The 56,608-nt window shown below is 74.3% G+C and carries 54 protein-coding genes, 1 pseudogene and 1 riboswitch (2 of these 56 running past the window's edge); of the genes and pseudogenes, 17 read left to right on the top strand and 38 right to left on the bottom strand.

The features are described 5' to 3' along the window. Positions 1-473: the 3' end of an N-methyl-L-tryptophan oxidase gene (solA, locus tag WIS52_RS28525; protein ID WP_349301497.1), read on the top strand. Its footprint begins 730 nt before the window's first position; 473 of the gene's 1,203 nt are visible here — the last part of the coding sequence; its start codon lies off the left edge, out of view; its stop codon occupies positions 471-473. Beyond that, complete coding sequence (locus WIS52_RS28520) at positions 466-1,713, top strand: aromatic ring-hydroxylating oxygenase subunit alpha (RefSeq protein ID WP_349301496.1); 1,248 nt, start codon at positions 466-468, stop codon at positions 1,711-1,713. The genes solA and WIS52_RS28520 overlap by 8 nt, the downstream gene beginning before the upstream one ends. Here WIS52_RS28520 and WIS52_RS28515 read toward each other — a convergent pair. Beyond that, on the bottom strand, positions 1,689-2,000 hold the full coding sequence (locus WIS52_RS28515; RefSeq protein ID WP_349301495.1) for a hypothetical protein: 312 nt from the start codon (positions 1,998-2,000) through the stop codon (positions 1,689-1,691). The two genes, WIS52_RS28520 and WIS52_RS28515, sit on opposite strands and share 25 nt — an antisense overlap. Positions 2,001-2,102: 102 nt before the next feature. Then, positions 2,103-2,438 carry a hypothetical protein gene (locus WIS52_RS28510; RefSeq protein WP_349301494.1) on the bottom strand — a complete coding sequence of 112 codons (336 nt, stop codon included), beginning with the start codon at positions 2,436-2,438 and terminating at the stop codon, positions 2,103-2,105. 449 nt (positions 2,439-2,887) lie between these two features. Here WIS52_RS28510 and WIS52_RS28505 point away from each other — a divergent pair, with 449 nt between their 5' ends. The 4 genes from WIS52_RS28505 (at position 2,888) to WIS52_RS28490 (ending at position 6,220) form a co-directional block, all read left to right on the top strand. Further along, a complete protein-coding gene (locus WIS52_RS28505) occupies positions 2,888-3,478 on the top strand; it encodes a hypothetical protein (RefSeq protein ID WP_349301493.1) in 591 nt (196 codons plus the stop codon). Positions 3,479-3,517: 39 nt separating this feature from the next. Further along, complete coding sequence (locus WIS52_RS28500; protein ID WP_349301492.1) at positions 3,518-4,552, top strand: DNA polymerase IV; 1,035 nt, start codon at positions 3,518-3,520, stop codon at positions 4,550-4,552. 68 nt (positions 4,553-4,620) lie between these two features. Beyond that, positions 4,621-5,736, top strand: coding sequence for a thermonuclease family protein (locus WIS52_RS28495; RefSeq protein ID WP_349301491.1), 1,116 nt, complete (start codon positions 4,621-4,623; stop codon positions 5,734-5,736). Positions 5,737-5,854: 118 nt separating this feature from the next. Continuing rightward, the gene (locus WIS52_RS28490) at positions 5,855-6,220 is read left to right on the top strand and encodes a hypothetical protein (protein ID WP_349301490.1); all 366 of its coding nucleotides are present in this window, start codon (positions 5,855-5,857) and stop codon (positions 6,218-6,220) included. A gap of 422 nt (positions 6,221-6,642) precedes the next feature. Here the strand turns inward: WIS52_RS28490 and WIS52_RS28485 are convergent, their stop codons facing one another. The 3 genes from WIS52_RS28485 to WIS52_RS28475 form a co-directional block, all read right to left on the bottom strand. After that, complete coding sequence (locus WIS52_RS28485; protein ID WP_349301489.1) at positions 6,643-7,011, bottom strand: hypothetical protein; 369 nt, start codon at positions 7,009-7,011, stop codon at positions 6,643-6,645. Between the two features lie 92 nt (positions 7,012-7,103). After that, positions 7,104-7,925, bottom strand: coding sequence for an Fpg/Nei family DNA glycosylase (locus tag WIS52_RS28480; protein ID WP_349301488.1), 822 nt, complete (start codon positions 7,923-7,925; stop codon positions 7,104-7,106). Positions 7,926-7,968: 43 nt separating this feature from the next. Beyond that, the gene (locus WIS52_RS28475; RefSeq protein ID WP_349301487.1) at positions 7,969-8,418 is read right to left on the bottom strand and encodes a DoxX family protein; all 450 of its coding nucleotides are present in this window, start codon (positions 8,416-8,418) and stop codon (positions 7,969-7,971) included. 184 nt (positions 8,419-8,602) lie between these two features. Here WIS52_RS28475 and WIS52_RS28470 point away from each other — a divergent pair, with 184 nt between their 5' ends. After that, positions 8,603-9,802 carry a threonine synthase gene (locus tag WIS52_RS28470; protein WP_349301551.1) on the top strand — a complete coding sequence of 400 codons (1,200 nt, stop codon included), beginning with the start codon at positions 8,603-8,605 and terminating at the stop codon, positions 9,800-9,802. Positions 9,803-9,806: 4 nt separating this feature from the next. On the opposite strand, the pseudogene WIS52_RS28465 reads toward WIS52_RS28470, so the two are convergent. Beyond that, positions 9,807-10,100: pseudogene (locus tag WIS52_RS28465) on the bottom strand (nitroreductase/quinone reductase family protein); the annotation flags it as partial. A gap of 329 nt (positions 10,101-10,429) precedes the next feature. Here WIS52_RS28465 and WIS52_RS28460 point away from each other — a divergent pair. Beyond that, the gene (locus tag WIS52_RS28460) at positions 10,430-10,909 is read left to right on the top strand and encodes a hypothetical protein (protein ID WP_349301486.1); all 480 of its coding nucleotides are present in this window, start codon (positions 10,430-10,432) and stop codon (positions 10,907-10,909) included. 41 nt (positions 10,910-10,950) lie between these two features. After that, on the top strand, positions 10,951-11,730 hold the full coding sequence (locus tag WIS52_RS28455) for a TauD/TfdA dioxygenase family protein (RefSeq protein WP_349301485.1): 780 nt from the start codon (positions 10,951-10,953) through the stop codon (positions 11,728-11,730). On the opposite strand, the gene WIS52_RS28450 is transcribed toward WIS52_RS28455, so the two are convergent. From WIS52_RS28450 to WIS52_RS28420, 7 genes are all read right to left on the bottom strand, one after another. Then, positions 11,727-12,761, bottom strand: a complete 1,035-nt coding sequence (locus WIS52_RS28450; protein WP_349301484.1) for a D-alanine--D-alanine ligase family protein — start codon at positions 12,759-12,761, stop codon at positions 11,727-11,729. The genes WIS52_RS28455 and WIS52_RS28450 overlap by 4 nt on opposite strands. After that, on the bottom strand, positions 12,761-14,257 hold the full coding sequence (locus tag WIS52_RS28445) for an ATP-grasp domain-containing protein (RefSeq protein ID WP_349301483.1): 1,497 nt from the start codon (positions 14,255-14,257) through the stop codon (positions 12,761-12,763). The genes WIS52_RS28450 and WIS52_RS28445 overlap by 1 nt, the downstream gene beginning before the upstream one ends. Beyond that, positions 14,245-15,048, bottom strand: a complete 804-nt coding sequence (locus WIS52_RS28440; RefSeq protein WP_349301482.1) for an O-methyltransferase — start codon at positions 15,046-15,048, stop codon at positions 14,245-14,247. The genes WIS52_RS28445 and WIS52_RS28440 overlap by 13 nt, the downstream gene beginning before the upstream one ends. Further along, complete coding sequence (locus tag WIS52_RS28435) at positions 15,045-16,253, bottom strand: sedoheptulose 7-phosphate cyclase (RefSeq protein WP_349301481.1); 1,209 nt, start codon at positions 16,251-16,253, stop codon at positions 15,045-15,047. Before WIS52_RS28435 ends, WIS52_RS28440 begins: the two co-directional genes overlap by 4 nt. A gap of 55 nt (positions 16,254-16,308) precedes the next feature. Beyond that, complete coding sequence (locus WIS52_RS28430; RefSeq protein ID WP_349301480.1) at positions 16,309-16,965, bottom strand: HAD-IA family hydrolase; 657 nt, start codon at positions 16,963-16,965, stop codon at positions 16,309-16,311. Positions 16,966-17,342: 377 nt separating this feature from the next. Further along, positions 17,343-19,130: an HNH endonuclease signature motif containing protein gene (locus WIS52_RS28425; protein ID WP_349301479.1), complete on the bottom strand. Its 1,788-nt coding sequence runs from the start codon at positions 19,128-19,130 to the stop codon at positions 17,343-17,345. An 876-nt stretch (positions 19,131-20,006) separates the two neighbouring features. Further along, positions 20,007-20,927: a TauD/TfdA dioxygenase family protein gene (locus WIS52_RS28420; protein ID WP_349301478.1), complete on the bottom strand. Its 921-nt coding sequence runs from the start codon at positions 20,925-20,927 to the stop codon at positions 20,007-20,009. Positions 20,928-21,007: 80 nt separating this feature from the next. Here WIS52_RS28420 and WIS52_RS28415 point away from each other — a divergent pair, with 80 nt between their 5' ends. After that, positions 21,008-21,718 carry a 4'-phosphopantetheinyl transferase family protein gene (locus tag WIS52_RS28415; RefSeq protein WP_349301477.1) on the top strand — a complete coding sequence of 237 codons (711 nt, stop codon included), beginning with the start codon at positions 21,008-21,010 and terminating at the stop codon, positions 21,716-21,718. A 10-nt stretch (positions 21,719-21,728) separates the two neighbouring features. After that, positions 21,729-23,291: a DNA polymerase IV gene (locus WIS52_RS28410; protein ID WP_349301476.1), complete on the top strand. Its 1,563-nt coding sequence runs from the start codon at positions 21,729-21,731 to the stop codon at positions 23,289-23,291. Between the two features lie 33 nt (positions 23,292-23,324). On the opposite strand, the gene WIS52_RS28405 is transcribed toward WIS52_RS28410, so the two are convergent. The 7 genes from WIS52_RS28405 to WIS52_RS28375 all read right to left on the bottom strand — a co-directional run bounded on the left by WIS52_RS28405 (position 23,325) and on the right by WIS52_RS28375 (position 31,665). After that, complete coding sequence (locus WIS52_RS28405; RefSeq protein WP_349301475.1) at positions 23,325-23,708, bottom strand: hypothetical protein; 384 nt, start codon at positions 23,706-23,708, stop codon at positions 23,325-23,327. Between the two features lie 37 nt (positions 23,709-23,745). Continuing rightward, positions 23,746-23,915: riboswitch (cobalamin riboswitch) on the bottom strand. 25 nt (positions 23,916-23,940) lie between these two features. Further along, positions 23,941-25,161, bottom strand: coding sequence for a uroporphyrinogen-III C-methyltransferase (gene cobA / locus WIS52_RS28400; protein WP_349301474.1), 1,221 nt, complete (start codon positions 25,159-25,161; stop codon positions 23,941-23,943). 184 nt (positions 25,162-25,345) lie between these two features. Next, on the bottom strand, positions 25,346-25,789 hold the full coding sequence (locus WIS52_RS28395; protein ID WP_349301473.1) for a cobalamin biosynthesis protein: 444 nt from the start codon (positions 25,787-25,789) through the stop codon (positions 25,346-25,348). Continuing rightward, the gene (locus WIS52_RS28390) at positions 25,786-27,219 is read right to left on the bottom strand and encodes a cobyrinate a,c-diamide synthase (protein WP_349301472.1); all 1,434 of its coding nucleotides are present in this window, start codon (positions 27,217-27,219) and stop codon (positions 25,786-25,788) included. Before WIS52_RS28390 ends, WIS52_RS28395 begins: the two co-directional genes overlap by 4 nt. Positions 27,220-27,223: 4 nt before the next feature. Next, a complete protein-coding gene (gene cobO, locus WIS52_RS28385) occupies positions 27,224-27,838 on the bottom strand; it encodes a cob(I)yrinic acid a,c-diamide adenosyltransferase (protein ID WP_349301471.1) in 615 nt (204 codons plus the stop codon). A gap of 18 nt (positions 27,839-27,856) precedes the next feature. Beyond that, positions 27,857-30,130: a putative cobaltochelatase gene (locus WIS52_RS28380; RefSeq protein ID WP_349301470.1), complete on the bottom strand. Its 2,274-nt coding sequence runs from the start codon at positions 30,128-30,130 to the stop codon at positions 27,857-27,859. Then, a complete protein-coding gene (locus WIS52_RS28375) occupies positions 30,127-31,665 on the bottom strand; it encodes a cobyric acid synthase (protein ID WP_349301469.1) in 1,539 nt (512 codons plus the stop codon). The genes WIS52_RS28380 and WIS52_RS28375 overlap by 4 nt, the downstream gene beginning before the upstream one ends. Before the next feature lie 41 nt (positions 31,666-31,706). Between WIS52_RS28375 and WIS52_RS28370 the strand changes: the two genes are divergently transcribed. Next, positions 31,707-32,564 (top strand): SURF1 family cytochrome oxidase biogenesis protein, encoded by an 858-nt coding sequence (locus WIS52_RS28370; protein WP_349301468.1) that lies wholly within the window; start codon positions 31,707-31,709, stop codon positions 32,562-32,564. 42 nt (positions 32,565-32,606) lie between these two features. Here the strand turns inward: WIS52_RS28370 and WIS52_RS28365 are convergent, their stop codons facing one another. Continuing rightward, a complete protein-coding gene (locus tag WIS52_RS28365) occupies positions 32,607-33,692 on the bottom strand; it encodes a cobalamin biosynthesis protein (RefSeq protein ID WP_349301467.1) in 1,086 nt (361 codons plus the stop codon). 30 nt (positions 33,693-33,722) lie between these two features. Between WIS52_RS28365 and WIS52_RS28360 the strand changes: the two genes are divergently transcribed. Then, on the top strand, positions 33,723-34,361 hold the full coding sequence (locus tag WIS52_RS28360) for a flavin reductase family protein (protein ID WP_349301466.1): 639 nt from the start codon (positions 33,723-33,725) through the stop codon (positions 34,359-34,361). 13 nt (positions 34,362-34,374) lie between these two features. On the opposite strand, the gene WIS52_RS28355 is transcribed toward WIS52_RS28360, so the two are convergent. After that, positions 34,375-36,078 carry an AMP-binding protein gene (locus tag WIS52_RS28355; RefSeq protein ID WP_349301465.1) on the bottom strand — a complete coding sequence of 568 codons (1,704 nt, stop codon included), beginning with the start codon at positions 36,076-36,078 and terminating at the stop codon, positions 34,375-34,377. Positions 36,079-36,289: 211 nt separating this feature from the next. Here WIS52_RS28355 and WIS52_RS28350 point away from each other — a divergent pair, with 211 nt between their 5' ends. Together WIS52_RS28350 and WIS52_RS28345 are read left to right on the top strand one after the other, a co-directional pair. Further along, positions 36,290-36,856 (top strand): hypothetical protein, encoded by a 567-nt coding sequence (locus WIS52_RS28350; RefSeq protein WP_349301464.1) that lies wholly within the window; start codon positions 36,290-36,292, stop codon positions 36,854-36,856. Positions 36,857-37,098: 242 nt separating this feature from the next. After that, a complete protein-coding gene (locus WIS52_RS28345; protein WP_349301463.1) occupies positions 37,099-37,512 on the top strand; it encodes an SsgA family sporulation/cell division regulator in 414 nt (137 codons plus the stop codon). Positions 37,513-37,540: 28 nt separating this feature from the next. Here WIS52_RS28345 and WIS52_RS28340 read toward each other — a convergent pair whose 3' ends face one another. Next, on the bottom strand, positions 37,541-38,068 hold the full coding sequence (locus WIS52_RS28340; protein WP_349301462.1) for a DUF5709 domain-containing protein: 528 nt from the start codon (positions 38,066-38,068) through the stop codon (positions 37,541-37,543). Positions 38,069-38,207: 139 nt separating this feature from the next. Here WIS52_RS28340 and WIS52_RS28335 point away from each other — a divergent pair, with 139 nt between their 5' ends. Continuing rightward, positions 38,208-38,834 carry a TetR/AcrR family transcriptional regulator gene (locus WIS52_RS28335; RefSeq protein ID WP_349301461.1) on the top strand — a complete coding sequence of 209 codons (627 nt, stop codon included), beginning with the start codon at positions 38,208-38,210 and terminating at the stop codon, positions 38,832-38,834. Here WIS52_RS28335 and WIS52_RS28330 read toward each other — a convergent pair. From WIS52_RS28330 to cobF, 10 genes are all read right to left on the bottom strand, one after another. Beyond that, on the bottom strand, positions 38,800-40,122 hold the full coding sequence (locus tag WIS52_RS28330) for an MFS transporter (RefSeq protein WP_349301460.1): 1,323 nt from the start codon (positions 40,120-40,122) through the stop codon (positions 38,800-38,802). The two genes, WIS52_RS28335 and WIS52_RS28330, sit on opposite strands and share 35 nt — an antisense overlap. A 72-nt stretch (positions 40,123-40,194) precedes the next feature. Continuing rightward, positions 40,195-40,686 (bottom strand): (2Fe-2S)-binding protein, encoded by a 492-nt coding sequence (locus WIS52_RS28325; RefSeq protein ID WP_349301459.1) that lies wholly within the window; start codon positions 40,684-40,686, stop codon positions 40,195-40,197. Next, complete coding sequence (locus tag WIS52_RS28320) at positions 40,683-41,519, bottom strand: FAD binding domain-containing protein (protein ID WP_349301458.1); 837 nt, start codon at positions 41,517-41,519, stop codon at positions 40,683-40,685. The genes WIS52_RS28325 and WIS52_RS28320 overlap by 4 nt, the downstream gene beginning before the upstream one ends. Beyond that, complete coding sequence (locus tag WIS52_RS28315) at positions 41,516-43,834, bottom strand: xanthine dehydrogenase family protein molybdopterin-binding subunit (protein WP_349301457.1); 2,319 nt, start codon at positions 43,832-43,834, stop codon at positions 41,516-41,518. Before WIS52_RS28315 ends, WIS52_RS28320 begins: the two co-directional genes overlap by 4 nt. Positions 43,835-43,895: 61 nt before the next feature. Then, positions 43,896-44,705 (bottom strand): enoyl-CoA hydratase/isomerase family protein, encoded by an 810-nt coding sequence (locus tag WIS52_RS28310; protein WP_349301456.1) that lies wholly within the window; start codon positions 44,703-44,705, stop codon positions 43,896-43,898. Next, positions 44,702-45,496, bottom strand: a complete 795-nt coding sequence (locus WIS52_RS28305; protein WP_349301455.1) for a cyclase family protein — start codon at positions 45,494-45,496, stop codon at positions 44,702-44,704. The genes WIS52_RS28310 and WIS52_RS28305 overlap by 4 nt, the downstream gene beginning before the upstream one ends. 177 nt (positions 45,497-45,673) lie before the next feature. Then, a complete protein-coding gene (locus WIS52_RS28300; protein WP_349301454.1) occupies positions 45,674-46,723 on the bottom strand; it encodes a LacI family DNA-binding transcriptional regulator in 1,050 nt (349 codons plus the stop codon). Between the two features lie 48 nt (positions 46,724-46,771). Continuing rightward, positions 46,772-47,755: an SDR family NAD(P)-dependent oxidoreductase gene (locus tag WIS52_RS28295; RefSeq protein ID WP_349301453.1), complete on the bottom strand. Its 984-nt coding sequence runs from the start codon at positions 47,753-47,755 to the stop codon at positions 46,772-46,774. Between the two features lie 43 nt (positions 47,756-47,798). Beyond that, positions 47,799-48,290 (bottom strand): SRPBCC family protein, encoded by a 492-nt coding sequence (locus WIS52_RS28290; RefSeq protein WP_349301452.1) that lies wholly within the window; start codon positions 48,288-48,290, stop codon positions 47,799-47,801. A gap of 7 nt (positions 48,291-48,297) precedes the next feature. Further along, positions 48,298-49,110 carry a precorrin-6A synthase (deacetylating) gene (gene cobF / locus WIS52_RS28285; RefSeq protein WP_349301451.1) on the bottom strand — a complete coding sequence of 271 codons (813 nt, stop codon included), beginning with the start codon at positions 49,108-49,110 and terminating at the stop codon, positions 48,298-48,300. 176 nt (positions 49,111-49,286) lie between these two features. On the opposite strand from cobF, the gene WIS52_RS28280 reads away from it, so the two are divergent. Continuing rightward, complete coding sequence (locus WIS52_RS28280; protein WP_349301450.1) at positions 49,287-50,456, top strand: glycosyltransferase family 4 protein; 1,170 nt, start codon at positions 49,287-49,289, stop codon at positions 50,454-50,456. Between the two features lie 55 nt (positions 50,457-50,511). On the opposite strand, the gene pdxS is transcribed toward WIS52_RS28280, so the two are convergent. The 5 genes from pdxS to WIS52_RS28255 form a co-directional block, all read right to left on the bottom strand. Then, on the bottom strand, positions 50,512-51,426 hold the full coding sequence (pdxS, locus tag WIS52_RS28275; protein WP_349301449.1) for a pyridoxal 5'-phosphate synthase lyase subunit PdxS: 915 nt from the start codon (positions 51,424-51,426) through the stop codon (positions 50,512-50,514). Positions 51,427-51,524: 98 nt separating this feature from the next. Then, a complete protein-coding gene (locus WIS52_RS28270) occupies positions 51,525-52,745 on the bottom strand; it encodes a pyridoxal phosphate-dependent aminotransferase (RefSeq protein WP_349301448.1) in 1,221 nt (406 codons plus the stop codon). A gap of 85 nt (positions 52,746-52,830) precedes the next feature. Continuing rightward, positions 52,831-53,961, bottom strand: a complete 1,131-nt coding sequence (locus WIS52_RS28265) for a glycerate kinase (RefSeq protein WP_349301447.1) — start codon at positions 53,959-53,961, stop codon at positions 52,831-52,833. A 5-nt stretch (positions 53,962-53,966) separates the two neighbouring features. Beyond that, positions 53,967-55,733, bottom strand: coding sequence for a glyoxylate carboligase (gene gcl / locus WIS52_RS28260; protein WP_349301446.1), 1,767 nt, complete (start codon positions 55,731-55,733; stop codon positions 53,967-53,969). A gap of 34 nt (positions 55,734-55,767) precedes the next feature. Next, on the bottom strand, positions 55,768-56,608 hold the 3' portion of the coding sequence (locus WIS52_RS28255) for a 2-hydroxy-3-oxopropionate reductase (protein ID WP_349301445.1). 119 nt of this gene lie beyond the right edge of the window; only the last 841 of its 960 coding nucleotides appear in the window; its start codon lies off the right edge, out of view; it ends in the stop codon at positions 55,768-55,770.

The following is a 56,608-nucleotide window of genomic DNA, read 5'->3' as shown; positions in this document are numbered from 1 at the left end:
CGAACCTGGCCGAGTTCTCCCCCGCGCACTTCCCGGTGTTCATGTGGCACGGCGCGGACAACTTCTACGGCTTCCCCGTCTACGGCGAGGTCGCCACCAAGCTCGGCCAGCACATGGGCGGCCACGAGGTCACCGCCGACACCCGCACCTACGAGCCGGACCCGTTGCGTCGCAAGCGAGCGAGTGAGTTCCTGGCCGAACACGTGCCCGGCTTCGGCGGGCCGGAGCTCTACACCAAGACCTGCCTCTACACGATCCCGCCGGACCAGCACTTCGTCCTCGACCGGCTGCCGGGATCCCCCCGGGTCAGCGTCGGCGTCGGAGCGGGCCACGCCTACAAGTTCGCCTCGCTGCTCGGGCGGATCCTCGCCGAGCTCGCCGAGCACGGCGCCACCCGGCACGCGATCGACGAGTTCTCACTGACCCGCCCGGCCCTGACCGACCCCGAGCACAGGACGTCGCACCATGTCTGACCTGGCCGTCTCCCCCACGATCCCCGCCGCCCGGACCCCGATGGTGGCGCGCACCCCTGGCTGGTCGCTGCCGCAGTCCGCCTACACCGACCCGGACGTCTTCCGGGCCGACCTGGACCTGGTCTTCGGCACCGGCTGGCTGTTCGCCACCCACTCGTGCGAGGTGCGCGAGCCGGGTGAGTTCGTCACCGTCACCGTCGGCGACGAGTCGGTGATCGTCGTCCGGGGCGCCGACGGCGTGCTGCGCGGCCACCACAACGTCTGCGCGCACCGCGGCTCCCGGGTCGCCCTCGAGCCGCGCGGCTGCGTCAAGGCCCTGGTCTGCCCGTACCACCAGTGGGTCTACGACCTGGACGGCTCCGCGCGCAGCGCACGCCTGATGGGCCCGGACTTCCAGGCGTCGCGGTACCGGCTGGCGCCGGTCGCCGTCCGCGAGGTCGCCGGCCTGGTCTTCCTGTGCCTGGCCGACCAGCCGCCGGACTTCGACGCCTTCGCGGCGGCGCTCGCGCCGCAGCTCGGCCCGCACGGTCTCGACCGGGCCAGGGTCGCGGTCCGCGACACCTACACGGTGCGGGCGAACTGGAAGACGATCGTCGAGAACAACCGGGAGTGCTACCACTGCCAGGGCAACCACCCCGAGTTCCTGCTGTCGAACTACCAGCTCGGGGCGCACGGCGACGTCCGCACCAACCCTCGCTACGACCGCGCGCTGGGCGAGGCCTACGACCGCTGGACACGCCAGGGGCTGGCCCCGGCGGAGGTCAGCTTCCCGGACGGCGAGTGGTACCGGATCTCCCGGCTGCCGCTGCGCGACGGCTTCCTCACCGAGACCCTCGACGGACGACCGGTGGGCCCGCTGCTCGGTGACCTCACCGACCCGGACGCCGGCAGCCTGCGGATCATCGGGCTGCCGAACATGTGGGCGCACGCCAACTCCGACTACGCGGTCACCACCCGGCTCACCCCGGTCGACGCGGCCACCACCGAGATCGAGGTCGCCTTCCTGGTCCCCTCGGAGGCCACGGACGTCGACGAGGAGGCGCTGACCGCCGTGTGGCGGTCCACCTCCGAGCAGGACTGGGAGCTGTGCGAGAACAACTACGCCGGGATCCGGTCCCGCGCCTACCGCCCGGGCCCGTTGTCCGATGTGGTCGAGAGCTCGGTGGAGGCGTTCGTCGACTGGTACCTGACCCGGCTCGGCGCCGGGTCCGGGGATCAGAGGGGCTGGGCGTCGCCGTAGCGGGGAGCGCGGGGCTCGCTCAGCGAGTCGCAGAGCTCGGAGAGCCGGTGGTCGATGCGCTCCTGCACCCGTTCCAGGGCGTCCAGCTCGAGCATCAGGTCCAGGGCGTCCCGGCCGCCCTCACCGCCGGCGAGCACCCGCTCCAGCTCGGCGCGGCGCTCGGCGGTGCGGTGCCGGCAGGAGTCCGCGGTGGTCTTGTGCGCGGCCAGCCGGGCCCGCGCGGTGTCGGCGAGGTCGCCCCCGTCGGTCACGGTGGCGACTCGTTCCTCCAGCAGGTGCGGGTTCACGGGGGTTCCCTCCTGACGCGTGGCCGGAGACGGCCGGGTGACCGTCGCCACACTCCACGGTAGAGGATCAACTTGTGCCGCGCATCACACCCGTGAGGCGATTCAGTATCCGGAACGCGGACGGGGGATCATCCCCGCGGGCGCGCGACGGCGCTCCGCGACGAGGTCGGTGGTCAGGTGGAAATGTCCCCGGCGGGAACGTCCGCACAGGTAGGCCCGCTGCGGCCGGCCGCCCAGCGCCTCCAGCTCGCGGGCGGCGCACTCGGCGGCATCCCGGTCGGGGTAGATCACCTTGCCGTCGCTGCCGGCCGCGGCGTTCGCGGCGCCCCGCTCGCGGTCCTCGATCTCCCGCCGGCCCGGGCGGCACACCTCGGGCCGCCCCGACCGCATCAGCCGTGCGTAGCGCGAGAGGACCCGGCCGCGGTCGGAGTCGACCACCCCACGACCGGACGGGAGCTGCTCCGGACTGCGCCGCGCCGCAGGGATCAACCCCGGGTGCACCGCCGCCGGTGCCCTATCGTACTTCCCGTCCATGCTGCCTCCACGTCGCCGTCATCTGTGGATCGCTGATCTCATCCTGCCTTGTTACCGACCGGCGTGGAGTCGCACGATCGTGTCATCCATCACCGGAAGCAACCCGACACGGTGACGGTGCGTCATCAGATGCCTCGGTGACACCCGAGGGTTACCCGCTCCCACTGCGGTCGCCGCCCTCCTTCACCTCAACGGGTACGTCTCCCCGTATCTCCTGTGCCGCAGGCACTCACAGCCGTACGCTGGAGACCCGGTGTAGTGTGACCTGTGTCACGCGCCAGTTCCAGGCGCCGCGCCGGGGTGCTCCGCACTTCCGCCCCACGATCACGGGGCCCGTCGCCCGGGGGGACGACATGGCGATCCAGCCGGACAGCACGAGCAGCGCGGACCGCGCCGGCCCGTCGTCGGTACCGGCCGGCGGGCGCGCCCGCTGGGACGAGGTGTTCACCGAGTCGGACCTCGGCTGCGGCATCCTCGACGTCCGCTGGGACCTGCGACCGCGCCTGCGCCGCTGGCTCTCCGGCCAGAACCTGCCCAGCGCGTCCGGCCGGGAGACGCACCGCCCGGCCACCGACGCCTGGGCCCTGCTGGACGGCGGCGTGATCGCGGTGTCCGCCGTGACCCTGCCCGGCTCGCCGCCCGGGGCGCTCCCGATCCCGGGCCACCCGGTCGCGGCCGGGCTCCTTCCCGCGCCGAGCTCCCCGCTGCTCTCCCCCGGCATGCGGGTGATCGGCTTCCGCACGCTGCGGCTGCTGGTCTCCCGGCTGGGTCTGGTCCCGCCGGCGACTGCGCTGCCGGGCGAGCACCTGGACGTCCCCGGCGTCGTCGAGGAGCTGTACGACGCACGGCGCAACGACGCCGAGGCCGTCGAGCAGGCCGAGCTCCTGGCCACCTGCACCGATCGCTCGACGCTGCGCTGGGTGACGGGCGCGCTGCGGGTGTGAGAGCCCCGCGGGTGTGAGAACAGCGGGGACCGGCCTCCGGTGAGCCGGTGGATCCTGCACGCCGACCTGGACCAGTTCCTGGCCGCGGCCGAGCTGCTGCGCCGGCCGGAGCTGGCCGGCCTGCCGGTGGTCGTCGGCGGTGACGGCGACCCGGACTCGCGGACGGTGGTCGCCACGGCGTCGTACGAGGCGCGGGCGCACGGCGTCACCTCGGGGACGCCGATGAAGCTGGCCCGCCGGAAACTCGCGAAGCACCGGCCCGACGCCGTCTTCCTCCCCTCGGACACCGCGTACTACCAGCGCGTGTCCGACGAGGTGATGCGGCTGCTGCGCGGGCTCGGCGAGCCGGTCGAGGTGATCGGCTGGGACGAGGCGTTCGTGGGCACCGACGGCGAACCGTGGGCACTGGCCCGCCGGATCCGGACGACCGTGGCGACGACCGGGCTGTCCTGCGCGGTCGGCATCGGCGACAACACGCTGCGCGCCAAGACCGCGACCGGCTACGCGAAACCGGGCGGGATCCACGAGCTGACCGCGGCGAACTGGTTCGCCACCCTCGGCCAGGACCCGCCGTCGGCGCTGCCCGGGGTCGGTCCGGCCACCACCCGCGCGCTCGCCGAGCTGGGGATCACCACCGTCGCAGGCCTCGCCGAGGCACGCCCCGGCGACGTCGCCGCCCGGCTCGGCCCGCACCGCGGGCCCTACTACGTCTCACTGGGCCGCGGGATGGGGCGCACCGAGCTCGACACCGGACCGTGGGTGCCGCGTTCGCGCAGCCGGGAGACCACCTTCCCGGCCGATCTCACCGACCGCGCCGACCTGCACGCCGAGCTCCGGGTGCTGGCCCACCGGGTGGCCGACGACGTCGCGGCGGAGGGCCGGGACTGCGTGCGGGTGGGCATCCGCGTGCGGACACGGACCTTCCGCACCACGACGCGCAGCCGGGCCCTCGACCCGCCCGGGCGCGACGCCGGGGCGATCGCCGCGCTCGCCGCGGTCCTGCTCGACGAGCTGGCCCCGGACCGGCCGGTGCGGCTGCTCGGGGTGCGGGCGGAGCTGGCGGACGCAGCATGATCATCAATTCTGCGGAGAGCACCCGCGATCGATAACGCGGCCGGCCACGCCGACCGACGAACCTCCGGATGGTCACGCCGGCGCCCGGCCGGCAACGACCGGAGCGGGAGGACGACGTGCGGCGAGGGGTGCGGCTGGCAGCGATGACGCTGACCACCGCGGTGATGACGGGAATGCTGACCGGTTGCGACTCGGGTCCTGCGACCGTCGCCCGGATCGTCGACGGCGACACCATCGACGTCGCGATCGAGGGGCAGGAGCGGCGCGTCCGGCTGCTCAACATCGACACCCCGGAGACGGTCGACCCCGACGAGGCGGTGCAGTGCCTCGGACCCGAGGCCGCGGCGCACCTCGCCTCGCTCCTCCCGATCGGCTCCGAGATCGAGCTCCTCACCGACGACGAGAAGGTCGACGGCTACGACCGCCTCCTGGCCGGGGTCCGCACCGCCGACGGCACCCTCGTCAACGCCGAGATGGCCCGCGCCGGGCTCGGCGTGCCGATGCAGGTCGGCGGGAACGACCGGTTCCTGCCGGAGGTCGAGGCCGCCCAGCAGGAGGCGATCGCCGCCGGCCGTGGTCTCTACGACCCGTCGATCGGGTGCACGCTGCCCGGCCGGGTCGCCGCGGTCGAGGCCGCGGCCGCCGGTCTGACCGAGCCCGGCCCGGGCGCGTCGGCGGACGGGTTCGAGTCGGCCGCCCTCACCGCCGCCGGGGTGGTGGCGACGGCCGCCGCGCTGAAGGGCGCGCTGGACACCGACCTGCCCGGGAAGGGCCTGATCTGGACGGCCGCCCGGGCGCTCCCCGACCGTGCGTCGCTGACCCGGCGGGTCGGCTCCGTCGAGAGTTCGGCCGGCCGCGTGGAGCGCACGCACCGGGCGAAGGCCGAGGAGCTGCGCAAGCCCCCGCCCCCGCCGCCCTCCCCCGGCACATCCGGATCGGCCACCGGCCCGACGAAGCCGAGGACGACTCCGTCCTCCTCCGGCGGAGGCGCGGCCACGCCGAAGAGGCCTGCGGCGAAGCCGGCCCCGGAGCCGAAGCCCGCGCCTGCGCCCAAGCCCGCACCCGCGCCGAAGCCCGCGGCCAAGCCCGGACCGGACCTCAGCGGCTCCGGCGGCTCCGCCCCGCCCGGATACACCGGCCCCCGCTGCTACGCCCCCGGCGGGAAGACCTGGAAGCCCTGCTGAGCGGAGCGCACCCCGCCCGCGGCGCACCGCGCCGTCGTCCGTGTGCCCGGCGGCTCGTGATCGCCGCTCGTTCCGGGTGGCGTGCGCCGCCGGTTCCCCGCTTGGCAGGCTGTACGACGTGACGACCTGGACCAGCGACGAGTGCGCCGCACACTGGGGCGTCCAGGTGACGACCTGGAACTCCTACGTCAGCCGCGGGCAGGCGCCCGCCCCGCTGCCGGACCGCGACGAGCGCGGCCGCAACCGGTGGGACCCCGACGCGGTCCGGGCCTTCGCCCGTCCCGGCGCCGGGCACCGTCGTGGCTCCGGGGCCGCCGAGGAGCTCCTGACCGAGATGCGTGAGGTCGGCGCGCGGGTCGAGGAGCTGCGCGCCCGGCAGCGCGAGCTGCTGCGGGCGGGCCGGGAGTCGGGCTGCGAGATCAGCGCGATGTCCCAGGCGCTGGGGATCTCCCGGCAGACGGCCTACTCCTGGTTGAAGGACTGAGCCCGGAGGTTGCGCCGAAAGGCCGCACCGGTCGTCAACACTGACGATCCTCGAATAGCATCCGGAAATTCAAAGGTAATCTTCGACCCGACGATCGAGACGACGATGTCGCTGATTTTCGGGGGTCGACGACGATGCACGACGTCATGGTGATGGCCGCTGTCGCAGAACGTCCGAACGGCGGACTCGTGGTCCTGGCACTGCTCGCCCTGCTGGTCGTGAGCTATGTCGTGTCACTCTTCCTGCATCCGTACACGCGTTGCGGATGGTGCCGGGGAACTCCTCGACGATATGGCGCCGTCTTCCAGAAATCGTTCCGTCTCTGTCCGGCCTGCAATGGGTCCGGACGGGAGATCCGACTCGGACGACGCCTCATGCGCGGGGACCGCTGAGCGTTTCCTGGCCATTCCGCGGAATCGGGGTCAGTAACCGATGGCGGTGGTGTAGTCCGCCGCACCGAAGGCGATGGCCGCCGCGGCGATGAGCAGGGTGACCGCGGCGAACGGCCAGGACACCCGGCGCTCGACGATGCGCAGCACGGTCATCGCCAACCCGGCGATCCCGGCGGCGACGGCGACGACGAGCGAGCCACCGACCGACACCAGGATGTTCAGGGAACTGCAGGTCCGGGGCGGGCAGTAGTCCAGGAACGCCATCAGGAACACGCCGCCGAACACGCCGAGGGCGATGAGCATCCCGGTCAGTGCCAGGGCGAACCCGGACAGCGCGACGTCCCACACGAGCAGGGGCCGACGGTCGGCGCCGGAGCGCGCGGACCCAGTCGACACCATGCGCCCAGATTACCGGGATCGGCCGGAGCCGGACAGATCGGACATCGTCCGGGGGACGTGACGTCCCCCGTGGGTGTGGCCCCCGGATCCGGTCAGTTCCGGTCGGGGCCGGGTTGGCAGCCGGGGCACCAGAACAGGTTGCGGGCCCGGAACTCGCGGTGCGCGATCGGGGTGCCGCACACCAGACACGGCGCGCCCGTGCGCCGGTAGGCGTAGACGACGCTCGCGCACACCGAACCCCGGTCCGGTGGCTCGAGCCGGGCCGGGTCGTGCTCGGGCCGCAGGGTCTCGATCCGGCCGCGCCGCTCGCCGTCGCGCAGCATCTCCGACAGATCCGCCCAGAGCGCGTCGAAGGTGTCGCGGTCGAGGTCGCGGGCCGGGGTCATCGGGGCGATCCCGGTCCGGAAGAGGGTCTCGGCCCGGAAGACGTTCCCGATCCCGGCGATGACCGACTGGTCCATCAGCAGCGCCGCGACCGGCGCGCGGGAGCGGGCGAACCGCTCCCGGACACGCTCGGGATCGGCGTCGGTGCGCAGCGGGTCCTCACCGAGGCGGGCATGCAGGGCCTTCACCGCCACGTCGTCGAGCAGCTCGCAGGCGGCCGGGCCGCGCAGGTCCGCGTAGTGCGTCTCGCCGACGATCCGCATCCGGACCTGCCCGCGGGGCGGGAGTTCGGGCAGCCGGCGGTTCCCGAACCGTCCCCACAACCCGAGGTGCACGTGAACGGTGGTGTCCGGCCCGTAGTACTGGAACAGGTGCTTGCCGTGCGCCTCGACGTCGACCAGCACCCGGCCGTCGACGACGTCGGCGCCGGTGGTGAACCGGCTCTGCGGGCTGGACACGGCGACCGGCCGGCCCGCGTACCGGCTGCGCTGCAGCCGGGCGAGCCGGTGCACGGTGTGTCCCTCGGGCATCGCCCCACCCTGCCCCGACCCCGGCGATCCCGCGCGGGGACGATCAGGCGCGGTGCGCGCCCACCCGCTCCGGGGAGCGACGCGTGCGCCCGGCCAGCAGGTGGTCGACCGAGTAGCGTCCGGGGCCGGCCGCGGCCAGCGCGAGCGCACCCGCGGCGATGACGCCGACGAGCTCCCAGCCGCCGTCGGACACGAACACGACCGGCGTGAGGTGGGCGAACAGGAACGCGCCTGCCATCGCGACCACGTTCGCGAGCGCCGCCCACGTCGTCGCGGCCCCGGCGATCAGAAGGATCCCGCCGACGGTCTCGACCACGACGACGAACAGCGCGGACAGGGTCGGCAACGGGATGCCCATCCCGGCGAACCCGCCGGCGACCCCGCCGACGCCACCGGTGAGCTTCTGCAGGCCGTGGGCGAGCAGCACGACACCGAGCAGGAGGCGGGTCAGCAGCAGGGCGACGTCGGAGAACGGGGCGGGGAGCGGGCGCATGATGAACCTTTCAACAGTTGAGCTTTCACTCGCAGCAGCGTTCGACGGTACGTACTGATCCGACCGGACGCACGACGCGCGCCGGAGAACGCGGTCCCTGTCACATACGGGACGACACGCGGCACGGTTCGGGTTGCCGCGCAAGACGACGTAGGGATCACTGGGTCGGGTGCACGAGTTCTCGATGCTGTCGCACCTGGAGTGCTCCCGCTCCGGCACGCGGCACGACGCCGACGTCGTCCAGGGCACCTCCCCGGACGGCGCCCCGCTGCTCGCCCGCTACGACACCGAGCGCGTCCGCGCGTCGGTGACCCCGGCCGAGATCGCGTCCAGGCCCCCGGACCTGTGGCGCTACCACGAGGTGCTGCCCGTCCGGGATCCCGCGCACGTCGTCACGATGGGCGAGGGCATGACCCCGCTGCTCCCGCTCCCCCGCGCCGGCGCCCGGCTCGGACTCCCCCGCCTGCTGATGAAGGACGAGGGCCTGGTCCCGACCGGCGCGTTCAAGGCCCGCGGCGCCGCGGTCGGCGTCTCCCGGGCCGCCGAGCTCGGCGTCCGCGGGATCGCGATGCCCACCAACGGCAACGCCGGCGCCGCCTGGGCCTGCTACGCGGCCCGCGCCGGGATCGGTGCGCTGATCGCCATGCCGGTGGACGCCCCGGAGATCACCCGCCGGGAATGCGTCGTGTCCGGCGCGGAGCTGTACCTGGTCGACGGGCTGATCGGCGACGCCGGCCGGCTGGTCGCGGGGGCCGTCGGCCGCCGGGAGGGCTACCAGGACACCTCGACGCTGCGCGAGCCGTACCGGATCGAGGGCAAGAAGACGATGGGCTACGAGATCGCCGAGCAGCTCGGCTGGCGATCCCCGGACGTGATCCTCTACCCGACCGGGGGCGGCGTCGGGATCATCGGGATCCACAAGGCGCTGACCGAGATGCGCGAGCTGGGCTGGCTGACCGGCCCGATGCCGCGGCTCGTCGCGGTGCAGGCGGCCGGGTGCGCCCCGATCGTCGAGGCGTTCGACGCCGGCGCGCGCGAGTCCACCCCGCCCGCGGACCCGCACACGGTCGCGTTCGGCATCACCGTCCCGAAGGCGCTCGGCGACTTCCTGGTGCTCGACGCGGTGTACGACACCGGCGGCACCGCGATCGCCGTGACCGACGACGAGCTGCTCGCCGCCGGGCACGCCCTGGCCCGCGACGAGGGCACCTGGATCTGCCCCGAGGGGGCGGCCTGCGTCGCCGCGGCCGGGACGCTGCGCGAGTCCGGGTGGCTGGACGGCTCGGAGTCGGTCGTCGTGCTCAACACCGGCAGCGGGCTGATCTACCCGGACACCGTCGACGTCGACGTGCCCGTCCTCGCGGCCGACGGCGCGATCCCCTGACGGCTCACCTCCGGCCGAGGACGACGACCGGCAGCGTCCGGTCCGTCCCCTGCTGGTAGCCGGCCATCACCGGCGCGTCGGCGACGATCCGGGACCACAGCCGGTGGCGCTCGTCGCCGGTGGCGGTGCGGGCCACGGCGTCGAACCGGTCGCGTCCCATCCGGACCGTCACCTGTGGACGGTCGAGCAGGTTGAGGTACCAGGCCGGGTGGGCGTCGCGTCCGGAGTTCGAGCCGACCACGACCACCTCGTCGTCGACGACGCTGCACCCGAGCGTCACCGACCGCGGCCGCCCGCTGCGCCGGCCGGTCGGTCGTGGTCAGCAGGCAGATCCGGACGTCGCCCATCGCGGCGCCGACGCGTCCCCCGCTCACCCGGTAGGCGCGCGCGTGCAGGCGGGCGATCGCGTCGATGAGACGGGCGGCCCGGCTGCCGGGCTCGGCGTGCGCGGCGAGGGCGGAGAGCCGCGGGGAGGTACGGGGCACGGGAGGTCCTCTCGATCGGTGGTGCGTCCCCTGCAGCCTCACCCGGTCGTCTTGCCGCCCGCGTGCACGTCGCCGTCACCCGTCACGGCCGTCGCCGACCCGTGCCCCACGCCACGCCGCGCGATCCGGCACCCTGTACCGCGTGCCACGCCTGCGCCCGTCCAGCCCCGAGCCTCCCGCACCGCTGTCCCGGTACTGGAGGACCTACGTCGCCGACTGCACCGAGCAGGTCGACCGGTTCCACCGGATCACCTCGGTGATCAATGCGATGCAGGTCCGGACGTGGCTGACCGAGATCGGCAAGCGGCTCGACACCGAGCTGGACGCGGTGCGCCGGCTCGCCGCGGTCGGCGACTCGATCGAGCCGGCCCGGTTCCGGATCACCGAGCCCCCGGCCCGCCGGATCGCGCACCGGCTGGCGAAGGCGAAGGCATCGCTCAAGCACTCGGTGGACCAGGCCGCCGAGATCGCCGAGCAGGCGGTGCTGGACCCGACGCACGACGACGTCCGGGTCCACCTCAAGGTGCTCAACGAGCAGGTCGGCCGGCTCGCGATCGCCGCCCCGTCCGACGGCGAACCCGAGCCCGACGGCCGCCGGCGGTGGTGGCGCCGTCCGGCGTAGATCGCCGGGCGAGGTCGGCGCACCGCCCGCACACTCGGGAGATGGAGCACGTCGCCCTGCACCCGGTCGGCGCCACCGTGACCGGGGTGTCGCTGTCCGATGCCGACCACGACGCCCTCGTGGGCCTGCTCGCCGAGCACGGCGTGCTCGTCCTGCCCGGACAGCACGACGCCGGCGACACCGCCTTCCTGGACTTCCTGCGCGGCTTCGGCGAGCTGACCTTCACCACCGGCGAGACGCCGGTCCCGGGGTTCCCGGACCTCAACGTGATCAGCAACGTCGGCCGCAGCACGCCACCGAAGAGCTCGTTCCACGTCGACACCAGCTACGTCGCCCGGCCGCCCGCCTACACCGCGCTGCGCGCGGTCTCGGTGCCGCGCCACGGTGGCGCGACCCAGTTCAGCAACCAGTACCGCGCCTACGACACCCTCCCGGACGGGCTGCGCGCGCGGCTGGCGGGCCGGACGATCCGGCACGTCGTGACCGGGCTGTCCGCCGAGGACGCCGGGACCGAGACCGAGGCCGAGCACCCGGTCTTCCGGCGGCACCCGGTCTCCGGGCGGACCGCGCTGTACCTGTCCACGCCGGCCCGCTGCGTCGCGATCAGTGGGATGTCCGACGCCGAGTCGGCGCAGACGGTGCAGCAGCTGTTCGCGCACTCCACCCGGGACGGCAACGTGCTACGGCACGCCTGGTCCCCCGGTGACGTCGTGATCTGGGACAACGCCTGCGTGCTGCACCGTGCGGACCACGCCGGGGTCGTCGGGGACCGGGTGATGCACCGCGGCATGATCGCCGGATCCGAGCCCGTCACGGCCTAGCGTGACCGGGCCCGTCCCCGCTCCACGGCGCGCGACACCATCGCGCCGAAGAGATCGGTGACCGGGATCCCGGCGGCGGCACTCATCGTCGCGACCACCGAGGTCCGTGCGAACGAGCAGTACAGCCCGGCCTCCAGGAACCACGGACGCCCGTCCGGGTCGATCCGGAAGTCGAACAGCCCGTAGTCCCGGCAGCCCATCGCCTCGAACGCGGCCAGTGCCGCGGCGTGCACGGGGCCGGTGACCGGGTCGGCCGGGTCCACGATCCAGGACCGGGCGTCCTTCGCGACCAGGTGCAGGTCGCCGGCGGCGTCGCGGGCGAGCTTGTCGTCGGCGAGCCGGACCGGCTTCCCGGCGGCATCCATCCGGTACTCCTCGAGCGGGAGCCCGACCAGCCGGCCGTCGTGCTCGACGACCCCGCACCGCACCTCGCGGCCGAGCGGCACGAACTCCTCGACCAACGCCCGGTCGCCGTACAGGTGCGCGTCCTTCAGCGCGACCTCGTACCCGCCGGTCTCCCGCACCAGCGTGACCCCGACCGAGTTGTCGGTGTCCACCGGCTTCACGACGGCGGGCGGCGCGATCGTCGTCGTCGCGCCGGGCCGGACGACCTCGCCGCGGGGGACGGCGACGCCACCGGCCGCCACCACCGCGCGGGCCCGCGCCTTGTCGGCGCCGAGCGCCATGACGTCCGGCGGGTTGCCGACATACGGCACACCGAGCAGGTCGAACAGGGCGCGGTAGTGCGTCATGCCGGGGCGGCAGAACATCTGCGGCACCATCACCTCGATCCCCAGCCGGCGGACGGTGCGGACGGCCTCGTCCGGACCGATCTCCGGGGCGGCGGCGATCGAGCCGGGGTCGAGCGCGGCCGGGAAGCGCCACCCTCCGCCGGGGGTCACGTAGGCGATCGAGAACTCGTAGCGCTCCGGGTCGGCGACGGCCTCCAGGCAGTCGGCGGCGTAGAGCCGGGACAGGTCGCAGAAGAACTCGTCGACCGGGGACCCGGCCAGGTGCAGCACCCGGGTCATCAGTCGCCCGCCGGTTCGACGAGCTTGCCGATGTTGACGTCGATCTTCACCCAGTCCCGTCCGCGGCGCAGGTTCCCGAGCAGCAGCGACGTGATCTGCAGGTGCGGGACCAGCAGGAACGGCAGCGGATCGGAGCTCTCCAGCAACGCCTCCTTGCCGCGCCACACCGTCCGCGCGACGTCCGGCAGCGTGCCCGGGTTCCGCAGCAGCCGGCCCAGCTCGTGGTGCAGCCAGTAGGTCGGCCGGCTGCGCGGTGTCGGCAGGACGGTCCCGTGGCCGCCCTCGAGGTAGGCGGCGGCGACGCCGGGATGGTCGTAGAACATCGTGATCGCCGAGTGCGTGCGCGGGTTGCACTCGATGGCATACACCCGTCCCGCGGCGTCCTCGATGAAGTCGAACGACAGCTGCCCGGTCACCCCGTGCTCGCCGCAGAACCGGCGCACCCAGTCCTCGATCACCGGGTGGTCGACCATCGTGTAGGTGAGCTGGAAGCTCGACGACGGGCAGCAGCAGTGCAGCCGCACCCGCCCGTCGCGGACGGTGGAGTGGGTGCAGTACTCGGTGCCCTCGACGAACTCCTGCAGGATCCACGGGTTGTCCGGCGAGATCGGCAGGTCGCGGACGAACGCCGCGGTCTCCACCGGCGTCGGACGGGGCAGCCGGGTGAGGTCCATCCGGCGCACCGGGTCGTAGGCGATCGACTTCATGATCCAGCTGCGGCCGGGCGGGAAGTCGAAGTCGATCACCTGGCGCGGGTCGGTGATCCGGTGCGCGGCCGGGACCGACAGCCCCATCGACGCGGCGGTCGCGGTGAAGCGTTGCTTGTCGTCGAGCATCGCGACGACGTCGGCGTCCGGGTGGACGACCTCGCAGAACGGCTCGAGCACCCGGGCGGCGTCGGCGTCGTACCAGCTGGCGAGCGGGCTGCAGACCGGGACGTAGACGTCGACGCCCTCGGCCCGGGCGACGGCCGCGAGCCGGGTGGCGTAGTCCGGCGCGTCCGGGGCGGGGACGACGTGGAACGCGTCGACGGCGCGGGAGAAGCGGTGCCCGGAGAACCGGTATCGGTGCTGTTCGACGAGCACGACCCGGTGCCCGGCCCGGTGGAACGCGCGGGCCAGCGCGAGGGCCTTGGTCATCTTGCCGCCGCTGATCATGATCGTGCGGCGGTCGGGGGGCGGGGACGGCGCGCCGGTGCCTGCGGGGTCCGAGGTGGACGGTCCGGACCGTCGCCGGCGGACGGCGCCGATCAGGGCTGCCGCGCCGGTCAGTGCCGCGCTGACCGGGAGGGCGGCGGTCAGTGCCAGCAGGGTCGTCGCCGTCCGCACCCGGACCGCGACCGGTCCGCGCGTCCCGCCCCGTGCGGTCCGCCCCGGCAGACCCGGCGCCGGATCGCGGTCCCGCACCTCGCGCGTCCCGTCGTCCGGCGTCGTCCCGCGCGGCGCTACGGCGGCCGCCGCCCGGCGGAGGGTCCCCCGGACCGTCACGACGCCCACCGGATCAGCGTGAGGCCGTCCCGCAGCGGCAGGACCACCTGCTCGACGCGCGGGTCGTCGGTGACCGCCCGGTTGAACGCCGCGATGGCGTCGGCGTTGGACGTCCCGCCCCCGGTCCACGGCAGGCCCTGCATCAACGTGTTGTCCACGCAGACCACGCCGTGCGGCGCGAGCAGCCCGGTCGTGAGCAGGGTGTCGAGGTAGCCGGCGTACCCGGCCTTGTCCGCGTCGACGAACACGAGGTCGAACCCGTCGCCGAACTCGCCGCCGAGCCGCGGCAGCGTCTCCGCGGCCGGGCCGACCTCGATCCGGATCCGCTCCCCCGCCGGACTGGCGTCGACGAGCTCGCGGGCCAGCGCCGCGGCGTCCGGATCGGCCTCGCAGGCGACGAGCTCGCCGTCGACGGGCAGCGCCTCGGCCATCGCCAGCGCCGAGTAGCCGGTGAACATGCCGATCTCCAGGACCCGTCGCGCCCCGGTCATCGCGACCAGGAACCGGAGGAACCGGCCCTCGACGTGACCGGACAGCATCTCCTGCTCCAGCGCGCCGCCACGGCCGTCCCAGTCCACGGCCCGGGTCCGGCGCTCCAGCTCGCGCAACGGTTCCGAGGCCGGCGAGGTGTGCGCGTCGAGGTACGGGTCCAACCCGGCGGCCAGGTCCCGGGCGTGCACCAGGTCCGGGTCGGCACCGTCGCCCTCCCGCGCGACGACGTCGTCGAGCAGCCGGGCGAGGATCGTCGTCGGCGTGACGGGCCGGGCGCGGCGGATGTACGGGCCGACGGTCCCGGTCATCGCGACCACATCTCGACGCCCTGCGCCGCGGTCGGCAGGCCCGCGACCGCCGCCCGGTGCTCGGTCAGGGTCTCGGCGAGCTCGCCGGGCTCGATGTCGTTGACGAAGTGGCACGTCCCGATCGGACGGGGCACGGCCGCCCGCAGCAGGCCGGCCCGGGTCTGCAGGATCGAGTCGGTCGCGTCGGCGAGCAGTTCCGGGGTCAGGTACGGGCTGTCGACGGCGAGGCCGAGGTCGCTGAACAGGCGGTGGATCCGGTCCCGGTCACCGGTTCCGAGGTAGCCGCGGCGCTGCGCGAGCGTCGCGGAGAACGCCATGTCGATCGCGATCGCGTGCCCGTGCAGCATGGGGGTGTCCGGGGTGAGCTCCAGGGTCGGGCTCCAGGTGTGCCCGAACGCGATGACCCGGTCGAGGTCGAGCTCGTGCAGGTTGCGGTGCTCGAGCTCCAGCATGGTGCGGATCGCGTCGTGCGTGGCCTGGTGCGCGACCTCGCGCAACTCGGGGCCCGCCTCGTCGCCGAGGTGTCCGAACCGGGTCGTGAGCAGGTCGGCGCCGTACTTCTCCAGCACGTCGAACAGCCCGGCGTTCGCCACCGTCGCGATCTTGATCATCTCGCTGAGTCCGTTGCGGACCTGCGCCTCGGGCAGGGTCGCGAGGAACGAGAAGTCGAGCAGCACCTGCTGCGAGGCGTGGAACGCACCGAGGCGGTTCTTGTGCCGTCCGTGGTTGACCGCGACCTTCATCGCCACGCTCGCGTCGATCAACCCGATCAGCGTGGTGGGCACCCGGACGTAGGGGGTGCCGCGTTTGTAGCTGGCGCAGGCGAACCCGGTGACGTCGGTGGTCAGCCCGCCGCCGACGACCAGGACGGGTTCGGTGCGCAGCAGGCCGAACTCCGCGAACGCATCGACGATCCGTTCCAGGGTGTGCATGCTCTTGGCCGTCTCGGCGATCGTCAGCGGGACGGTCGTGAGCGCGATGCCGTGGTGGGCGTAGTAGGCCCGGATCCGCTCGCCGTAGAGCTCGTGGACGGTCTCGTCGACCACCATCAGGCAGCGGCCCCACTCCCGGTGCACGTCCGCGAGCTGCGGGTTCTCCGGGGAGAAGACGCCGTCGACGTAGCGCAGGGTGAAGTCGATCCGTTCCCAGCTCTCGACATGGAACTCGGTGTCGTTCGCGCGCAGCACGGCGCGGGGATTGCTCATGTCCTTCGTCTCCGATCCGTTGCGTCCGGGGCGGGGCATGGGTCCGTGCCGCCGGTCAGGTGCGCAGCAGCGCCCCGTGGTCGAGGCGGTCGACGCGCTCGGTCGCGGCCGCGAAGTCGTGCCCGGCGGTGTTGGCGTTCGGGAACGCGACGACGCGCAGCGCGGCGCCGACGGCCGCGGCCACCCCACCGAGGTTGTCCTCGACGGCGACGCAGGCGTCCGGGGACTCGCCGAGGGCGTCGAGGGCATAGCGGTAGGCGGCCGGGTCCGGCTTGGGGGTGTCGACGACGGAGGTGTCGACGACCAGCGCGAAGTCGTCGCGGTCGAGGTCGGGGGCGAGGGCGGTGAGCAACGCGTCGACGTTGTCGCGGGAGGTCGTGGTGACCAGCGCGAGGCGGACGCCGTCGGTCTTCGCGGCCCGGATCGTCTCCAGCACGCCCGGCCGCGGACCGATGCCGGCGCCGGGAAGGCTCTGCCGGAACAGTTCGGACTTGGTCGCGTGGACGGCCGCGGCGTCGACGTCCTCGCCGGTCCGCTCGGCCTGTGTGGCGATGCGGTCGGCACCGCCGCTCGACTCGAGCATGCCGAGGTAGGTGTCGCGGTCCCAGTGCCAGTCCAAGCCGTGTTTCTCGAACGCGCGATTGAACGCGTCACGCTGGAGTTCCGAGGTGTCGGCGAGCGTGCTGATCGACCCGAAGAGAATGGCAGACATCTGGGAACCTTTCGCCGTTATTCGCGCACACCGCAATGCCGGATCGCAGCCGTGGCGACGAACCGGAACAGGCGTGTGGAGATGAGGCGGACCGCAGGTCAGCGATCCGGGAAGGGCGATCAGGAACGTGATCGCATCGGCATCGGCGGGACGGCCGTCGAACCACGGCCGCACGTTCTCCGGGATCCGGCGAACCTGATCCCGCAATTCGTGGCGGGCGACCTGCTTCTCGACCGCCCTATTTCCAGTATCGGGGACGTGCGAGGTTCGGCAACTCGAACTCGCATCCGATCGCTGTGGGGCCACGCACGGCGAGCTCCTCCCCACGGACCGGAGTCACCGTCCGGTACGGCCGGGTACCCGCGTGCGCAGTGGGATCAGAACGGCGGCTCCGCGGTCTTCTCGGCCAGCACCCGGGCGGCGAGCTCGGGGTCGCGCATCAGTTGCAGGGCCGATGGCCCGCGCTTGGCGACCTTGTTGGTCGCCCGCACCGGACCCACGGGGCTGGGGTCGGTGCGGTAGGTGTGCCCGGACGGGGTGGTCCATTCCACCGTGCCGTCGGCGTGCAGGGCGGTGCTCCAGCCGCGGCAGTGCTTGAGCAGGTGATCACCGCGGCAGTGCGGGCACAGGTTCTCCGCCACCGTCAGCCCACCGCTGCCATCAGCCCGGTGGGGGACGACGTGGTCGAGGTCGCAGCGGTGTGAGGGCACCCGGCAGCCCGGCGTGGCGCAGGTGGGGAACCGGGCGCGGACGAACGCATCGGTCTTCGCATCCGGCCGGTACGTGGTGGGGTCGCGGTACTGGACCTGCCCGGTGACCGGGTCGGTGAACAACCGGGTCCAGATACTGGCCGGGTCGAACGCCAGCGCCCGGGCATCCGAGGCCGGGATCGGGCCGAACCCGGCCAGTTCGGCGGGGTCGTCGTCGGCGCCGATCAGGGTGTCGGCCGAGACGGTGACGTTGATGCGGATCTGGACGGAGTTGCGGGCCGCGGGGGCGCCGCCGGGTGGGGCCGGGGCGATCCCGGGGATCGGCACGGGAGTGACCGGCTCCTCGTCCGGGCCGGATGGGGTCGCGGCCGGAGCGCCGCTTCTCGAGCCGGCTCCGGAGACGCTGGGCTCGAAGGCGCCGCCGCCGGAGTCAGCGCTGCCGGAGCCGCTCCGCCCACCGTCGCCGCGGCCGGAGGTGGTGTCGCTGGCCTCCGGGCCGGCGGACGGGCCGCCCGCGGAAGAGATGCCGTTCGAGTCGGTGCCGGTGCGGGGTCGGGGGATGCCGAACGGGTTCACCACGACCGGGCCCGCCTCCGCGGCCTGCCCGGCAGGCGCGGCGGGCGCGGCGGGCGCCGCAGCGTCCCCGGCCGCGGCCCGCGCCTCGGCCGCCGCAGCAGCAACCACCGCCGCGACCGCGGCGCTGCCCTCACTGGCATAGCCGGTGCCGTGCAACACCAGATCCACCAACGCGTCCGTGCGCCGCTCGTCCATCGATCGCGGATCCGAGGCCCCGCAGCCGCGGGCGTGCTGATCGAGCACCGCATAGACCCCGGTCGCCGCCGCGGCGGGCAGGAACACCCGCAGCACCGCCATCCCGTCCGGCTCCGGCGACACCACCACCGACCGCGCCCGAGCCTTACGCTCCCGACGCGTGCGCGGCACCTCATCACCCAGACGCACCAGGAACCGGGCGATCGCCGCCCCCAACTGCCCCGTCGTCTGCGTCGGAGCCTTCGGCAGCACCGCAGCCTGCAACCGGGCGATCTGGGAGTCGGTCAGGTTGTCCGCACCGTCGAGCACCTTCATGATCTTCGGCCAGGTCAACCGCCCCGCCCGCGCCAGCTCCGCGGTCGGCGCCATCCGCGGATCGAACAACCGCCGCGCATGAAACACCCGGACACCGGCACCCGTGCGGGTCAGATGCAACGCGAACCGGATCTCCGCGGTCGCCGAGTCCAGCGCACCCTCCAGGTTGTCCATCGGCCCCAACCGGCCATCACGAGCCGGGTCATGGTTCGCCAGGAACTCGACCACCTCCCGCTCGGCCCCACCGACGAACCCGTCGATCTCCTCGGACTGCATCACCTGCAACCGCGCGATCACCACCTCGAAGGCCTTGATGCGCTCCACCCGCTCGAACGACGACGTCCCCGCATCCGGCGGACACTCCAACACCGCGAACAGCGCAGCATCCGGCGGATGCTCCGACCACCGCGGAGGGCCGGGATCCGGTGGCGGCACCGAGTCCCGGCCGGAGTCTTCCGCGGCCGAGGGGGACGCGGCGGAGCCCGCGCCGGACAAGGCGGTGCCGGCCAGATCTGTGCAGGCCGGATCAGTGTCGGCCGGATCAGCCGAGGACGTGTCGTCGAACATGCGTGAGAGCATCGCGAAGGGGTCTGACAGTTTCGGCTGGTCAGCGAGCCCATAACGGAAAGGTCACCCGAAGAGAGCAGCGACCCGCGTCAGGCTGCGCTGTCATGTCTCAGGACATCGGTGACACCGTGGGTGTTGCCGGTGGTGGCACCTCCGCCGCGAGGCTGCGCCGGTGCCCGCCCATGAACTCATCGAGCTCTGCCTCGCGATCTCGCCGTTGGCCCAACGACGCACCGCGGGGTGCGGTCCCGACGTTCTGCGCCGAGCACGGCATCTCGCGCACGCCGTTCCACGACCTGCGCAAACACGCCTGTCCACCGGCCGCCGGTCCCCACCGCGACACCCCGGCCGCCCCCGCCGGCCGGTCCGTCCGCCGGCACCCGCCTGCGAACGGTGAGCTGTCACCCATGTGCTGAGACATCACGCGCGTCAGGCCACTCCCCCGCACATTGCCGTCGCGCGAGCCCACGACCACGCCACGCCTCGGCCGTGGCAGAACCTCCGCGACGCGACGCGACGCGACGCGACGATGCGATCGTGCGGACGACCGGGCCACAGTGCGTCTCGGCACGGCACGGCACGGCACGGCGTCTCGGCACGGCACGTGCGCCACGGCCGTCGCCCCATCAGGCCGGACCTGCGTGCGGGACCGGACCGCCCGGCCCCGCACGGTCAGGATCAGAAGGGCCGGTCCCCCGCGATCGCCACGCGCTCCATGACCCGCTTGTGCGGGTGGTAGTCGCCGACCGCGTAGTGCTGGGTGGCGCGGTTGTCCCAGAACGCGACCGTGCCCTCGGCCCACCGGTAACGGACCTGGTACTCGGGCACGTGCGCCTGCGCGAACAGGTGCCGCAGCAGCTCGTCGGACTCGGATCGCTCCATGCCCACGATCCGCGTGGTGAAGGACGCGTTCACGTACAGCGTCCGCCGCCCCGTCTCCGGGTGGGTCCGGACGACCGGGTGGGTCACCGGCGGGAACGTGTCCTCGAGCTCGGCCAGCTTGGCCGGGTCGAGGAACCGGGCGAAGCCGGGGACCATGTCGTGCACCGCGACGGCGTCGTCGATGCGGGACTTCACCCCGGCGGAGAGGTTGTCGTAGGCGACCGCCATGTCGGCCCACATCGTGTCCCCGCCGGACGGCGGCGCGGTGACCATCCGCAGCACCGCGCCCATCGCGGGCTCGGGGCGGAAACTGGTGTCGACGTGCCAGATGTTCTCGAAGGTCTTCGGTCCGGCGCCGAACCGGACGACGTCGGCGGTGTCCCCCGCCTCCAGCAGCGGGTTGGTCTCCAGCTCGCCGAACAGCAGCCCGAAGTCCACCTGCTGCGCGCTGGTCAGGTGCTGGCCCGGGAAGAACAGCACCTTCCACTCCAGCATCGCGCGCCGGATCTCGGCGAGCAGCTCGGGCGACGGCGGCCGGCTCAGGTCGACGCCGGTGATCTCGGCACCGAGGGTCCGGGCGAGCGGGGTGACGGTGAAGGCCTCGTACGGTCGGTCGGGTCCGTCGCCGGGCAGGCGGCACAGCAGGCGCTCGCCCTCCAGCAGGTCGATCGCGGGGGTGGATCGGGGACGGAGTCCGGTATCGAGGTCAACACTCACGATCACCGATCCTGCGATCCGTACCCCGCCCCTGGCAAGAAGCAGCATCACGTGCGACGACGGCGTGCGAGGCTGACCCGGTGACCGTGACCGTCTGGTGGGCCTCGCCGATCGACCCGACGTCCCGGCCGGACCTGGCCGGGATCCTGGACCCGCACGAGCGTGAGCGGATGGCGGCACTGCGCCGCGACGACGACCGCGCCCGCTACCTGGCGGCGCACGCGCTGGCCCGGCTGGTGCTGGCGGACGCGCTCGGGACCGACCCGGCCACGCTGGACATCGACCGCACCTGCCGCTGCGGGAAGCCGCACGGCAAACCCCGCCTGGCCGGCCGCGGCGGGACGCCCGGCTTCTCGATGACCCACTCGGGCCGGCTCGTCGGCGTCGCGCTCGGGACCGGTCCGGTCGGGTTGGACGTCGAGGGGCACCGTGCCCTGTCCGGCCTCGACGGCCTCACCGAGCACGCGCTCTCGCCCGCCGAACGGGACGCCCACACCTGGGACACCGGGTCCTTCCTGGTCGCCTGGACCCGCAAGGAGGCCCTGCTCAAGGCCACCGGCGAGGGCCTGGCCAGCCCGATGGACGCGATCACCCTCTCCGCGCCGGGCACCCCGGCCGAGGTCCTGGACTGGCGCGACGTCGACGGGTCGTGGTGGGTGGCCGACGTCGTGACCCCGTACGGCGACCACCCGGGCGCCGTCGCCGGTGCCGGGGAGGCCGCACCACCGATCGTGGTCGCCGACGGCGACAGCGTCCTGGAGGCGACACAGCGCTGTCGGTGCCCGGGGTGACAATGCGGGGGTGAGCGACGCACGGTGGGTGCTGCACCTGGACATGGACGCGTTCTTCGCGTCCGTGGAGCAGCTGACCCGCCCGACGCTCGCGCAGCGGCCGGTGCTGGTCGGCGGGCTCGGGCCGCGCGGCGTCGTCGCCGGGGCGAGCTACCAGGCCCGCGAGTACGGGGCGCGCTCGGCGATGCCGATGGGCCAGGCCCGGCGGCGCTGCCCGCACGCCACCGTCCTGCCGCCCCGGTTCCCGCTCTACAAGGCGGTGTCCGACGAGGTCATGGCCGTGCTCGCCGAGGCCTCCCCGGTACTCGAGCCGGTGTCGGTGGACGAGGCGTTCCTCGAGCCGCCGTCGCTGGCCGGGGCAGGACCGGCCGAGGTCGAGGAGTTCGCCACCGGGCTGCGCGCGGCGGTACGGGAGCGGACCGGGCTCGCGGCGTCGGTCGGCGCGGGATCCGGCAAGCAGATCGCCAAGATCGCCTCCGAGCTGGCCAAGCCGGACGGGCTGCGGGTCATCCCGCACGCCGAGCAGGACGACGTCCTGGCGCCCCTGCCGGTCCGGTCGCTGTGGGGCATCGGGCCGGTCTCCGGCGAGGCGCTGCGGAAGATCGGGATCGACACGATCGGCCAGCTCGCCGCGATGGACGGCCGCGAGGTCACCGGGGTGCTCGGCAGTGCGGTCGGCACCGAGCTGCACCGGCTGGCCCGCGGGATCGACGCGCGCCCGGTCGCCCCGCGTGGCGCCGCGAAACAGATCAGCGCCGAGACCACGTTCGACACCGACCTGACCGCGATGACCGCCGTGCACGACGCGATCGCGACGATCACCGAGGCGGTGCACCGCCGGCTGGTCGCCGACGGCCGCGCCGCCCGCACGGTCACCGTGAAGGCCCGGACCGGGGACTTCGTGACGACGACACGGTCCGAGACGACGCCGTTCGCCGGCCGGGAGCTGTCCACGCTGACGGCGATGGCGCAGCGGCTGGCGGAGACCGCCGTCGGCGAGGGCGGGGTGCGGTTGCTGGGCGTGTCGGTGTCCGGGTTCGGGGACGAGCCGCCCCTGGCGCTGTTCGACGCGGTCCCCTCGGCGCAGGGGTGGACGACGGCCCCGCTCACCGCCCACCTCCCCGATACCGACGGGGACGGGCCGGGGACCGCGGCAGGCGCCGTTCCCGTCGGGGCCGGCGGTCGCAGCACCGGCGACGCGGCGGTCGTGCGGACGCTGTCCGGGGAGCCGGACGATCCGGTGCCCGACGTGTCCGTCCGGGCGGAGCCGGTCGTCCGGGACCATCCGACGATGTCGGCCCCGGAGCACGACGTCGCCCCGGACCTCCCCGATCCGGCGCCCGGCGACCATCCCGATCCGGACCGGCCGTGGCGCGCCGGGGACGACGTGCGCCATCCCGGGCACGGCCACGGCTGGGTGCAGGGCGCCGGGCACGGCCGGGTCACGGTCCGGTTCGAGACGGTGGCGACCGGTCCGGGCCGCACCCGCACCCTGGACGCCGCCGACCCGGACCTGTGCCGCGCCGACCCCCTGCTCAGCTGGCGGCCGGCCGACCTCGCAGAGCAGCCCTGACACACCTCGGGACAGGGGCGGGGAACGCCGGGGTCAGCCGGGCAGCGGGCTGCCGTGCGGCCGGGTCACCCGTGCACCGGCGGGCGCCCGCACCGCCAGCGCCGGGACGGCGCGGCCGAGGCCGTCCAGCACGGCGCCGAGGGCCACGTCGGCGGCCGGGTCGCCGTCGGCCACCAGCACCGCGCGTCCCGCCGGGCTCCCGGCGGCCCAGGCCGCGATCCGGGCGACGGCGTCGCGGGCGGGGACCGGCTCGACCCGCCAGGCCTCGGCGTAGAACAGTGCCACGGACTCCGGGCCGTGGCCGAAGGTGAAGACGGTGTCGGCCTCGGCCAGCAGGTACTCGGCGGGCGGGCCGGACGGGTCGTCGTCCGGTCCGGTGCCGAGCACGTCGAGCAGCGGGCGTGCGTCGTCGTACATCGCGTGTCCTCCTCGAGGGTCCGCGCCCTCACAGCATGGGAACCGTGCGACGACGGCCAGTGTCCTGGCTCCCGGATCGACACCCCTCCCCGGCCTTCCCACCGGCGTGCGGCAGTGGCCGTGACATGGGGAGGCGCTCCCCGGTGACAGTGGCGGGACCGCGCCGGACTCGCACCGGCTTCCTGCACCGTCGTCGTGGGAGAGCCCATCACGCGCGACGGCGCGGGTCAACTCACCCGCCGACCGGTGCCTCCAGCCCGGCGACCGGGCCGATCACGACGATCGCGGGCGGGCTGATCTCCTGCTCCGCGGCGGCCTGCTCGGCCGCGGCCAGCGTGGTGCGCACCGAGCGCTGGATGCGGGTGGTGGCGTCCTGCACGATCAGCACCGGGGTCCGCGGGTCGCGGCCGTGCTCGACGAGCACGTCGGCGAACCGGCCGATCCGCTCCACCGCCATCATCAGCACGATCGTGCCGCGCATCCGGCCGAGCGCCGGCCAGTCGGTGAGGCTGCGCGGGTCACCGGGCGCGACGTGCCCGGACACGACGACGATCTCGTGCGCCACCCCGCGGTGGCTCACCGGCGTCCCGGCGACGGCGGGCGCGGCGAACGCGCTGGTGATCCCCGGGACGACGGTCACCGGCACCCCGGCCGCGGCGCAGGCCTGGACCTCCTCGAACCCGCGGCCGTAGACGAACGGGTCACCGCCCTTGAGCCGCACCACGAACCGGCCGGCCCGGGCGTGCTCGACGAGCAGCTCGTTGATCTTCTCCTGGGCCATGGCGCGGCCGTAGGGGATCTTGGAGGCGTCGATGACCTCGACGTCCGGGGAGAGCTCGTCGATCAGGTCCCGGGGGCCCAGCCGGTCGGCGACGACGACGTCCGCGCGGGCCAGCAGCCGCCGCCCGCGCACGGTGATCAGCTCGGGGTCGCCCGGGCCGCCGCCGACCAGCGCGACGCCCGGCTGCGGGGGCTCGGCGGAGTCGTCGACGACGCCGGCCGCCAGCGCCTCGACCAGCGCGGTCCGGACCGCGGCCGAGCGACGGTGCGCACCGCGGGCCAGCACCCCGACGGTCATCCCGTCGAACCCGCCGGTGGCCGGGGTGACCGCGGTGCCCAGCGCGCCGTCGTCGGCGCGGACGCAGAACGTCCGGGAGCGCTCCGCCTCGGCGGTGACCGCGGCGTTGACGCCCGGGTCGTCGGTCGCGGCGATCACGTACCAGGCGCCGTCGAGATCGCCGCCGGTGTAGCCGCGCGCAGTCCAGGTGATCTCACCGGCGGAGGCCATGCCCTCGACGGCCGGGGTGACCTCGGGCGAGACGACCTCGACGTCCGCCCCGGCCGCGATCAGCCGGGCGACCCGGCGCTGCGCGACCTGTCCCCCGCCGACGACGACGACCCGGCGGCCGGACAGGTCCAGACCGGCCAGGTACTGCTCGTGCTGCGCGCTCAACGACGTTCCTCTCCCGGGGTCCGCACCCGGACGGCTGCCTGCCGCTCCCGGCCTCCCGGGTCACGACGGCGGGTCCCGCGGCGCCGCACCGGATCCCGCCCGGCGGCGACGATCGAGGATAACGGCCCGGGCGGGCGGGGCCGAAGCGTCGGGAGGCCAACCCCACACCACCGGCCGGAACGCCTCAGCCGGTCGCGGGCGACCCCGGTGGCCGGGCGACGGCGACCGTCACCCCGTCCCCCGTGGTCTTCGGCACCACCAGCTCGGCATCCGGGCCAGCCGCCCGCAGCGCCGCCGCCTCGGCGACACTCGGCGTCCCGGTCGCGTCGGCGACCCGGGGATCCGGCGACGGCACCGCCACCGCGGCGAGCTCGGCGGCCGGGTACCCCCGCGGCACCACCGGCGCGACGGCGGCGCACAACCCCGGCTCCCGCGCCCGCCGGTCCAGCGTCGCCACCTCCGCCCCGGTGAGATCCAGCCCGTGCCGCACCGCGACGTCGTCCAGCAGCGCCCGCACCGCCGACGCCGGCGTCCCGGGCCGCAACCCCACCCCCACGACGAGCGTGATCACCGGTTCCGGAGCGGGGCGTTCGTCTCCCGAACGCTGCGCGCCGGAACCGTCGATCATCGGCCCGCCGCGGCGGCGACGAACCGGGCGACGGCGGCCGGGACGCCCGCGGGGTGGGCGTGCAGGAACGACGCGTGCACCCCGCCGGAGACGAAACCCTCGGGCTCGCCCCCGCGCCAGGCCCAGGCCGGGGCCGCGCCGGCGCGCGGGGTGACCGCGCACCGGTGGAACTCGTGCGCCCCGACCCGGCTCCCGGCGGGGAACGCCGCCGACGGCGACACGGCGACCGCCTCCCGGTAGCCGAGCGTGAGCCGCGGGGTCATCGCGGCGGAGGCGTCGAGCACCCCGCACATCGGGGTGCCGTCGAGGTCCCGGCACAGGTAGAGCAGCCCGCCGCACTCGGCGTGCACCGGCGCCCCGGACGCGGCCAGTGCCGCCACCTCCGCGCGCAGCGATGCGTTGTCCCCCAACGCGCCGACGTGCTCCTCGGGGAATCCGCCGGGCAGCACCAGCGCGGCGGTCCGCTCGGGCAGGTGCGGGTCCCGCAACGGGTCGACGGCGACGACCTCGGCCCCCGCGGCCGCGAGCAGCTCGGCGTGCTCGGCGTACCCGAACCCGAACGCCGGCCCACCGGCCAGCGCGACCACCGGCCGGTACCCGGCACCCGCCCTCGTCCCCACCACTGCCCGTGCCACGAGCGGGCCCGTCCCGGCGGCGACGGGAGCGACGAGGGGGCCGTCGGTGGGCCCGGGGCGGACGGCGGCGATCTCGGCGGCCGGGTCCCAGGCCGGCCCCTGCGGCAGCGGCCGGGCGAGCCCGACGAGCGCGTCCAGGTCCACATGTGCGGCGACCAGCTCCGCCATCGCGTCCACCGCGGCCGTCGCGGCGGCTCCGTGCTCGGCCGCGGTGACCAGGCCGAGGTGCCGCGACGGCACCGCCAGCTCCGCGCGCCGGGGCACCGCGCCGAGCACCGGCAGCCCCACCTCGTCGGCGGCCGCACGCAGCACCTCGGCGTGCCGCTCGGAGCCGACCCGGTTGAGGACCACACCGGCGAGCTCGATCGAGGAGTCGAACGACCGGAACCCGTGCAGCAGCGCGGCCAGCGAGCGGGCCTGCCCGCGCACGTCGACCACCAGCACCACCGGGGCCCCCAGCGCGGCGGCGACCTGCGCGGTGCTCCCGGCGCCGTCCGGGATCCGGCCGTCGAACAGCCCCATGACCCCCTCGACGACGGCGACGTCCGCACCGCGCGCACCGTGCCGCGCCAGCGGCGCGAGCCGGTCGGGCCCCTGCAGCACGACGTCGAGGTTGCGGCCGGGCCGTCCCGCGGCCAGCGTGTGATAGCCGGGGTCGATGTAGTCGGGCCCGACCTTGAACGGCGCGACCCGCGTCCCGCGCCGGTGCAGCGCCGCCATGATCCCGGTGGCGACGGTCGTCTTCCCGCTGCCCGACGACGGCGCCGCGACCACCAGCGCGCGCGGGGCGGTCACGCGCTCACCACTCGATCCCCCGCTGCCCCTTCTGCCCGGCGTCCATCGGATGCTTGATCTTCGTGGTCTCCATGACCAGGTCCGCGGCCTCGACCAGCGCCGGCGGGGCGTCCCTGCCGGTGACGATCACGTGCTGGTGCCCGGGCCGGTCGGCCAGGGTCGCGACGACCTCGTCGACGTCGATCCAGCCCCACTTCAGCGGGTAGGTGAACTCGTCGAGCACGTAGAGGTCGTGCGCACCGGCGGAGATGCGGCGGCGGATCTCGGCCCAGCCCTCGGCGGCGTCGGCGGCGTGGTCGGCCTCGGTGCCGGACCTGCGCGACCAGGACCAGCCCGACCCCATCTTGTGCCACTCGACCGGCCCGCCCTGGCCGGTCTGCTCGTGCACCGTGCCGAGCGCGCGGAACGCCTCCTCCTCGCCGACCTTCCACTTCGCGGACTTGACGAACTGGAACACGGCGATCGACCAGCCCTGGTTCCAGCCGCGCAGCGCCGTCCCGAAGGCGGCGGTCGACTTCCCCTTCATGGCGCCGGTGTGCACCACCAGCAGCGGGCGGTTGCGACGCTGGCGGGTGGTCAGCCCGTCGGTGGGGACACTGGCGACCTGGCCCTGCGGCACGGTCGGCTCTCCTCTCGTTCAGGCGGCCCGGGGCTTGTCGCCCGGGGCGCGACGGGCGGCGCGGACGACGTCGCCGACCCCGTCCGCGGTCAGCTCGTCGAGCCGGACCAGGTCGCCGCCGGCCGCGGCGGCCAGCGGCGTGGCGAGGCCGAGCCGCACGTGCCCGGACTCGCAGTCGACGACGACGGTGTGCACCCCGTCGGCGGCCAGCAGCCCGGCGGCCCGGTGCGAGTCGGCCACCGGGTCACCGCCGGCCCGGCCCGGGACGGTGGCCCGGCCGTCGGTGAGCAGGACCAGCAGCGGGCGCCGTCGCGGGTCGCGGCGCCGCTCGGTGGCCAGCACGGCGCGGGCCTTGAGCAGCCCGCCGGCCAGCGGGGTGCGTCCGCCGGTGCGCAGCGTCGCGAGCCGCTGCTGCGCGGTGGGCACCGACGACGTCGGCGGCAGCGCCAGCTCGGCGGCGCGGCCCCGGAAGGTGACCAGCCCGACCTTGTCCCGGCGCTGGTAGGCGTCGCGGAGCAACCCCAGCACGGCGCCGGAGACGGCGGTCATCCGGCGGCGCGCGGCCATCGAGCCCGAGGCGTCGACGACGAACAGCACCAGGTTCCCCTCGCGGCCCTCCCGCTCGGCGCGGCGCAGGTCGCCGCGCCGGACGACCAGCCCCGGTCCGTGCCGCCCGCGTTCCCGCTGGTGCGGTGCGGCGGCGAGCACGGTGGCGGGCAGATGCAGGTCCGCGGCGCGGGAGGTGCCGCCGTCGGTCGGGCGGACGACGCGGCCGGTGTCGGTGCGGGCCCGTGAGCGACGTCCGGGGGCGCCGGCCCCGAGCCCGGGGACGGTGAACGTCCGGACGGTCGCGCGGTGCAGCCGCGCCGCATCCCCGACGACGACGGCGCGCCCCTCCCCACCGTCCCCGCCGGCCGCCCCGGGGCGGGTGCCGCCGGAGTCGTCCGCCCCGGAGCCGCTCGGGTCAGGGCCGGTCGGGTCGGTCGGGTCCGCCCCGCCGGGGCCGTCCCCGGTGCCGGAGGTGCCCTCCGCCCCGTCCCGGGTGCCCCGGTTCCGGGCATCCCGGTTCCGGTCGTCGCGATCACCGTCCTCGGCATCGCGGCGCCCCGCCGGACCGGACCGGCCGGCGTCGTCGGTCCCGGGTCGGCCGTCGTACCCGTCACCGCCGTCGTCCCGGCCGGACCGGTCGTCCCCCGCCCCGTCGCCGGAGCCGTCGGTCGAGGAGCCGGACCCGGGGTCCGGGTCGTCGTCGGGGCCGTCCGGCCCCAGCTCGTCCGCGGCGTCGCGCAGCGCCTCGTCGAGGTCCTTCTCGTCCAGGCCGGGCTCGTCGAACGGGTCCCGGCGACGCCGGTGCGGCAACGCGAGGCGGGCCGCGACCCGCACGTCGTCCTCGGCGACGGCGTCCCGCCCCTCCCAGGCCGCGTGCGCCGCGGCGGCACGCGCGATGACCAGGTCGGCGCGCATGCCGTCGACGTCGAACCGGGCACACACGAACGCGATCCGGCGCAGCTCGCGGTCGGACACCGCGACCGCGGCGACCCGCGCGCGGGCGTCGCGGAGCCGCTGCGCGGTCCCGGCCTCGGCCTCGGCGAACCGGGCGGTGAACCCGCTCGGGTCGTCCTCGAACGCCATCCGGCGCCGGGTCACCTCGACCCGGGTGCCGACGTCGCGGCTGGCCCGCACCTCCACCGTCAGCCCGAACCGGTCGAGCAGCTGCGGGCGGAGCTCGCCCTCCTCCGGGTTCATGGTGCCGACGAGCAGGAACCGCGCGGCGTGCGAGACCGAGACGCCGTCGCGCTCGACGTGCGCGCGGCCCATCGCGGCCGCGTCGAGCAGCAGGTCGACGAGGTGGTCGTGCAGCAGGTTGACCTCGTCGACGTAGAGCACGCCGCGGTGCGCGTCGGCGAGCAGGCCCGGCTGGTAGGCGCGGCGTCCCTCGGACAGCGCGCGTTCCAGGTCCAGCGACCCGACCAGCCGGTCCTCGGTGGCGCCGACCGGGAGCTCGACCAGCCGGGCCGGACGGGTCCCGTGGCCGGAGTCGGCGGGGTGCGGCCCGTCCGGACACAGTGGATCCGGCGCGCCGGGATCGCAGCCGAACCGGCACCCGGACACCACGTCCAGCGACGGCAGCAGCGCCGCCAGCGCCCGCACCGCCGTCGACTTCGCGGTGCCCTTCTCGCCCCGCACGAGCACCCCGCCGACCCCCGGGTGCACGGCGTTGAGCAACAGCGCCAGCCGCAGGTCGTCGTGCCCGACGACCGCGGAGAACGGGAACCTGGGAGTCGTACTCACGCGGGTGAGGCTGCCAGACCGGAGCCGAGCACCGGGAGATCCGGGGGCACCCCATGTCCGATCAACTGTTCAAGTGACGACGTGTCGAGATGACGTTCGACCAGGTCGGCCAGCAGATCGACCTGCCGGGTCCGCTCCGCGGCGAACGACGTGTCGTCCGCCACCCGGAACCCGGTCCGGCCCGCCTGCGCGGCGAGGCGGGTCAGCAGCAGCCGGCGGAACCCGTCGTTCTCGGCGAGCCCGTGCCAGTGCGTGCCGAGCACGTGACCGCGGTCGGAGCCCTCCCACTCGATCAGTGACGGATCACCGGAACGCACGACCCGCCCGTGGTGGATCTCGTAGCCGGTCACCGGCTCACCCCAGGCGGTGCCGGTCGGGCTGCCGAGGTGCTTGGCCGGGTCGAAGGCGACCTCCAGGTCGAGCAGGCCCAGCCCGTCGACGACCGTCCCGGCGGTCGCCTCCGCGCCGTCCGGGTCGGCGATCGTCCGGCCCAGCATCTGGTACCCGCCGCAGATCCCGAGCACCGGACGCCCGGCGGCGGCGTGCGCGGCGACCGCGGCGGCCATTCCGGACTCCCGCAGCCAGGCCAGGTCGGCGACGGTCGACTTCGACCCGGGCAGCACGACGACGTCGGTGTCGGCGATCCGGGACGGCTCGGTGACGTAGGAGACGGCGACGCCGGGCTCGCAGGCCAGTGCCTCGGCGTCGGTGGCGTTGGAGATCCTCGGGAACCGGACGACGGAGATCCGCAGCCACTGGTCGCCACGCGGCGGGGCGGGCCTGCCCAGGACGCCGTCGGGCGGAGCGGACAGCGAGTCCTCGGCGTCCAGCCAGAGCCCGTCGGCGAACGGGATCACGCCCAGCGTGGGCCGCCCGGTCAGGCTCCGCAGCTGCTCCAGACCGGGCTCGAGCAGCCGCGGGTCGCCCCGGAACTTGTTGATCACGAAGCCGGCGACCAGCGCCTGGTCGGCCGGGTCGAGCACGGCGAGCGTCCCGAACAGGTGCGCGAGCACCCCGCCGCGGTCGATGTCGCCGACGACGAGCACCGGCAGCCCGGCGCGCCGCGCGAGGCCCATGTTGGCCAGGTCGGTGGCCCGCAGGTTGATCTCCGCCGGGGAGCCCGCCCCCTCGCACACGACGACGTCGTAGCGGCGCCGCAGCGCGGCGAGCGAGTCGGCGACGACGTCGGCCAGCGCGGCGGTGCGGTGCCGGTAGGACAGCGCCGAGACCTGCCCGTCGGCCCGCCCGCGGACGACGACCTGGGAGGTCCGGTCGCTGCCCGGCTTCAGCAGGACCGGGTTGAGGTCGACGCCCGGAGCGATCCCGCTCGCGAACGCCTGCATGGCCTGGGCGCGGCCGATCTCACCGCCGTCCGGGGTGACGACCGAGTTGTTGCTCATGTTCTGCGCCTTGAACGGCGCCACCGACACCCCGCGCCGGTGCAGCCACCGGCAGATCCCCGCGACGACGGCGCTCTTGCCGGCGTCCGAGGTCGTGCCTGCGATCAGGATCGCGCCGCCGAGGTCGGTACCCACGGGCGTCAGTATGTCCCGGTGCAGGATCTACCCTGGGAGGCGTGCGTTTCCTGCTGCGCCCCGGGTGGATCGCCTTCGTCGTCGCCGTGCTGGCGTTCGTCGTGGCGTGCTACACGCTGCTCGCGCCGTGGCAGTTCGACCGGGAGGCCCAGCGGGACGCGCAGAACCAGCAGATCGCCGAGGCCGACGCGACCGCGCCGGTGCCGTTCGCGGAGCTCGTCCCGGCCGGGCAGGGCGTCTCCGGCGACGACGTCTGGCGCCGGGTGGACCTGACGGGCACGTTCGAGCCGGGCTCGGAGGCCGTCGCGCGGCTGCGGCAGAGCAGCGGTCAGCCGGCCTACGAGATCCTGACCCCGCTGCGTCTGGCGGACGGCCGGACCGTCGTGGTGAACCGGGGCTCGGTGTTCGCCGGGGACCGCGGTGAGATCCCGGCCTACGCGCCGCCGCCGGCCGGAACGGTGACCGTGCAGGGCCGGCTGCGCACGAACGAGACCGACCCGGCGGCCCGGGCACCGTTCACCGAGAGCGGGGTCCGGCAGGTCTACGCCGTCGACTCCCGCGAGGTCGCCGGGATCACCGGTCTGACGACGGTCGAGGGGATCGTCGCGCTCGACCAGGGCCAGCCCGGTGTGCTCACCCCGATACCCGTCGCCCCGCCCGGCGGCGGCGCGCCGTTCAGCAACTTCTCCTACGCGCTGCAGTGGCTGACGTTCGGGCTGGTCGCCCTCGTCGCGCTGGGGATCTTCATCCGGCTGGAGCTGCTGCAGCGGCGGCCGGACCGGGACCGGCCGGTCAGCCTGCGCGACCAGCTCGCCGGCCGGGACGGCTACGCCCCGGAGGACACCGGACCCGGCGGCGACGCGGAGCGCCACGACCAGAACACCCGCAGCACGACCTGACCCCACCCCCACCGGCAACCACCCGCCCCCGGGCGCAGCCGCTCACCGGTCTCGTCGGTGCTCACGCGATGGGGTGAGCAGCGCGACAACTGGCGAGCGTCCACGCCGGCCACCGGTGGGCGGGCAGCGGTCGGCGAGGAGCCGGGCCGTTCCGACCGCCAGCGCTCCGGCCGTCACCGCCACCAGGCGGGACAGCCGGGCGGTGCGGTGCAGGTCCGTGACGCCCGGCGCGCGGCCGTCGCCCAGCGAGGGACGGTCCTCGGTGCCGTGGGCGTAGGTCGTCGGACCGCCGAGACGCAGGCCGAGCGCGCCCGCCGCGGTCGCCTCGACCGGGCCGGCGTTCGGGCTCGGGTGCCCGCCGGCGTCGCGCCGCCAGGCCCGTGCGGCCGCACCCGGGCTCCCGCCCACCAGCGGCGCCACGGCGACCGTGATCGCCGCCGTGACCCGCGCCGGGACCAGGTTCACCAGGTCGTCGAGCCGCGCCGCCGCCCAGCCGAACCGGGCGTGGCGGGCCGAGCGGTAGCCGACCATCGCGTCCAGGGTGTTCACGGCGCGGTAGCCGAGCAGCCCCGGCACCCCCGCGACGGCGCCCCAGACCAGCGGCCCGACGACGGCGTCCGAGGTGTTCTCGGCCAGCGACTCCACTCCCGCGCGGGCCATCCCCGCCTCGTCGAGCAGTGCGGGGTCCCGGGCGCAGAGGCTGGGGATGCGGGCGCGGGCCGACGTCGTGTCCCCCGCGGCCAGGGCCGCGCCGAGGGCCTCGCCCTCCCGGACCAGGGAGGTCCCGCCCAGCACGGCCCAGGTCGCGAGCGCCGTGAGCCCGACGTGCGCGGCCTGCCGCAGGTGCGCGTCGCCCGCGGTGTTCCCGGCCCCCCGGCCCGCCGCACACCAGGCACCCCCCGGACCGGCGACCGCGCGCTCGGCGAGCGCCCCGACCACGACGGTCGCCCCGACCAGCACGGCCGCGTAGCCTGCGCCGGCGAGGCGGGAGTCGCGGTACAGCCGTCGTTCCAGCCCGGCGGCGAGCGTGCCGAACCCGGCCACCGGGTGCCCGCGCCGCGGATCGCCGGCCACGGCGTCCGCGACGATCCCGATCACGAGTCCGGTCGCCCGGGTACGGATGCGCACGAGCCGACCGTAGGGGGCAGGATCATCGTCATGCGCACGGACCTGACACCGGAGCAGATGGGCGTCGGCCCGTTCTACAAGCTGCTGACCAGCGTCGTCGTCCCCCGCCCGATCGCGTGGGTGTCCACCCGCTCGGGCAGTGAGGACGGCGGCGTGGACAACCTCGCCCCGCACTCGTTCTTCACGGTGTCCTGCGTCGACCCGCCGATGGTCCAGTTCACCTCGGTCGGGAAGAAGGACTCGCTGCGCAACGTCTCGCAGACCCGCGAGTTCGTCGTCAACCTGGCCGGCGAGCCGATGTTCGAGAAGATCAACGCCACCGGCACCGACTTCCCCGCCGAGATCAGCGAGTTCGCCTCGGTCGGGCTGACCCCGGAGCCGAGCGCCGTCGTGGCCCCGCCGCGGGTCGCGGAGTCGCCGGTGGCGCTGGAGTGCGTGCTGCACGCGAACATCGAGCTGGGGAACTCGACCGTCGTGATCGGCCGGGTCGTGCACGCCGCGATCTCCGAGGACGTGTTCGTCACCGACGAGCGCGGCACCAGCCTGCCCGACGTCCGCCGGCTCGCCCCGCTCGCCCGGCTCGGGCGCAACGAGTGGGCCCGGCTCGGCGAGATCGTCGACATCACGCGGATTCCCTACGACCGCTGGCCGGGCCACTTCGGACGGTGACCCGGCCCCGGGCTCAGAGCGTGTACTCCGTCGGCGGCTGCTCGGCCGGGTCGGCGTGGATCTCCTCCTCCCGCCCGCGCAGCTCGACCCGGCGGATCTTCCCCGAGATCGTCTTGGGCAGCTCGAAGAACTCCAGGCGGCGGATCCGCTTGTAGGGCGCGAGGTTGTCGTGGGCGAACTGCAGGATCGCCGTCGCGGTCTCGGCGTTCGGCTCGTGCCCCTTCGCCAGCGCGACGTAGGCCTTCGGGACCGCGAGCCGGACCGGGTCCGGTGAGGGCACCACGGCCGCCTCGGCGACGGCCGGGTGCTCGATCAGCACGCTCTCCAGCTCGAACGGGCTGATCCGGTAGTCGCTGGCCTTGAACACGTCGTCGGCCCGCCCGACGTAGGTGATGTAGCCGTCGGCGTCGCGGTTGCCGACGTCGCCGGTGTGGTAGCGCCCGCCCGCCATCGCCTCGGCGTTGCGCTCGGGGTCGTCGGTGTAGCCGACCATCAGCCCGGTCGGGCGGTGGTCCAGGTCGAGGCAGATCTCGCCCTCCTCCGCGACGTCCCCGGTCGCCGGGTCGACGAGCACGACGACGTAGCCGGGCATCGGGCGGCCCATCGACCCGGGCTTGATCGTCTGGCCGGGCGGGTTGCCGATCTGCAGAGTGGTCTCGGTCTGACCGAAGCCGTCGCGGATCCGGCGGCCCCAGGACTTCTCGACGTGGGAGATGACCTCTGGGTTGAGCGGCTCCCCCGCGCCCATGACCTTCTCCGGCGGCGACGGCAGCGTCGTCAGGTCGGTCTGGATCAGCATCCGCCAGACCGTCGGCGGGGCGCAGAAGCTGGTCACCCCGCAGGAGTCGAGCACGCCGAGGACGCTCTCGGCGTCGAACCGCGCGTAGTTCATCACCAGCACGGTCGCCTCGGCGATCCACGGCGCGAAGACGTTGGACCAGGCGTGCTTGGCCCAGCCCGGCGAGGAGATGTTGAGGTGCACGTCGCCGGGCTCCAGCCCGATCCAGTACATCGTGGACAGGTGCCCGACCGGGTAGGACGTGTGCGTGTGCTCGACCAGCTTCGGCTTCGAGGTGGTACCGGAGGTGAAGTAGAGCAACAGCGTGTCCGACGCCGAGGTGGGACCGTCCGGGGTGAACTCACGCTCGGCGTCGTAGGCCTCACCGGACCAGTCGCGCCAGCCCTCGACCGCGCCGCCGACGGAGATCCGGGTGTAGTCGCCATCGACGTCGTCGAACTTCGCGGTGTCCGCCGACCCGACGACGACGTGTCGCGCCTGCCCGCGGTCCACCCGGTCCTGCAGGTCGGCCGGGGTCAGCAGGGTGGTGGCCGGGATGACGACGGCGCCGAGCTTCATGGCCGCGAGCAGCGCCTCCCAGAGCTCGAGCTGGTTGCCGAGCATGAGGATGATCCGGTCACCGCGGGCGACACCCTGCGCGCGCAGCCAGTTCGCGACCCGGTTCGACCGCTCCGCGAGCTCGGCGTAGGTCCAGTGGGCCTGCGACCCGTCCTGCTCGACGATCCACAGTGCCCGGCGGGCGCCGCGCTCGGGGTCGGCGGCGACGACGTCGAAGTGGTCCAACGCGAAGTTGAACTCCGTCAGCTCGGGCCAGCGGAAGTCCCGGTAGGCGCCCGCGTAGTCCTCGCGGTGGGCGAGCAGGAAGTCGCGCGCGGAGTGGAACTCCGTGGTGGCGGCGGTGCCGGTTGCGGACGCCATGGCGTGTGCACCTCATCATCGTTCGCGGTCGGGCTCGGTGTGACCCGTGCCCGGTGAGACCCTGGCTCGGTGTGACCCTAATGACTCAATTCGACGCACGGGAGTCCGAACGCCACCGCCGGTCGCCCCGTCCGGCCCGTTCGTCGTCGATCACCGCGAGTCCGGGCCGGTACCGTGCTCGCACCGGCCGCTCCGGCCGTAGGGTGCCCGCGTGACCGCGCCGAACCTCCCGAAGGTGACGCCCGCCGGGACGCCGTCCCCCGCGGAGCGACCGGAGTCGTGGAGCGGTGCGGACTGGTTCCGGGTGGGCCGGTACGGCCCCCGGATCCTGCTGCGCGGAGCGCTGGTCGGCGGGGCCCTGGTCGTCCTGGTGCTGCTGCTGGTCGGGTGCGCCGGCGCATCGACGCCGGAGGCCGGGAGCGGCTCCGGGGCACCACCGTCGTCGTCCACCGTGGACACGCCGGCGCCGTCGCCCGCGGGCGGCGGGGAACAGGACGACGCGCTGCCGTGGCCGGTCGCCGACCGGGCGGCCGCGGACGAGATGCAGCAGCAGGCCGACCGGGGCGGCTCGCCGTGGGTGCTCGACCCGGAGCAGGTCGCGCTGTCCTACGCCGAGGCCGAGCTCGGGTACCAGGACCCGTCGGCGACGGTGCCGGAGCCCGGCCGTGCGGAGGTCGCGGACGGCGCGACCGCCGGCCGGGCCGCGCTCACCCTGGAGCAGCCGGTGCGCCCGGGCCCCGGCGGCATCTGGACGGTCACCGCGATCGAGAAGCGCTGAGAGGACACGGGGCGTCGAGCACGACACGGACAGTCACCGAATCCGACGACGACCTGACGACAGGGCCAGGCCGACCCACTCTCGGGTCGCCCGAGATCGCGCGCCGTATACGGTGAGTCGACCGCCTCGCTCGCGCGAACGGGTGAATCGGTGCCGAAGGTGCAGCGCCGGAGGGCTTTCCGGCGATGTTCATGGTGAGACCGCGCCACCAGCGCGGTCGCACGAGGTTCCAGGAGGGCGAGATGAACGGCGACTCGATCCAGCAGGATGTCTTCACCGTGCTGCACGGGCAGGCGTCCCCGATCGTGAGTCGCTGGTCGTACCACGCCGCCGATCCGTTCGCGATCACGTTCTCCGTGCGGCGCTCGACCGACCGCTGGGTCGACTGGCTGGTCGCCCGGGACCTGGTGATCGAGGGCCTGACCACCCCGACCGGCATCGGTGACATCCGGATGGCGCCGCGGCGGGTGGACGGCTACGACGTCGTCGAGATCGAGATCCGGTCGGACGGCGGGTCCGCGACCCTCGAGGTCGACCGCGACCTGCTGGCCCAGTTCGTGGACGCCACGCTCGAGATCGTGGATCTCGGCGAGGAGAACGACCACCAGGACCTCGACGGCGCCATCGCCCGGCTGACCGGCAGCGCCGCCGCCTGACCGACGGCGCCGCCCGGCCACGGGCCCGTCAGCTCTCGCGATTCCACTCCGGGTCCGTCTCGGCGTCCGACTCCGCGTCCGCGACTGCCTCGTCGGCCTGGTCGTCGTCCGCCAGCTGCGCGCTGACCTCCGGGTCGCCGACCGGCGTCTCGTCGACCACCGGCTCGATGCCCGGGTCGACGTCGTGCACGGCGGCCTCCTCGGCGCTGGCCGCGCCGCCGTCGATACCGACCTCCTCGGCCGTGCCGTCGGCAGCGTTCTCGCCGTCCGGCGCGGGCTCGGAGGTGGTGAGCCGGCCGGAGCGGTCCTCGTCGGCGCCCGGCTCGCGGTCCGGCAGCTCACGGGCCAGCCGCGCGTCGTGGCTCTCGCCCTCCCGCTCCCCCGCCGCGGTGACCGCGTTGTCGTCCACGCCGTAGGGCCGGTCCGGCGGGACGTACCCGGAGTCCAGCGGATCGGTGTCCGAGGGGCCGGTCAGCGCCTCGTCGGTGTCCAGCTGCAGTGCCGACGCCATGTCGGGCGCCTCGGGCTGGAACTCGTTCTCGTCGCCTGCGGCCATGGGAAGCGCGTCTCCTGTCGTTCGTGCTCGGATCGGGATCGGTCCGGGTTACCCCGGTGGTGGCGCCGTCATGCGCCGCTCGGCGGGCGCTACGGTCCGTCCGTCCGATCACCCGCCCGCACCCGGAGGAGCCGATCCCGTGTCCGCCGACCACGGCATCCCGCCCGCCCGCTCCGGTGACGCCACCCGGCGCGCGCTGCTGGCCGCGGCCGGCGACCTGTTCACCGAGCACGGCTACGACCGCACCTCGGTGCGGGCGATCGCGGAGCGGGCCGGGGTGAACCAGACACTGCTGTTCCGTTACTTCGGCAGCAAGGACGCGCTGTACGCCCGGGTGGCCGCGGAGCGGGCACTGGCGGTACTCCACGGCGGCCCGCCGGAGGAGCTGCTCGAGCGCACCCTGCGGTCCATCCTGGACGGTCCCCGGTCCGGGCCGGAGCACGACCTGTTCGGGTCGATCGTGCGATCCGCCGGGACCTCCGAGGCGGCGGCCGCGGTGCGGGCCGAGCTGGCGGGGGCCTTCACCGCCGCGTTCGCGGCGCAGGCCGGCGGGGCCGCCGACGAGCGGGACGCCGCCCTGCGGGCGGAACTGCTGCTGTCCTGGTTGCTGGGGTTGAGCCTGCTGCACCCGTTGCTGCCGGGCGGTGAGACGGCCCGCGCCCGGACCGACGACGTGATCGGGCACGTCGGGCGGGGGGCGCGGGCACTGCTGGACGGTTCCGGGCCCCCGCTCAGCGAAGCTCCCGGCCCTGCGTCTCCGGGCTGAGCAGCGTCGTGACCAGGCCGATGGCGACCAGCACCATCGTATAGACCCCGAACACCCACACCAGGTCCTTGCTCGCGAGCCAGGTCAGGATGTACGGCGCCGTCCCGCCGAAGATCGCCACGGCGAAGGAGTACGGGACACCGATACCCGAGGCCCGCACCTCGGTCGGGAAGAGCTCGGCGAAGTAGGCCGGCATGATCCCGACGAACGCGCCGAGGAAGAACAGCGCCACGCACATGATCGCGAAGAGCCGCAGGGCCGAACCGTCGAGCGCGGCGAGCAACGGCAGCGTCAGCACCAGGAACGCGATCGAGTAGGCGATGAAGATCGGGCGCCGACCGAACCGGTCCGAGAGCATTCCCCACAGCGGCAGGGTGATCATGAAGACGGCGTTGGCGGCGACCGTCGCCCACAGCGCGCCGGTGGCGGGCACGCCCTGGCTGGTGATGGCGAAGCCGGAGATCCCGATCGCCCAGGTGTAGTAGACGACAGTGCTGGCGAGGCTGAAACCGAGGATGCGCAGGAGGCTGATCCGGTTGCGGCGCAGGCCGTCGAACAGGTCCCGGGCGGTGCGCCGCTGTGGCCCCGCGCCGCCGGTGTCGTCCTGCGCGGTGAACGCCTCGGTCTCCGGCAGGGTGGCCCGCAGGTACAGCGCGGCGAGCCCGAGCAGCCCGCCAAACAGGAACGGGATCCGCCACGCCCAGTCCCGCAGGGTGTCCTCGCCGAACAGGCTGCTCGACGCGGCGCCGATGAGCGAGGCGAGCACGATCCCGGCGGTGACGGAGACGTAGAGGCTGGTGGACCAGAGCCCGCGCCGGGCACGTGGCGCGATCTCGGCGATGTAGGTGTAGGCGGCCGCGATCTCGCCACCGTGTGCGAGCCCCTGCGCCAGGCGCGCGACGACGAGGATCACCGCCGCCCAGACACCGATCATCGCGTGCGTCGGCGCGAGGCCGATCACGAGGCTGCCGGCGGCCATGAGCAGCATCGAGGCGGTCATCGAGAAGCGCCGCCCGTGGCGGTCGGCGAGCCAGCCGAACGCGAACCCTCCGATGGGCCGCATGACGAACCCGACGGCGAACACCGCGAGCGTCGCCAGCAGCGCGCCGGTCGGGGTGTCGTCGACGAAGAACTGCGCGGCGAAGAACGGCGCGAAGATCGCGTAGACGCTCCAGTCGTACCACTCGAGGGTGTTGCCGATGCCCGCACCGAACAGGGTGCGGAACTTCCGGGGTGGCGCGTCGTCCGATGTGGTGGACGGCGCGGGGGGCGGGATCGGAACGGACATGGGTCCTCCTTCGGGCAGGCCGGGTCGCCGCCGCGGGCAGTGGTCCTCGCGGCGGTCGCACGGCGGATCGGGTCAGTCGTGCCCGGACACGGGGGCGCCGACGGATCGGACGGCGCGGACGGCGCGGACGGCGTTGACGTAGCCGGTGCAGCGGCAGAGGTTGCCGCTCAGGGCGTCGCGGATCGCCGCGTCGTCCGGGTGCGGGTCACGGTCGAGCAGCGCGGCCGCCGAGAGGATCATCCCCGGCAGGCAGAAACCGCACTGGAAGGCGTACTCCTGCATGAACGCCCGGCGCAGCGGTGCGACCCACCGGCCGCTCCCGTCGCCGGCCAGCGTGCCGACGGTGGTGCCGTCGGCGCGGGCGGCCGGGACCAGACAGGTCTTGAGGTGTGTCCCGTCCACGACGGCGGTGCAGGTGCCGCAGTCGCCGTTGCGGCAGCCGGCCCGTACGGCGGTGCTGCCGAGCCGGTCGCGCAGGACGTCGACGAGGGTCTCGTCGTCGTCGACTCCGGTGTCGGTGGTGATCCCGTCCACGGTGAGCCGGATGCTGCGGGAGGTCGTCACGGGTGCTCCTCGGCGACGGCCGCCAGCGCGCGGGCGGCGAGGGTCGGGGCCACGCTCCGGCGGTAGGCCCAGCCCGCCCGGAGATCGCTCCAGTGCTGCTCGGGCGGTAGCCGGGCGAGGCGGTCGGCGACGACGTCGCCGATCCGGTCGGGCGGGGTCGGCGGCAGCCGCAGCGGGGTGACGGCCACTCCCCCGAGCACGACGGTCGCGCCGGGCGCGGCCGTGGCGAGGGCGGCGGCCGTGACGACCGGCCAGGACGACTCCGCGAACTTCAGCTTCGCGTAGCCGCACCGTCGCGGCGCCGGACCGACGGGGATCCGGACCGCCTCGACCAGCTCGTCCGCGGCGAGGTCGGTGCGCCCGGCACCGGTCAGGAACTCCTCGACCGGCACGATCCTGGTTCCGCGCACCGACCGGACCACCACCCGCGCCCCGAGCGCCACGGCGGTGGCCGGCGCGTCGGACTGCGGCCGCGCGGCGCACAGCGCGCCGGCGACGGTGGCCTGGTTGCGGATCTGGATCCCGCCGGTGATCCCGCCCGCCACCCGGTGCAGCAGCGGGACCCGCTCGGCGAGCGCGGGCGAGTCGAGGATCCGCTGGTAGGTGACGGTCGCGCCGATCTCCACGTACCCGTCGTGCAGCACGACGGTGTCGAGGCCGGCCCGGTGCAGGTCGACGAGCACGGTGGGGGTGAGCTCGCCACGCTGCAGGGCCGGGACGGCGAGGGTTCCGCCGCTGATCACCAGCGGGGTCCCGCCCCCGGTGACGGTCTCGGCGAGCTGCTCCGCCGCCGCGGCCGGGTCCGGGGGCAGCACCGTGCGGTACGGGCTCATCGCACGTCCCCGTCCGGGTGCAGCAGCGCGAGGACGGTCGGTGGGTCGAGCGGCACGGTGGTGACGGGCGATCCGCCGAGCCGGCCGACGGCGTCGTCGACGGCGTTGGCGATCGCGGCGAGCGCACCGCCGACCCCGGCCTCGCCCGCGCCCTTCGCACCGAGCAGGGTGTACGGCGCGGGGGTCTCGTGGTGTCCGAGCACGAACTCGGGCAGATCGTTGGCCCGCGGCACGAGGTACTCCTTGAACGAGCGGGTGGCGGGAGCGCCGGCGTCGTCGGTGCGGCTCGCCTCGGACAGGGCGAGCCCGGCCCCCATCGCGAGCGCCCCGTGCAGCTGGCCCTCCACGAGGACGGGGTCGACCACCCGGCCGCAGTCGTGCACTGCGGTGAGCGCGTCGAGCCGGACCGCGCCGGTGCCGGCGTCCACGGTGACCCGGGCGCGGTAGGCGGCGCTGGAGAAGTAGGGGTAGCTGTAGCGGTAGCCGGGATCCTCGGGCGGCTCCGGGCGGTAGCTGCGGGTGCAGGCGGGCACACCGCCGGTGCGGCGGTGCAGCTCGGCGAGCGTGATCTGCTGCCCCTCGGGTCCGGCGACCGCGCCCGCGCCGAGGACGAGCTCGTCGGTGTCGGCGCCGAGCAGTTCCGCCGCTGCGGCCCGCACCGCCGTGGCGAGCCCGCGGGCGGCGAGCACGACGGCGGGGCCCCCGACCGCGATCGCGCGGCTGCTGGCGTTCCCGGTGCCCGGCGGGCAGCGGTCGGTGTCGCCCTGGACGACGGTGACGGCGTCTCGGGTGGTGCCCAGCTCGTCCGCGGCGAGCCGGGCGAGCGCGGTCTCGTTGCCGCTGCCCGGGCTGGTCGTGCCGGTCCGCACCTCGAACCGGCCGTCGGCGGTGAGCGCGACGGCCGCGGACTCCGGTGCCGCCGACGTCGTCGGCACCCCCGGTCCGGACCGCGCAGCAGCGTGGCCGCCGCCCTCCGGCGTCACCTCCACGGCGATCCCGGTGCCGACGAACCGGCCGGTCCCGGCGTCGTCGCGGGCACCGTCGTCGTCCGCCCCGGCCACGCGGTCCAGCAGCGCGGGGAGATCCGCACTGTCGATCAGGAATCCGGCCGGTGTGCGGTACGGCAGCTGCGCGGGGCGCACCAGGTTCCGCCGCCGCACCTCGGCCGGGTCGAGGCCGAGCCGGCGGCCGACGAGGTCCATCGTCCGTTCCATGACGAAGATCGGCGCCTCCTTGCCGAAGCCCCGGCAGGAGTGCCACGGCGGCACGTGGGTCGCGACAACCCGGGAGTGCACGTCGACGTGCGCGACGTCGTAGGCGGTGGGGAACGAGGCGGCGCTGACCCAGCCCTGCCGCCACCCCGGCGACACCGACTCGGCACCCACCGGGACGACCATGTCGTCGCGCAGGGCGTGCACCCGGCCGGTGGCGTCGAAGCCGACCTGCAGCCGGTGGACCTGCTCGCGGCCACCGCCGAGGAAGCACTCCTCCCGGCTCTCGATCCACTTCACCGGCCGCCCACAGAGCCTGCTCGCCAGGCACACCAGCGGTTCCTCGACCTGGCCGGTCATCTTCGCCCCGAACGCCCCGCCGACGTGCGGCACGACGACCCGGACGTCGGCCTCGGCGAGGCCGAGGATCTCGGCGAGCTCGGCGCGCAGCTGGAAGGGCTGCTGGTGCGATGCCTGCACGGTCAGCCGCCCGGCCCGGTCCCAGGACGCGAGGTAGCCGCGCGGCTCGATCGGGGCGGTCGTGCTGCGCGCCACGGAGAAGGTGAGATCGAGGCGGTGCTCGGCGCGCGCGAGGGCCGCGGCCGCGTCGCCCGCGGTGACGTGGTGGGACGCGATGACGTGCCGCTCCAGCTCCGGGGCCAGCGGGTCCCGCCCGAGGAACGGACCGGCGTCGAGCAGCGCCGGCAGGTCGTCGTACCCGACCGTGACCGCCGCGGCGCCCCGCCGGGCGGCGCGCGCGGTCTCGGCGACGACGACGGCGACCGGCTCCCCGACGTAGCGCACCCGCTCGACCGGCAACGCCTCCAGGCTGCTCCGCCGCCCGCCGATCAGTTCGGGCTCGCCGAACTGGTAGGGCATCGGCCGCAGGTGCAGCCGGGCCTCGCGGCCGTCGACGACGCGGAGCACGCCGTCGACGGCCTTCGCCGCGACGGCGTCGATCCCGGTGATCCGGGCGTGCGGCCGGGTGCTGCGGACGACCGCCAGGTGGGCCAGTCCCTCGGGGCGCAGGTCGTCGATGAAGGTCGCCCTGCCCTCGACGAAGGATTCGGCGTCGGTACGGGGCCACCGGCTCGAGCTGGTCATCGCTCTCCTCGTCGAGCAGCGGGGTGGTGGGCCGGGCGCCCGGTACGGGCGCCCGGTGAGGTCAGGACGTCTTCATCCGGGCGATGCCCTCGAGCGCGAGGCCGTAGCCGAGCAGCCCGTGCAGCCGCGCGCGCAGGTCCTCGGTCAGCACCGTGCGGGTGTAGCGGCGGACCAGCCGGGGCTGCTGCATGAGCAGCCCCGCGAGCTCCCGTGCCCGGGGCAGCAGGTCCGCACGGGGCAGTACCTCGTTGACCAGGCCGATCGAGCGGGCCTCCTCGGCGGGCAGCTGCTGGCCGGTGAGCAGGAAGTAGCGCCCGCGGTTGGCGCCCATCAGCAGCGGCATGACGATGTGCATGCCGTCGCCGGGCACCATGCCGCCCGGGAAGTGCGCCGTGTCCTGGAAGAAGGTGTCGTCGCTGGCCAGCACGATGTCGGAGACGAGCGGGATCTCGGCGTGCCGGACGGCCGGCCCGTTGATCGCCGCGATGACCGGGGCCTCGATCGCCAGCAGGTTGGGCAGCAGGTGCTTGCCCTCCCAGTAGATCGGGTCGTAGGTCTCCGGCGTCATGATCCGCCGGTTCGGGTGCTTGCCGGGCTCGATCGCGGGCCCGCTGAACTCCTCGCCGGTGCCGGTGAGGATGACGACGTCGTTCTCCCGGTCGCGGCCGATCTCACGGAAGGCGTCCTCGAGTTCGTGGTGGGCCAGCAGGCTCCACTGCAGCGGTCCGCCGTCGGTGTGCAGGTGCACCTCGAGGACCCCGCCGGTGCGTTCGAGACGGACGGTCTTGTAGCGGTCCCGGTAGGAGTCGAAGGTGGTCGGCTCGCGCTCGAGGTGGGTCATCGGGTGGTCGGTCATCGGCTGCTCGGTCATCGGGGCCCTCCGTCGGCGTCGTCGTCCAGGATCGCCACCGCCCGGGTCCATCCGGCGGACGCCGCGTGGATCTTGACCGGGAAGCAGGCGATGGTGAATCCGTGCGGGGGAAGCTCGTCGAGGTGGCGCAGCTTCTCGATCTGGCAGTACTCGGTGTGCCGGCCGGCCTTGTGCCCCTCCCAGATGATCGAGGCGTCGCGGTCGCGGGCGTAGCGCTGCGCGACGTAGGCGTACGGGGCGTCCCAGCTCCAGGCGTCGGTGCCGACGACCCGTACCCCCTGCGCGCACAGGTGCAGGGTCGCGTCCCGGCCCACCCCGCAGCCGCTCTGCGGGTATGCCTCGGTGCCGAACCGCGCGCCGGCACTGGTGTTGACCACGACGATGTCGAGCGGGCGCAGCGTGTACCCGATGCGGTCCAGCTCCCGGTCGATGTCGCCGGGGGTGACGACGTAGCCGTCCGCCAGGTGCCGGAAGTCGAGCTTCACGCCCGGGCGCAGGAACCAGTCGAGCGGCATCTCGTCGATGGTGCGGGGACGGCTGCCGTCCTCCATCACCGACGCGTAGTGCCAGGGAGCGTCGACGTGGGTCCCGTTGTGGGTGGACAGGTGCACGGTCTCCAGCGCGAACGCCTCGGAGTTCGGGAGCTCGTCGGCCTGCAGGCCCTCGTAACGGCGCTGCAGCATGGGGACGGTGTCCTGGTGCGACGTGTAGTCGATCCGGAACTCGTAGCCGGGCGGGTCGGCCGGCACTCCGTTCTCCAGCGACATCGAGATGTCGATGTAGCGGGTCACCTCTGTCCTCCTCGACGTTGATCGCGGTGGGGCGCGGCGTCGCGGAGGGGGCGGGTGCACCGTCCGGCCGCGCGATCACCGGTGACGCAGAAGCTACGGCGCGTGCAACGAACGGGTCAAACGTTTGATATCAACCGTCGGATCCTGCTCCTACCGGGACGGACCGCTACCAGGGCGTCACAGCCGGTCCTGTCCGGCGGGTACCGCCGACGTCGAGTCCCGGACGACCAGCCTTGGCGGTTCCGGGACGACGACCCGGCGCGGCCGTCCGCCGTCGATGAGGTCGAGCACGAGATCCACGGCCTCGGCGCCCAGCCGCTCGGTGGGCAGGCCGACCGCGCTCAGCCGGGGCAGCAGGTAGTCCGCGAGCGCGTCGTTGTGCAGGGACAGCACCGACATCTCCCCCGGCACCGCCACGCCGGCGGTGTGCATGCCCGCCAGCATCCCGACCGCCATCGGGAACGTGCCGGCGATGACGGCCGTCGGTGCCGGAGTGCGGTCCAGCGCACGCCGGGCGCCCTCGAAACCCGCCCGGTGGTCGCGCCCGGCCATCTCCACCGTGGACGCCTCGACACCCAGCCGGCGGCACTCCTCGCCGAAGCCGCGCCGCCGCCGGACCATGGTGTCCAATGTGGACGGTCCGAAGACCCCGCAGATCCTGCGGTGACCGAGCTGCACGAGGTGCCGGACCGCGAGGACCGCGGCGTCGGCGTCCTGCAGCACGACGCTCGCGGCGACCCCGCGCACCTGCCTGTTGACCACCACCACCGACTGCGGGACCCGGTCGACCAGCCGCCGCAACTCCCGGTCCTCGATCCGCCCGGACGCCACCAGCAGGCCGTCCACCCGGCCGTGCATGAGCATGCCGCTGACCGTCTCGTGCGGGTCGCCCGCCGCGTGCGTGCCCAGCACGATGCCGTAGCCACGCTCGTTCGCCCGCTCCTCGACCCCGTGCGCGATCGACGAGTAGACGGGGCTGGAGAAGCCGGGCAGGAGCAGGCCGAGGGTCATCGTCCGGGCGTTGCGCAGGCCACGCGCCGCGGCGTTGGCCCGGTAGCCGACCTCCTGTGCCGCGCGGACGATCCGGTCGCGGGTCTCGGCGGACGCGAAGCCCCGCGGGTCGTCACGCAGCACCCGCGACACCAGGCTGCTGTCGACCCCCGCGATGGCCGCGACGTCGGCCAGCGTCGGACGGCGGCGTGAGGTGCGGGTCGGCGGGTCGGTCACGCGCGACATCCTCGCAGCCCGGCCGCCGGGCGAACGGTCGCGGACGGATCAGGGCCCGGCGGTCAGCCGGTCGACCTCGGCGCGGAAGTGCTCCCGCTGCGCGGCGGTCTCCGTCGTCCGGGACAGGTAGTGCGCGGGCCGCGCCGACCGGTCGTGCCAGAACCGCCCGGTCCCCACCGCCGACGCCGGTGCGGCGGCGAGCCACACCGCGGTGTCCGCGCCCTGCGCCGGGGTGCGCAGCACCGGGCCGACGACCTTGTCGAACAGCGGCAGCGACCCGGTGACCCCCGGGGTCGCGGCCCACCCGGGGTGCAGCGCGTGCACGGTGATGTTCCGCGGGGCCAGCTCGTCGGCCAGCAGCCCTGTCATCACGACCTGCATCCGCTTGGTGCGCGCGTAGGCCGCGGTGCCGCCGTAGTCGCCGGTGGTGAACTGCAGGTCGTCGTCGCGCAGCCGCTGGGCGTACATGCCCCCGGAGGACATGATGACCACCCGCGAGTCGTGTCCGGAGCGTTCGGCACCCACGGCGAGCGGGTCGGCGAGCAGCCGGGTCAGCAGCAGCGGGCCCAGCACGTGCACCGCCAGGGTCAGCTCGTTGCCCTCCGAGGTCTCGGACCGGGCGTCGGGCAGCAGTCCCGCGTTGTGCACCAGGACGTCCAGCGCGGGGACCTCGGCGGCGAACCGGGCGGCGAACGCGCGTACCTCGGCCAGCTCGCCGATGTCGCACACCTGGATCGGCAGCCGCTCGGGCGACAGCCCGGGCACCGCCTCGACGATCCGGTCCCGCGACGCCTCGCCCTTGTCCCGGGAGCGGACCAGCAGGTGCACGGTCGCGCCGAGCCGCACCAGCCCGGTGGCGATGGCCTCGCCGATGCCGCCACCGGCCCCGGTGACCAGCGCCGTCCGCCCGGTGAGCGCGCCGCGTGGCGGGTCGGCGCGCTCCCCGGTCCAGCCACGCCGGCGGATCAGGTAGCCGATCCTCGAGTAGCCAGGGACCACGGCCCGGTCCAGCGCGGTGTCGATCAGGCTCATCACCGGTCGATCCGACCACACCCGGTGCCGGTCCGCCCGCCGATCACTGCTGCGGTGGTGTGCACCGCTGCCGGACGGCCGCGAGGTTGCGCTCCATCGCCGCCCGCCACTCCTCGAGCCGCCCCGCGACGATCCGCTCCTCCTTGTCCGGCCACAGCGCGACCGCCTCGGTGATCCCGGAGGGACCGGGGCCGAGGCGGGCCCACTGCCGGAGCCGGGTGCCGTCGCCGTCCGGGACGAGCTCGAACCGCCAGACCGCCGCCGGGCCGCCCTCCTGCTCGGGTTCGACGGTCCACTCGAACACCCGCTCCGGCTCCCAGCCGGTCACCACGGACTCGGTGCTCCAGTCCCCGCGCTGCGGGTGGTGGTGCTCGGCCCGGATCCGGGCGCCGGGCCCGGGTGCCCCGACCCACTCGGCCCGCTGCATCTCGGTGGAGACCGCGGCCAGGAGGTCCAGGTCGGTGACCAGCGGCCACACCTGGCGTGGCCGGGCCGGGACCAGGCAGGCCGCCTCGGTCGTCGGTTCGTCGGCCACCCGCACGTCAGCGCTCGCCCGCGCCGCGTCGCAGCAGGTAGGTGTCCATGATCCAGCCCTTGCGCTCGCGCGCTGCCCCCCGCACCGCGACGATCTCGTCGGCGACCTCGTCGAGCGGGCCCGCGACGAGCAGCTCGTCCGGGGTTCCGAGGTAGGCGCCCCAGTAGACGTGCAGCTCGGCGCGCTGTGCGGCGGGCAGCGTCGCGAAGGCGGTGCGCCCGTCGAGCATGACGACGACGTCGTCGACGTCGTCCGGGATGCCCTCCGCGATCCGGCGCCCGGTCGTGATCAGCACCGGCCGGCCGACCCGGTTGAGGATCAGCCGGTGCGCGGCGGCGAGCGCGGACACGCTGGAGATGCCGGGGATCGACTCCACCGACCACGCCCCGGGCACGCCGTCGAGCACCCGGTCCAGCAGGCGCAGCGTGCCGTCGTAGAGCGACGGGTCGCCCCAGACCAGGAAGGCGCCCGTCTGCCCGTCCCCGAGCTCCGAGGTCAGCATCTCCCGGTAGAGCGCGGCGCGCCGGTCCTGCCAGTCGACGACGACGTCGCGGTACGCGGCCGGATCGCGTTCCACCCCGGGTCCGCGGTCCCGGTCCACCTCCGGGGCGACGACCAGCCGGTAGCCGGCGTCCGGCCGGTGCCGGGCGAGGATCTCGGCCCGCAGCGCCCGCAGGTCGTCCTTCTCGTCCCCCTTGTCGGCGGCGAGCCCCTTGTCGACGACGAACACGACGTCGGCCCGTTCCAGGGCGCGCACCGCCTGCAGCGTGAGGTGCTCCGGGTCGCCGGCCCCGATCCCGATGACCAGCACGGTAGGCATCCCGTGACCGTAATGGACGCCGACGTTCCGGCGCGGAAGTCCCCCGACCGGCCGCCGCTCGGGCAGACCGTCGCCCGATGCGCGCAGTCCCACGACGCGTCACGACGGTGTCGCAATCTGTAGGGTCGTGGGCTCCCCCTCCAACCCCTCCACCGCCCCCGGGAGGCCGAATCACCGTGAAGATCGGACACCTCGTCGAGTCCCTGGATCCCCACGGCGTCGCCGCCGCGCTCGTCGATCTGTCGGCGGCCGGTCGCGCGGCGGGCATCGACCTCGTCGTGGTCGCGCTGGCGCCGTCCGGCCACCCCGGGATCGCCGCCGCGCTCGAGCGCTCGGGCGCGACCTCGGTCGAGCTGAACGTCGCGCCCTGGGACCCGCGTGCGATACCGAAGGTCGTCGAGGTGCTGCGGTCGGCCGGTGTCGAGCTGGTGCACAGCCACGGCCCGCGTCCGGACGTCGTCGCCTCGGCCGCCGCGGCCCGGCTGCGGATCCCGGCGATCTCCACCCTGCACCGGGTCCACGATCAGCCCGCGGACCGCGCCGACCGGCTGCGCCGCACGGCGAAGACGCTGGCCCGCAAGCGGTTCATGACCCGCACGATCGCGACGTCGGTACTGCAGCGCGACTGGTACCACCGGGTCGCCGGGTCCACCGAGGGCCTGTCGGTGATCCCGGACGGCGCCGCGGACCCCGGCGTCGCGACACCGGAGGAGATCGCCCGGTTCCGGCAGGGCCTCGGGGTGGGAAGCGACGACGTCGTCGCCGTCTCGGTCGCGCCGATGCGTCGCGGGCAGGGCCAGGACATGCTGCTCGACGCGGTCGCCGAGCTCCCCGAGGACGAGCCGGTGACGGTGGTGCTCGGCGGCGACGGCCCGCTGCGGCCGTGGCTGGAGTCCCGGGTGTCCGGCGACGACGCGCTGTCCGGCCGGGTCGTGTTCCGGCGTCGCGCCGATCCGGTGGAGCTGCTGCGCGGCGCGGACGTCCAGCTGCACACCACCCGGCACGACACGATGCCGCGACCGCTGATCCTCGGTCAGGGCACCGGGACCCCGGCGGTGGCGACCCGGGTCGGCGGGATCCCGGAGATCGTCACCCGGGACACCGGGGCGCTGACGGCGGTCTCGTCGAGCCGCATCGCCGACGAGCTCGCCCGGATGGTGCGTGACCCCGACCTACGGCGGCGTCGCGGCGCTGCGGCCCGCCGGCGGTTCCTGGAGCGGTTCGAGGCCGGGGTGTGGGCGGCACAGCTGGGAGAGGTCTACCGCAGCGCCCTGCGCTACTCCGATGCTCCGGCACCGGCCGAGTTGGACACCCCCGAGCCGGCAGCGCCCGCCGGGTCGGTCTGATCCGGTCCGCTCACACGGGGTCTGTCCGAGCGGTGCGCGACCGACGCCAGGGTAATCAGCCGCGCGAGGCGTAGCGCTGGTCCTCCGGGATGTCGCCGATGTTGATCCCGACCATCGCCTCACCAAGGCCGCGGGAGACCTTCGCGATCATGTCGGGGTCGTCGTGGAAGGTCGTCGCCTTCACGATCGCCGACGCGCGCTGGGCCGGATCACCGGACTTGAAGATCCCGGAACCGACGAACACGCCCTCGGCGCCGAGCTGCATCATCATCGCCGCGTCGGCCGGGGTGGCGATCCCGCCTGCGGTGAACAGCACGACCGGCAGCTTCTGAGTGCGCGCGACCTCGGCGACCAGCTCGACCGGGGCGCGCAGCTCCTTGGCCGCGATGTAGAGCTCGGCGGCGTCGAGCGAGGCGAGCCGGCCGATCTCGGTGCGGATCGAGCGCATGTGCCGGGTGGCCTCGACGACGTTGCCGGTGCCGGCCTCACCCTTGGAGCGGATCATCGCCGCGCCCTCGGAGATCCGGCGCAGCGCCTCGCCCAGGTTCGTCGCGCCACAGACGAAGGGCACGGTGTAGGCCCACTTGTCGATGTGGTGCGCCTCGTCCGCGGGGGTGAGGACCTCGGACTCGTCGATGTAGTCGACGCCGAGCGACTGGATGACCTGGGCCTCGACGAAGTGCCCGATCCGGGCCTTGGCCATCACCGGGATGGACACGGCCTCGACGATCCCGGCGATCATGTCGGGGTCGGACATGCGGGCGACGCCGCCGTTCGCGCGGATGTCGGCCGGGACGCGCTCGAGGGCCATCACGGCGACGGCACCGGCGTCCTCGGCGATCTTCGCCTGCTCCGGGGTGACGACGTCCATGATCACGCCGCCCTTGAGCATCTCGGCCATGCCGCGCTTGACCCGCGCGGAGCCGTGCTGCGGACCGTCCGGTCCACCTGCGTTTCTGCTCGCCGTCATGTCGATCGCCCTCGTCTCTGCTCGGAGGGCTTCCGGATCTGTTCGGAGGGCTTCCGGAGTGCGGGCCGGATCCGGCGTCCGCATCCGTGACGCCGATGTCATGATCCGGTCGAGAGCAGGTCGCGGATCCGGCCGAGACCCTCGTGGAGCTGGTCGTCACCCAGCGCGTAGGACAGCCGGAGATGGCCCGGCGCACCGAACGCCTCGCCGGGGACGACGGCGACCTCCGCATGGTCGAGGAGCGCCTCCGCCAGGTCGGCGCTGGTGTCGATCCGCCGTCCGCACAGGTCACGGCCGAGGATCCCGTGCACGGAGGCGAAGACGTAGAACGCGCCCCGAGGCGTCGGGCAGTGCACCCCCTCGATCGAGTTCAGCGCCTCGCAGGCGACGTGACGACGGCGGTCGAAGGCCGTCAGCATGTCGCGCAGTCCGTCACCGGGGCCGGTGAGGGCCGCGACGGCCGCCCGCTGAGCGACGTTGTTGACGTTCGAGCTCAGGTGCGACTGCAGCCGGGTGGCCGCGGCCACCACGTCCCGTGGCCCGTGCAGCCACCCCACCCGCCACCCGGTCATGGCGTAGGTCTTCGCCACGCCGTTGACCACGATGCAGGTGTCCCGAAGGGCGGGCACCACGTCCGGCATCGACACGTGTCGGGTGTCGTCGTACACCAGATGCTCGTAGATCTCGTCGGCGATCACCCAGAGCCCGCTGTCGGACGCCCACCGGCCGATCGCCTCGACCAGCGGTTCCGGTGCGACCGCCCCGGTCGGATTGGACGGGGAGCACCACAGCAGCGCACGGGTCCGCCCGGTCCTGGCGGCCTCGAGCGAGTCGGGGGTCGGCAGGTAGCCGTCGTCGGCGCTCGCCGGGACCGGCACCGGGATGCCCCCGGCCAGGCGGACGGCCTCGGGATAGGTGGTCCAGAACGGAGCCGGGACGAGCACCTCGTCCCCGGGATCGACGACGGTCGCCAGTGCCTGGTAGACCGCCTGCTTGCCACCGTTGGTGATCAGCACGTCGGAGCCCTCGACCCATGACCCGCGGCGACCGGCGACAGCAGCGCGCAGTTCCGGCAGCCCCGCGGCCGGGGTGTAACGGTGGTTCTCCGGCTCGGCGCACGCGGCGGCTGCCGCCTCGACGACGAACCGCGGGGTCGGGAAGTCCGGCTCGCCGGCTCCGAAACCGATCACGGATCGCCCCGCGGCGCGCAGGGCCTTGGCCCGTGCGTCGACGGCCAGCGTGGCGGACGGTGTCAGCGCGCCGACCCGCGCGGAGATGCGGTCGCGCGGGGGCGCCGAGGTGGCGGCCACCGGGGTCATGGTCGATCCTCCGTCGTCGGATGTGTGGTCACGTGGGTACCCGGTGGCCGCGGCGGTGCGGGGGGCCACCACGGCCACCGGGTGGTCAGCGCGACGGCCAGGTCGCGGCGATCCGCTCGCCGATCCGTTCCAGCAGCGGCCCGGGCTTGTCCAGACAGACCTGCAGGTCGCTCTCGATGTCGGACAGCACGTGGGTCGCGACGATCCCGGCGGCCTGCAGCGCGTCGACGGTGAGGTCGCAGCGACCGGCGACCGCCAGGACCGGCACCGACGCCGCCCGGGCTCGCGCGGCGACGCCGGCGACCGCCTTGCCCCGCAGCGTCTGGTCGTCGAGGGCGCCCTCGCCGGTGACGACGAGTCGTACCTCCTGGATCGCCGAGTCGAACCCGACCATGTCGAGGACGACGTCGATCCCGGACTGCGACCGGGCGTCGAGCGCGGCCATCGCCCCGAACCCGACTCCGCCCGCCGCACCCGCGCCCGGCTGGTGGCGCCATACCGCTCCGGTGGCCCGCTCGACGAGGTCGGCCCAGCGGGCCAGGCCATGGTCGAGCAGGGCGATCTGCTCGGAGTCCGCACCCTTCTGCGGACCGTAGACGGCCGCTGCCCCCGACGGTCCGAGCAACGGGTTGTCGACGTCGGAGGCGAGGACGATGCGGGCGCCCTGCACCGCGCTCGTCACACCGCGCAGGTCGACCTCGCCGAGACGGCTCAGCGCGACGCCAGCCCGCCGATCCCACGGAGTGCCGTCGTCGAGGGTGTACCGCGCGCCGAGGGCCTCGAGGAGGCCGGCGCCACCATCGGTGCAGGCGCTGCCGCCCAGACCGAGGAGCACGGTGTGGCACCCGGCCTCGAGCGCCGCCCGGACCACCAGCCCGGTGCCGTAGCTCGAGGCTCGCAGGGGCTCGAGCCGACCGCCGGGCAGGCGGGTCAGGCCCGAGGCCTCGGCGAGTTCGACGACGGCGACCCCGTCACTCACGGCGTAGACCGTCTCGACGGGAGCTCCAGTGGGGCCGACGGTGCTGACCGGGACGGGCCGGTACCCCGCCGCCTGCGCGGCGGCGCGGAACCCGTCGCCACCGTCGGCGACCGGCAGTTGCAATGTGGTCGCCGACGGTGACACCCGTGCGATGCCGGTCGCGAGGTGGTACGCCACGTCCGGCGCGGACATGCTCCCCTTGAACTTGTCCGGCGCCAGCAGAACCGTCCCGGCCACCGGTGTCAGTCCAGCCCGATCGGCTGGTGCGCGGCGCCCTCGTGCTCGGAAATCTCCTCGAACTCCACGATCCCGTCGAGCTCGAGCCCCATGGCGATGTTGGTGACGCGCTCGAGCACGATCTCCACCACCACCGGGACCCGGAACTCGGCCATGAGCTTGGCCGCCTCCTCGAACGCGTCGCCGATCGCGCCCGGCTCGCGCACACGCAGCGCCTTGCAGCCGAGTCCCTCGGCGACCTTGACGTGGTCGACGCCGTACCCCTCGACCTCCGGGGAGTTGACGTTGTCGAAGGCCAGGTCGACCTGGAAGTCCATGTTGAAGGCCCGCTGCGCCTGGCGGATCAGTCCCAGGTAGGAGTTGTTCACGAGCACGTGGATGTAGGGCAGGTTGAACTGTGCCCCGACCGCCAGCTCCTCGATCATGAACTGGAAGTCGTAGTCACCCGACAGCGCGACGACGGTGGAGTCCGGGTCGGCGGCCCGGACACCGAGCGCGGCCGGGACGGTCCAGCCCAGCGGTCCCGCCTGGCCGCAGTTGATCCAGTGCCGCGGCGCGTGGACGTGCAGGAACTGACCGCCCGCGATCTGTGACAGACCGATCGTGGAGACGTAGCGGACGTCGCGCCCGAAGGCGGAGTTCATCTCCTGGTAGACCCGCTGCGGCTTGATCGGCACGTTGTCGAAGTCCGACCTGCGGTGCATCGTGCGCTTGCGGTCACCGCACTCGCCGACCCAGACCGAGCGGTCCGGCAGCGCGTCCCGGCGCTCCTGGGCGACCTCGATCAGCCGCTCCAGCATGGCGCCGGCATCGGACACCACGCCGTAGTCCGGGGCGAACACCCGGCCGATCTGGGTGGGCTCGATGTCGACGTGCACGAAGGTGCGGCCGCGGGTGTAGGTCTCCAGCCCACCGGTGTGCCGGTTGGCCCACCGGTTGCCGATCCCCAGCACGAAGTCCGACGCCAGCACGGTCGCGTTGCCGTAGCGGTGCGCGGTCTGCAGGCCGGCCATGCCCGCCATCAGGCGGTGGTCGTCGGGGATGGTGCCCCAGCCCATCAGGGTCGGGACGACCGGCACGTCGAGCAGCTCGGCGAGCTCGACGAGCTTGTCGGAGGCGTCGGCGTTCACGATGCCGCCACCGGCGACGATGATCGGGCGCTCCGCCGTGGCCAGCATGTCGAGCACTTTCGCCGCCTGCGCCCGGGTGGCCAGCGGCTTGTACACCGGCAGCGGCTCGTAGGTCTCGATGTCGAACTCGATCTCGGCGAGCTGGACGTCGAGCGGCAGGTCGATGAGCACCGGGCCGGGACGCGCGGAGCGCATCAGGTGGAAGGCCTGCTGGAAGGTGCCCGGGACCTGCGCAGCCTCCATCACGGTGGTCGCGGCCTTGGTCACCGGCGTGGCGATCGAGGCGATGTCGACCGCCTGGAAGTCCTCCTTGTGCAGCTTGGCCACCGGCGCCTGGCCGGTGATACAGAGGATCGGGATCGAGTCGGCCCAGGCCGAGTACAGGCCGGTGATCATGTCGGTGCCTGCCGGGCCGGACGTGCCGATGCAGACACCGATGTTGCCGGCCTCGGCCCGGGTGTAGCCCTCGGCCATGTGGGACGCGCCCTCGACGTGCCGGGCGAGGATGTGACCGATGCCGCCGTGGTCACGCATGGCGGAGTAGAAGGGGTTGATGGCTGCCCCGGGCAGGCCGAACGCCTGGGTGGCGCCCTCCTTCTCCAGGATGAGGACGGCGGCGTCGACCGCACGCATACGTGCCATGACTGTCTCCTCGAGATGACGTGCTGCGGGACGATCAGGAACGGCCGGAGAGCTCCGCGATGAGGAGCATCAGGGCCGAGTGGTCGAGCGAGCCGTGTCCCCGGGCGCGCAGAGTGCCCATCAACTGTGCGGCGGTGGAGCCGAGCGGGATCGCGACGCCGGCCTCACGGGCGGCGCTGGTCACGATGCCCAGGTCCTTGTGGTGCAGGTCGACCCGGAAACCGGGGGCGAACTCGCGCGCGAGCATGCCCGTCGCCTTGCGGTCGAGGATGCGGTTGCCCGCGAGCCCGCCGGCCAGGACCTGGACCGCGGCCTCGCCGTCGACCCCGTGGGCCTCGACGAAGTTCAGCGCCTCGGCCACCAGGCCGATGGTCCCCGCGACGATCAGCTGGTTGGCGGCCTTCACCGTCTGCCCGGCACCGGCCGGCCCGACGTGGACGACGGTCGACCCGACCGCGTCGAGCACCGGGCGAGCGGCCTCGACGTCCGCCTCGGCTCCGCCGACCATGATCGACAGAGCGGCCTCGATCGCGCCCGCCTCGCCACCGGAGACCGGGGCGTCGACGGCGCGGACGCCCTTCTCCCCCGCCGCCTCGGCCAGCCGCACCGCGACGTCCGGGCGGATGGTGCTGGCGTCGACCCACAGCGCGCCGGACCGGGCGTGCGCCAGCACGCCGTCCTCGCCGAGCAGGACGGCCTCGACGTCGGGCGAGTCGGGCAGCATGGTCAGCACGACGTCGGCGGCCGAGACGGCCTCGGCCACGTCCGCCGCGCCCCGGCCACCCTGGCCGACCAGGGCCTCGACCTTGGCGGCGCTGCGGTTGTAGCCGATCACGTCGTAGCCGGCCTTGACCAGGTTCACGGCCATGGGGGCG

The sequence above is a fragment of the Pseudonocardia nematodicida genome, from assembly GCF_040105385.1.
In the GTDB taxonomy this organism is placed as follows: domain Bacteria; phylum Actinomycetota; class Actinomycetes; order Mycobacteriales; family Pseudonocardiaceae; genus Pseudonocardia; species Pseudonocardia nematodicida.
Note: the sequence above shows the minus strand (reverse complement) of the source record. Positions and strands in the feature narration are given on the sequence as shown.

Bases quoted from the DNA above. Each gene is read 5' to 3' on its own strand.
- WIS52_RS28485 (WP_349301489.1), bottom strand. From the start codon at position 7,011: ATGGTGTCGACTGGGTCCGCGCGCTCCGGCGCCGACCGTCGGCCCCTG.
- WIS52_RS28475 (WP_349301487.1), bottom strand. From the start codon at position 8,418: ATGCGCCCGCTCCCCGCCCCGTTCTCCGACGTCGCCCTGCTGCTGACC.
- WIS52_RS28440 (WP_349301482.1), bottom strand. From the start codon at position 15,048: ATGACCGGGACCGTCGGCCCGTACATCCGCCGCGCCCGGCCCGTCACG.
- WIS52_RS28295 (WP_349301453.1), bottom strand. From the start codon at position 47,755: ATGAGCCTGATCGACACCGCGCTGGACCGGGCCGTGGTCCCTGGCTAC.
- WIS52_RS28345 (WP_349301463.1), top strand. From the start codon at position 37,099: ATGAACGGCGACTCGATCCAGCAGGATGTCTTCACCGTGCTGCACGGG.
- WIS52_RS28405 (WP_349301475.1), bottom strand. From the start codon at position 23,708: ATGTACGACGACGCACGCCCGCTGCTCGACGTGCTCGGCACCGGACCG.
- WIS52_RS28505 (WP_349301493.1), top strand. From the start codon at position 2,888: ATGGCGATCCAGCCGGACAGCACGAGCAGCGCGGACCGCGCCGGCCCG.
- WIS52_RS28320 (WP_349301458.1), bottom strand. From the start codon at position 41,519: ATGAGCCCGTACCGCACGGTGCTGCCCCCGGACCCGGCCGCGGCGGCG.
- WIS52_RS28455 (WP_349301485.1), top strand. From the start codon at position 10,951: ATGGAGCACGTCGCCCTGCACCCGGTCGGCGCCACCGTGACCGGGGTG.
- WIS52_RS28450 (WP_349301484.1), bottom strand. From the start codon at position 12,761: ATGACCCGGGTGCTGCACCTGGCCGGGTCCCCGGTCGACGAGTTCTTC.
- WIS52_RS28315 (WP_349301457.1), bottom strand. From the start codon at position 43,834: ATGACCAGCTCGAGCCGGTGGCCCCGTACCGACGCCGAATCCTTCGTC.
- WIS52_RS28520 (WP_349301496.1), top strand. From the start codon at position 466: ATGTCTGACCTGGCCGTCTCCCCCACGATCCCCGCCGCCCGGACCCCG.
- WIS52_RS28340 (WP_349301462.1), bottom strand. From the start codon at position 38,068: ATGGCCGCAGGCGACGAGAACGAGTTCCAGCCCGAGGCGCCCGACATG.
- gcl (WP_349301446.1), bottom strand. From the start codon at position 55,733: ATGGCACGTATGCGTGCGGTCGACGCCGCCGTCCTCATCCTGGAGAAG.
- WIS52_RS28470 (WP_349301551.1), top strand. From the start codon at position 8,603: ATGCTGTCGCACCTGGAGTGCTCCCGCTCCGGCACGCGGCACGACGCC.
- WIS52_RS28330 (WP_349301460.1), bottom strand. From the start codon at position 40,122: ATGTCCGTTCCGATCCCGCCCCCCGCGCCGTCCACCACATCGGACGAC.
- WIS52_RS28495 (WP_349301491.1), top strand. From the start codon at position 4,621: ATGGTCACGCCGGCGCCCGGCCGGCAACGACCGGAGCGGGAGGACGAC.
- WIS52_RS28480 (WP_349301488.1), bottom strand. From the start codon at position 7,925: ATGCCCGAGGGACACACCGTGCACCGGCTCGCCCGGCTGCAGCGCAGC.
- WIS52_RS28355 (WP_349301465.1), bottom strand. From the start codon at position 36,078: ATGGCGTCCGCAACCGGCACCGCCGCCACCACGGAGTTCCACTCCGCG.
- WIS52_RS28310 (WP_349301456.1), bottom strand. From the start codon at position 44,705: ATGACCGAGCAGCCGATGACCGACCACCCGATGACCCACCTCGAGCGC.
- WIS52_RS28395 (WP_349301473.1), bottom strand. From the start codon at position 25,789: ATGATCGACGGTTCCGGCGCGCAGCGTTCGGGAGACGAACGCCCCGCT.
- WIS52_RS28435 (WP_349301481.1), bottom strand. From the start codon at position 16,253: ATGAGCAATCCCCGCGCCGTGCTGCGCGCGAACGACACCGAGTTCCAT.
- cobF (WP_349301451.1), bottom strand. From the start codon at position 49,110: ATGCCTACCGTGCTGGTCATCGGGATCGGGGCCGGCGACCCGGAGCAC.
- pdxS (WP_349301449.1), bottom strand. From the start codon at position 51,426: ATGACGGCGAGCAGAAACGCAGGTGGACCGGACGGTCCGCAGCACGGC.
- WIS52_RS28270 (WP_349301448.1), bottom strand. From the start codon at position 52,745: ATGACCCCGGTGGCCGCCACCTCGGCGCCCCCGCGCGACCGCATCTCC.
- WIS52_RS28430 (WP_349301480.1), bottom strand. From the start codon at position 16,965: ATGTCTGCCATTCTCTTCGGGTCGATCAGCACGCTCGCCGACACCTCG.
- WIS52_RS28360 (WP_349301466.1), top strand. From the start codon at position 33,723: ATGCGCACGGACCTGACACCGGAGCAGATGGGCGTCGGCCCGTTCTAC.